This is a genomic window from Stenotrophomonas sp. 10L48, from assembly GCF_056395105.1.
The window spans coordinates 170,790-225,965 of record NZ_JBFTIX010000007.1 but is presented as its reverse complement, the minus strand read 5'-3'; the positions used below and the strand labels follow the sequence as shown (position 1 = coordinate 225,965).

Sequence of the window (55,176 nt, the reverse complement as noted above, 5' to 3'; positions counted from 1 at the left end):
TCGGCCTGGTAGGTCTGGCGGGGAATGTAGCCATCACCGAAGTTGAATACGCGGGTCGCGCTGCCGTAGCGGTTCACCCGGCTGCTCAGCGACCAGTGGTCGTTGCTCCAAGCGGCTGAGAAACTGCCACGGGTGCGCGGGGTGGCGTCGGTCAGCGTATTGGTCTCTTCGATGCCGAACAGCACGTAGTCCGGGTCCAGCGCCTGCAGCTGCGCCGGTGTGGCCAGCACGTTCTTCAGCGTGGTCTTGGTGTAGGCGTAGGTGCCGGTCAACAGCAGCTGGCCATCGCCCAGCGACTGCCGCCAGTTGCTCACCAGCTCGGCGCCGCGGGTGCGCGTGTCGGCGGCGTTGACGAAGAAGCTGGCGCTCTGCAGGCCGCCGACGCCGTAGTTGGTGGCCACGTAATCGGTCAGCGCATCGCCGGTGATGCTCTCGGACAGTGCGATGCGGTCGTCGATGTCGATCTGGAAGAAGTCCAGCGACAGGTCGAAGTGCTCGCCGATGCGGCTGGTGAAGCCGAGCGAGGTGTTCAGCGACTTCTCCGGCTTCAGGTCCTGCGCACCCAGGCCACGGGCGATGGGGTTGTTGACCGAGAGCAGGCGGCCCTGCACCAGCTGGCCGCCGGCGTTGTAACCGGTGGAGGTGGATTCGTAGCCGATCTGCGCCAGCGACGGTGCGCGGAAATTGTTGGAGATCGCGCCGCGCAGGGCGAATGCCGGGGTGAACTCGTAGCGCAGTCCGAGCTTGCCGGTCAGTTCGCCGCCGAAGTCATCGCTGTGCTCGTAGCGCGCGGCCAGGTCGGTGGAGAATTTTTCGCCGAACTGGCTGGACAGGCTGGCGTAGACGCTGGCCACATCGCGCGACAAGGTCGCCGCGTCCTGCGGAGTCAGGCCACCGCCTGCCTGCGAGCCGGTCGGACGATCGGTGTACGGGCCGGCGGCGTAGCTGGCCGGGTCGCCTGGACGGGTCTGGTAGCGCTCGTGGCGGGCTTCGGCGCCCAGGCCCAGGGTGTGGCTGATGCTGTCGCTCTGCGAGAACACGCGGCTCAGGTCGAAGTTGCCCACGGTCTGCGCGTACTCGTAGTCCGCGGTCTTGAAGCGGGTCGGGCTGGTCGGGCCCAGCGAGGCATTCAGCGAATCGCGCAGACGATAGGTGAAGTCGTTCTGGCCGTAATCCAGGCTGCCGTCATAACTCCATTCACCCCACTGCCCACGGATACCGGCCACCGCCTGCACATCGCGGTTCTCGCCTTCGGAGATCGGCCGGTAGCCATTGGGGTAGACCTCCTTCCAGTTGGCATCGCCATCGGGATAGCGGAAGTAGTTCGCGCCTTCGGTATCACGCTGGTTGAAGGTACCGAACGCATAGAACGTCGCGGTCTTGCCCACCGGAATCTCGGTGTTCAGCCACAGATTGATGTCCTTGCTGGCGCCATCGCCGAGCACGTAGTTGCGCTTGCCCTGCAGTGCAAGATTGGCCTCGGTCTGGTCCCACGGCGGAATCTGGTCGAAGCCGGCGCGGTTGGTGCCGTTGCGCTTCTTGTATTCCAGGCCGACGCGCAGGAAGCCGCCGTCTTCGCCCAGCGAGGTGCCGACCTTGGCACTGAGGTTGCCCGTCTGGCCGTCGGTGAGGGTGCGGCCGATCGGCTTGAGGTCGGTGTGGTTGGCGCCGTAGCTGGCTTCGATCTCGCCGCCGTCGCCGCCGTTGTCGAGGATCACGTTGATCACGCCGGCCACGGCGTCAGAGCCGTACAGCGCACCGGCGCCATCGCGCAGTACTTCGATGCGCTTGATGGCGCTGACCGGGATTGCGTTGAAGTCGACCGGCGTGGTGCCCTTGCCGATCTTGCTGTCGGTGTTGACCAGCGCGGTGTGGTGGCGGCGCTTGCCGTTGACCAGCACCAGCACCTGGTCCGGCGACAGCCCGCGCAGCTGCGCGGCGCGCACGTGGTCGGCGCCGCCGGAGTTGGACTGGCGGGGGAAGTTGAACGAGGGCAGCAGGGCCTGCAGGGCGCTGCCCAGCTCGCCATTGACCACGCCGGCCTTGCGGATGTCCTCGGCGGTCAGCACGTCCACCGGCGAGGTGGATTCAAGCACGGTGCGGTCGGCGGCGCGGGTGCCGGTGACGATCACCGTGTCCAGGTTGGTGGCGGCGTCCTGGGCCGAAGCCAGGGCGGGGGACAGGGCGAGCGCGATGGCGAGGCCGAGCGGCGACGCGGACAGGCGGGGGGACATGCGGACTCCAGCAGCAACAACGTGGGGAAGGGGGGGAGATAGTTTCACTTACATCCATCCGGATGAAGCGATATATTATCTTGGCGTGAGGAGGCGGTGCGATGCAAGTCCCGTCTCCCATTGCATTACTTCATGCCTTGCCGGCATGAGGGCATTGGTTGCAGCCGCAACCGAGGCGCAGGTGTACCCTCCGTGCCCCTTCGTCGTGCTTTTTTCCCTTCCCGGAGTGCTGTTCCCGATGAAACACCTTGGCCTTGTCTTCGCCGTGCTGCTGGCCACCAGTGGCTGCGCCAGCCTGTCCTCCAAGGCGCCCAGCGCCTATGCCACCACCGCCGACCTGCAGGGCGACGCCGCGCGTCCGTCCAGCGGCCACGGCTGGGTGCGCAGCGAGCTTTATTTCGGCGTGGGCGAAGAGCAGGGCGCCGGTGACCGCCCGCAGGCCGACACCATCAGTGATGCGCAGTGGCGCGCGTTCCTGGACAAGGAAGTGACGCCGCGCTTCCCGGACGGCCTGACCGTGTTCGATGCCTACGGCCAGTGGCTGTTCCGTGGCGATGCCTCCCCGAACCGCCTGCGCACCAAGGTGCTGGTGGTGCTGCACGAGGACAGCCCGCAGCGCCGCGCCGACATCGAAGCGATCCGTCTGGCGTGGAAGCAGCAGACCAAACACCAGTCGGTGCTGTGGTCGCGGCAGGCGGTTGACGTATCGTTCTGACCTGGACGCGCCACTGTGGCGCTGCAGGGAATGACGATGGCACCCAGGGAAGTGCTGATGGCGGTGATGCTGGCCGGTCTGTTGGCGCCGGCGGCACAGGCGCAGGACGAGGACCGGGGCCTGCTGCGGTTTTCGCCGGCAGCGGGCGTGCAGGCGTCGGTGGAGGTACAGGAGGACGGCATGCTAGCCGTGCTCCTGCAGCCGGCAGGGAAACGGCAGCGCCTGCCTGGCGCGCCGGACGCCGAGGGACATTCGCGCCTGAGCGCAGAGGACCTCGATTTCGACGGGCGTCCCGAGCTGGTTGCGCGCGCGGCGGTGGGCATGGTCAATGAGGCCGTTGCGGTCTATCGCTTCGACGTGGGCAGCGGTGAGTTCCGCGCACTGAAGGCGGTGACCCATGGAAACGACCAGTGCGGTGACCTGATGGGCCTTACCGCCGACGCCGCCACGCGCACGCTGACCGCCAGCTGCCGCAGCGGGCCGATGTGGTACACCGACGTGTATCGCTTCAACGGACCGCAGCTCTATCTGTACCGCGGTGAGAGCGTGTTGATGCTGGGCGATACGCTGAACCGGGCGCTGCACTGGGAAGAGACCGAGAACCAGGGGCCACTGGCGGTGTGGCGTACCTACGATCCCTCCGGCAAGGTGCTGGAAAGCGCCATCGGCGACGGGCTCGGCGCACCAGCAAGCGGTGCGCCGCTGGTGGGGCTGATGGCGAGCGTGCTGCCTGCGCGCCTGTTCCTGTTCGATCATCCCGGTGCGTCCAGCACGCAGCGCTACCTGGTGCAGGGTGATCGCGTGGAGATGCTGGATGAGCAGGATGGTTGGGTGAAGCTGCGTTATCGCAACCCGAAGCGCGGCGCGGTGACGGGGTGGATCAACGTCAACGATTGACGGCAGCCCTGCCCGGAGTTTGCACGACAAGGCGATCGGCCTCTTGCCCACGGGAGCATCACTTCACCGGGACTAGCCTCGGGGTTCCCCCTTGCAAGGCTGTAGTCCCATGAGCAAGCGCGTTGCCGAGATCGTCGTCGATACCCTGCAGCAGGCGGGCGTCCGCCGTTGTTATGGCATCGTCGGCGACACCCTGAACCATGTCACCGACGCACTGCATCGCAGTGAGATCGAGTGGGTGCATGTCCGCCATGAAGAGGTCGCGGCGTTCGCGGCCGGTGCCGATTCATTGATCAGTGGCCAGCTGACCGCCTGCGCGGGTTCGTGCGGTCCTGGCGGTCTGCACTTCATCAACGGCATCTTCGAGAGCAACCGCAACCGCGCGCCGATGGTGCTGATCGCCAGCCAGGTGGTCACCAGCGAACTGGGCATGGAGTTCCCGCAGGAAGTGGATTTCAAGGCGGTGTACGGCAGCTGCACCGTGTTCTGCGAGCAGGTGCACAGCCCGGCCCAGGCACGGCGCGTGGTGGCGCTGGCCTGCCAGGCGGCGATCAGCCGCCGCGGTGTGGCGGTGGTGATCCTGCCGGCCGACATCAGCGAAGCGGAAGTGAAGCACGATGTGCCGTTCTCGGTGCATTACACCCAGCCGGTGCTGCGCCCCTCCGAGGCCGAGCTGCAGCACATCGCCGAACTGCTGGGGCAGGGCAAGCGCATCGGCATCTATGCCGGCGCCGGTTGCCAGGGGGCACATGCGCAGCTGCTGGAACTGGCGCGGCGCCTGCAGGCACCGGTGGCGCACACATCGCGTGCGAAGGACTTCGTCGAACCGGACAACCCGTACAACATGGGCATGACCGGAGTCTTCGGCATCGAATCCGGGTTCCACACGTTGATGGAGTGCGACACGCTGCTGCTGCTCGGCGCGGATTTCGCCTGGGGCCAGTTCTATCCGGACAAGGCCACGATCATCCAGGTCGACCGCGACGGCAGCCACCTCGGTCGCCGCCATCCGGTGAACCTGGGCGTGGTCGGTGATATCGCACCGACGCTGGACGCGCTGCTGCCGATGCTGCCCCCGCGCGAAGACAGCAGTTTCCTGGACGAATGCATCGAGCACCGCGACAAGGCGCTGAAGAAGCGCGAGCAGGAGGAACAACCCGGCGAAGGCGAACTGATCCATCCGCAGCACCTGACCGCGCTGCTGTCGAAGTACGCTACCGACGATGCGCTGTTCACCGCGGATGGTGGCTCGCCGATGGTGTGGGTGCTGCGGCACATCCGGGTGAATGGCCGGCGCCGCACGCTGACCAGCCTGCTGCACGGCACGATGGCGAACGCGATGCCGCAGGCGCTGGGTCTGCAGAAGGCCTTCCCGGGGCGGCAGGTGATTTCGTTGTCCGGCGATGGTGGGTTGGCGATGTTGCTGGGCGACCTGCTGACCGCGGTGCAGGAGAATCTTCCGATCAAGGTGGTGGTGTTCAACAACGGCTCGCTGAATTTCGTCGAGCTGGAGCAGAAGGTGGAAGGGCTGCTGGACAACTACACCGACCTGAAGAATCCGGATTTCGGGCGGTTGGCCGAGGTGATCGGCTTCCATGGCCGCACGGTGACCCGCAGCGAGGACCTGGAAGAAGCGGTGCAGGATTTCCTGGCCCAGCGTGGGCCGGCGCTGCTGGATGTACACACCAGTCGCGCGGAGCTGGTGATGCCGCCGCAGATCGAGGCCAAGCAGGTGGCAGGCACGGCGTTGTATGCGGCCAAGGCGGTACTGAGCGGTCGCATCGACGACGTGAAGCATCTGCTGGTGGACAACTTCCTGAAAAAGTGAGGGTTGGGGGTTTGATGCAGGGCTGCGCCCTGCACCCGCCGAATCAACTTTTGATCTTTTGATTCTCTTCCGTGGTTGGCGTCCGCAGGAAACTGTCAGGGGCCGGGCGGGGGGGGGGGGCCTGCGCAGGACCGTTGGCGCCATGGATGGCGCCATCGAGTCCCCATGGACGGGTTTACGGCGTGTCCTGCGCAGCCCACCCCGCACGACCCACGCCGATAGGCTGCTTTCAGCGACCAACCACGAGGGGCTCCGCCGTTGGCTGGAACCCATCATTCCACTCGGGAATTGGCGCGCCGGCCCCGCTGGGCCTACCATCGGCGGTCCCCACCCCCACCGCCCCTTCCATGTCCGCTCCCGCTTCCACCGCGCCGCGCCGCTGGTTCGTCGCTGGCGACTTCAATGGCTTCTTCGGCCTGGTCGTCGACAACCTCTCCATCCTCGGCTTCATCGCCATGGCCCTGGTCGGGATGTTCCAGTTCCCCGCCGACGTGGTCTTCGGCCGCATGTTCCCCGGCACTGCCCTGGGCGTGCTGGTCGGCAACCTGCTGTACACCCTGATGGCACGGCGCCTGGCCGCGCGTACCGGGCGCGACGACGTCACCGCCATGCCGCTGGGCCTGGATGCGCCGACCAGCATCGGCATGGCGCTGCTGGTGCTGGGCCCGGCCTTCCTGGCCTTCAAGCATCAGGGCCTGGACCCGCATGCCGCCGCCATCGCCACCTGGCAGCTGGGCATGGCCTCGCTGGTCATCATGGGCGTGCTCAAGCTGATCCTGTCCTTCTTCGGTGAAGCGGTGACCCGCGCGCTGCCGCGCGCTGCGCTGCTGGGTTCCATCGCGGGCATCGCACTGGTGCTGATGGGCCTGCTGCCCTTGCTGGAGACCCTGCGCTCGCCGCTGGTGGGCTTCACCACGCTGGGCCTGCTGCTGTACGTGCTGATCGCCAAGGGCAAGCTGCCGCTGCGCGGCCCCGGTGTGCTGCTGGCCTTCGTGTTCGGCACCGTGCTGTATTACGGGCTCGGCCTGGCCGGCCTGGGTGTGCCCGGCTTCCAGATTCCCGCCTGGGTGCCGCCGCAGGTGGTGCTGCCGCTGCCGACGCTGGGCTTCATCGAGGGCCTGCCGACCGCGATGACCTACCTGCCGCTGCTGTTGCCGTTCGGCCTGCTGATGGTGGTCGGTGGCATCAACGTATCCGAAAGCGCGCGCGCGGCCGGCGATGACTACCGCACCCGCGACATCCTGCTGGTGGAGGCAGTGGCCACGCTGGTCGCCGGCGTCTGCGGTGGCGTTGCGCAGACCACCCCGTACATCGGCCAGCCGGCCTACAAGCACATGGGTGCGCGCAGCGGCTACACGCTGCTGACCGGCCTGTTCGTCGGCATCGGCGGCATGCTCGGCATCATTTCCGGGCTGGTGCAGTGGCTGCCGCTGGCGGTGCTGGCGCCGATCATCGTGTACGTGTCGATCGACATCACCACCCAGGCGTTCCAGGCCACCCCGCGCCAGCATGCCGGTGCGATGGTGCTGGGCTTCCTGCCGTCGGCGGCCTACCTGCTGGCGATCAAGGCGCCGGGCTGGATTCCGGCCGAGCAGATGGGCGCGCTGCTGACCCACGTCGATGGCCACGGCCTGCCGGAGCTGGCGGTGATCTTCGCGCTGGGCAACGGCTTCATCATCACCTCGATGCTGTGGATCGCCACCGTCGCAGCGATGGTCGATGGCCGTCTGCGCCGCGCCTGCGGCTTCCTGCTGGTGGCGGCGGTGCTCACCCTGTTCGGCCTGATCCATTCGGTGGATCCGCGCGGCGGCATCTACCTGCCGTGGGATCTGCAGGGCCTGGCCCGCGTCATCAGCTGGCAGTTCGCCGGCGCCTATGTGGCGCTGGCCATCCTGCTGGGGCTGCTGTCGCTGCAGAAGCAGGCGGTGAAGCCGCTGACTGAAAACGCCCATTGACCGGTAGCGCCGGGCCATGCCCGGCGTTGGGTTGCGCTGCCGCCGGGCATGGCCCGGCGCTACTTCTCGCCATCAAGTTCCGGGTAATGCCGGAAGATGCCGTTGGTGTTGAAGGCAAGCCGCCGCTCCGAAGCGAGATAGGCGGCGATGCCGGGCCGTTGTTCCACCCGATCCTTCAGCGCGCGCAGCAGTGGCAACGTCGGCCACAGCGCCCGCATGCGGCGTGGGAACATGTAGTCCAGCCCGCTCAGCAACTGGAACAGCGACAGGTCCACGTAGGAGTGTTCGCGCAGCGGGTGGCGACCGCCATTGGCCTTCAGCACCTGCTCGAAGTAGCCAAGGAATTTCGGCAGGCGCTCATCGCGCATCGCTGCCGCGCGCGCCCTGGCCTCGGTCTTCTGGTCTTCGTAGTACTTCGACGCGGCGATCGGATGGTGGGTGTCGTGCACTTCGGCCACCAGATCGGCGATGGTCAGCTGCAACTGCAGCGCCTGCATGCGCCGCGAGGCGGCCTGCGGAACCAGATCCAGCGTCGGGCCGAGGAAATCGAGAATGGCCGCGACCTGTGCGATGACCTGTCGCCCCGCCTTCAGGAACGGTGGCGCGAAAGGTTGCGCACCTTCGCTGTGGCCATCGAGGAACGGCTGCATCACGGCGTCGCCGTGCACACGCGCCATGTCCACGTAATCGGCGCCGGCATCTTCCAGCGCCAGCCGCACGAATTCGCCACGGCCCTGGATGCCGGTCCAGTAGTACAACGCGTACTGCATGAAGGCTTCTCCACCCAACAGGAACAGCAGGGTCGCGCGTACCGCGCAAAGCAGGCGTGAACCACAACGGCAGCGGAATGGCTGGGGAACCCTGCCGAATCAGGGCAGTCACACCTTGTCCATGCAGCTGAAAGGCGAGGTTCTGCATCATGCAGAGTGGAAAAGTGGTTTGGCCCTGGGTTCTGGGCGTGGTGGTGGTGGGCGGCGCGGGCACGTGGTTGTTCCGCGACCAGTTGCAGCACCTGGCAGATGGCGTAGCGGTGCCGGAGCAATCCGCGCCGACCTCGGCAGTCGCCACACCGAAGCCCGCTGCTACGCACGAACCCGCGCCCTCTCCGATCAAGCATCCGCTGGATTCCGAGGCCGCCGCCGACCCGGCACTGCCGTCACTGGCCGACAGCGATGCCGCCGCCTGGAGCACATTGAGCGGACTGTTCAAGGGCGAGGGCGCGTTGACTGCGCTGCTGCGCGATCACCTGATCCAGCGCCTGGTCACCCAGGTCGACAACCTGGACAAGGCCAGTGTGCCGCCTACCGCGCTGGCCTTCCGGCCGCTACCGGGCAGCCTGCAGGTGGAGCCGGGCGAGGGCGGCGAACGCATCGCCGCGGCCAATGCAGCGCGCTATGCGCCCTATGTGCAGGCCTTCACTGCGCTCGACCCGGCGGCGGCGGCCCACGCGTACAAGCGCTTCTATCCATTGATCCAGCAGGCGTATGTCGATCTGGGCCGTCCCGACGGGTATTTCAATGATCGCCTGGTAACGGTGATCGACCACCTGCTGGACACCCCGGAGCTGGCCCAGGCGCCACCGCTGCAGCGCGATGAACGCGGCCGCTACCGCTTCGCCGATGCCACCCTGCAGTCGCGCTCGATCGGGCAGAAGGCCTTGCTGCGCATGGACGTGGCGCAGGCGCGGGCGGTCAAGCAGCAGCTGCGGGCGATCCGGGCCGCGATCACCCATTGAGGACTCCAGCGTGCAGATCTGATCCGGATCAACGCGCCGACAACACCGCTTCCGGCATGCTGGCCACAGGCTGACTGGCCTTCGAATGCAGTCGCAGCCACCCTTGAAACGGGGTGGGGCAACCGCATCTTTCCAGCATCGCCGGCGTGGGCCGGCCAAGATGACCGATGAGGTTTCGCAATGCGGATGGACAAGCTCACCTCGCGTTTCCAGCAGGCGCTGGCAGACGCGCAATCGCTGGCGGTAGGCCGCGACAACAGCATCATCGAACCGGTGCACGTGTTCAGTGCCCTGCTTGACCAGCAGGGGGGCAGCACCCGGCCGCTGCTGGCCCAGGCCGGCGTCAACGTGCCGGTGCTGCGCGAACGCCTGGACGAGGCGCTTGAAGCGCTCCCGAAAGTGTCCGGCCAGGCCGGCAACCTGTCGATCGGCAACGACCTCAACCGCCTGCTCAACCACACCGACAAGCTGGCCCAGCAGAACGGTGATGCCTTCATCGCCAGCGAGTGGTTCGTGCTGGCCGCGCTGGAAGACGGCGGCACGCTGGGCATGGCGATGCGCGCTGCCGGTGCCGACAAGGCGCGCCTGCAGACCGCCATCGACAAACTGCGTGGTGGCGAGAACGTGCAGTCGGAGAACGCCGAAGAGCAGCGGCAGGCGCTGGAGAAATACACCATCGACCTGACCGCACGCGCCGAGAGCGGCAAGCTCGACCCGGTGATCGGTCGCGACGAAGAAATCCGCCGCACCATCCAGGTGCTGCAGCGTCGTACCAAGAACAATCCGGTGCTGATCGGCGAACCCGGCGTGGGCAAGACCGCGATCGTCGAAGGCCTGGCCCAGCGCATCATCAATGACGAAGTGCCTGAAGGCCTGCGCGGCAAGCGCGTGCTGTCGTTGGACATGGGCGCGCTGATCGCCGGCGCGAAGTTCCGCGGTGAATTCGAAGAACGCCTGAAGGGCGTGCTCAACGACCTGGCCAAGAGTGAAGGGCAGATCATCCTGTTCATCGACGAGCTGCACACCATGGTTGGCGCGGGCAAGGCCGACGGTGCGATGGATGCCGGCAACATGCTCAAGCCGGCACTCGCGCGCGGCGAACTGCACTGCGTCGGTGCGACCACGCTGGACGAGTACCGCAAGTACATCGAGAAGGATGCCGCGCTGGAGCGCCGCTTCCAGAAAGTCTTCGTGGGCGAGCCGACGGTGGAGGACACCATCGCGATCCTGCGCGGCCTGAAGGAAAAGTACGCGGTGCACCACGGGGTGGAGATCACCGACCCGGCCATCGTCGCTGCGGCCACCCTGTCCAACCGCTACATCACCGACCGCCAGCTGCCGGACAAGGCCATCGACCTGATGGACGAGGCCGCTTCACGGCTGCGCATGGAGATCGATTCCAAGCCGGAGGAACTGGACCGGCTGGAACGTCGCCTGATCCAGCTGAAGATCCAGCGCGAGATGCTGAAGAAGGAAAAGGACGACGCTTCGCGGCAGCGCCTGGCCGATCTGGAAAAAGATATCGATGCGCTGGAGCGCGAGTTCTCCGATCTCAACGAAGTCTGGAAGTCGGAGAAGGCCGCGCTGCAGGGCACGACGAAGATCAAGGAACAGGTCGAGCAGGCCAAGGTTGAACTGGAGTCGGCCCAGCGCCGGCAGGATTTCGCGCGCATGAGCGAGATCCAGTATGGCGTGCTGCCGCAGCTGGAAAAGCAGCTGGCCGCCGCCCAGGAAGTGGAGAACCACGACTTCAAGCTGGTGCAGGACCGTGTCACCGACGAGGAGATCGCCGAGGTCGTCTCGCGCTGGACCGGCATCCCGGTCAACAAGATGCTCGAAGGCGAGCGTGACAAGCTGCTGCGCATGGAAGAGGTGCTGCACAACCGCGTGGTCGGCCAGGAAGAGGCGATCAAGGTGGTGTCCGACGCGGTGCGTCGTTCGCGCGCTGGCTTGTCCGATCCGAATCGACCGGGGGGATCGTTCCTGTTCCTGGGCCCGACCGGCGTGGGCAAGACCGAACTGTGCAAGTCGCTGGCCGAGTTCCTGTTCGACAGCGCCGACGCGATGATCCGCATCGACATGAGCGAGTTCATGGAGAAGCACAGCGTCGCACGCCTGATCGGTGCGCCCCCCGGCTACGTGGGCTATGAGGAAGGCGGTTACCTCACCGAGGCTGTGCGCCGTCGCCCGTATTCGCTGATCCTGCTGGACGAGGTGGAAAAGGCGCATCCGGATGTGTTCAACATCCTGCTGCAGGTACTGGACGACGGTCGCCTGACCGATGGCCAGGGCCGCACGGTGGACTTCCGCAATACCGTCATCGTGATGACCTCCAACCTGGGTTCGCACCAGATCCAGGACATGAGCGGCGATGACACGCCGGAGGCCTACACGCAGATGAAGGCGGCGGTGATGGGCGTGGTGCAGGCGCACTTCCGTCCGGAGTTCATCAACCGGTTGGATGACATCGTGGTGTTCCATCCGCTGGACAAGCAGCAGATCAAGCAGATTGCGCGCATCCAGATGCGTGGCCTGGAAAAGCGCCTGGCCGAGCGTGGCCTGAAGCTGGTGGTGTCCGATGCAGCGTTCGATCTGCTCGGCAACGTCGGCTTCGATCCGGTCTACGGCGCGCGTCCGCTGAAGCGTGCGATCCAGGCACAGCTGGAAAACCCGCTGGCGCAGAAGATCCTGTCCGGTGCGTTCGTCAACGGCGATACCATCGAAGTGGGCAACGACGGCGGCCATCTGGTGTTCGCCAAGGCCTGATGCGTGCAACGGGGCGCTGCATGATCGCAGCGCCCCGTCTCTTTGCCAGCGCGAACGTCGGTGCCCGGCGCTCGCCGGCCATGCTCAGAACCGGTGCGTATACCCGGTCATCAACCCGAACTGGTTGGCCTTCTGCACGATCGGGCTGTCGGCGGCGTCGCCGAGCAGGCGGGTGCCCTCCACGGCGATGTACCAGTTGCCATTGCGACCAGCGCGATGGCTCCATTTCATGCCCAGCCCGGCGCTGACCAGGCCGGCCTTGGGCTTGTGCTGGGCGAACCCGGTACGTGCGGCCTGGTCGGGGCTGACGCCGTACCAGGTCTGCATATAGCCGCGGTTGCCGTAGTCGGTGGAGACGCTGCCGCTGACCACGCCACCGGCCAGATCGAACAGCGGCATCTCCAGGTTCAGGTGGATCTGCTGGGTGGCAAGGCCGTTGTCGCCCTTGTCATCGTCTTTCAGCGTGTACTGCCAGGAACCACTCAACACCGCCTCACCCAGCGTATAGCCAGCCGCCAGGCCGACCAGGGGCCGGGTATCGATATCGCCCATGCCACGCAGGAAGTCCGAGCCGCCGAGGATCGAGTTCTTCTCGCGTCGGCTGCCGCTGCCGCCGACGTAGGCACGCACGCGGGTGTGTTCGCCGATCGCCGTGCCCCAACCCGCACCGCTGGTACCCAGAAACCAGCCGCCCGGCGAAGTCACGTCGAACGACAGCGTCGGTGCGGCCTGGAATTCCTCGCTGCCGCTGTAGCGCGGGGCAACGCCGCCACCGGCGGCCAGCTCGAAGGTCCATTGATCCTCCTTGGCATGCGCTGTGGACGTTGCGAACAAGGGCAGCAGGGCCAGGCCGAGCAGGGTGGGGAAACGGCGACGGTGGGACATGGCAACTCTCTACAGTGGGAGGAAATGCAGTGCGCGCATCCGGCGCGTGCTGCTGGGTCGACAGCGTGGCGGGATGCCACCGACCAATCCGTCCGCAGTTGTGCGGGAGTTGTAAGCAACTGTAAGCGCGGCCCGTGGCGTTCAGCTGGCAGCCAGTGGCCAGTGCATTTCCAGGCGTGCACCGCCCAGGGTCGCGCGTCCCACGCGCAGCTCGCCGTGGTGACGAACCGCGATGCGCCCGGCGATGGCCAGGCCAAGACCAAAGCCGCCGGTGTCGCGGCTGCGGCTGTCATCCAGGCGGGTGAACGGGCGCAACACCTTCTCGCGATCGCCTTCGGCAATGCCGGGGCCATCGTCATCCACGCGCAGGCAGGCCTTGCCGGCCACGCTGACCAGTGACACCTCCACACGGGTGCGTGCATAGCGCATCGCGTTGCCGACCAGGTTGCTCAGGGCCAGCTGCAGCAGGCGTGGCTCGGCATCCACGCGTGGCAGCGCGCTGGGCCAGACCTGCAGCACCAGGCCCGCGCGCTCGGCATCGCGCCGTGCGTCTTCCATGCAGGCCTGCAGCCAGTCGTTCGCCTCGATCCGCTGCATGGGCTCGGCGTCGTTGGGATGCTCCAGACGCTCATAGGCCAGCAGTTCGCTGACCAACCGGTTGAGCTCGGCCAGATCACCATGCAGGCCGGCAGCGAGGTGTGCCCGCCGCGCCGGGTCGTTGCTGTCCTGCATCAGATCCAGGCCGAAGGCCAGGCGTGCGATCGGCGTGCGCAGCTCGTGGGAAATGGCATGGGTAAGATCGCGCTGCCGTTGCACCAGTTCGGCCACGCGCGCGGCCATGCGGTTGGAATGCTCGACGATGACCCGGATCTGCGAGCGTGGTGATACCTGCGCACGTGCCTGCAGGTCGCCGGCACCGATGCGATCGGCATGACCCCGCAGCGCTTCCAGGTCGCGCCACAGCAGGCGTACCCAGGCATACAGGCAGGCGCCGACCAGCAGCAGGATGCACAGGTAGGCGGCGGCGGTCATGTACAGGGTCATCTGCACCTCGCCGGGAAGGCGCAGCTGCAGCCAGCGTCCGTCAGTCCCCTCGATGGGCAGCAGCACCTGCTGGTAGCGCTCACGGACGATGAAGCCGTCCCCGCGCAGGGCACTGCGCTCTTCGTCATCGAGCAGGGGCGGTGCATCCAGCAGTGACAGCGCAATGCCGTAATGCGGCTGCCACTGCAGCAGGCGCTGCTGTTGCTGCTGGCGGTCCAAGCCGGCCAGTCCGCTACGCAGCGCATACACCTGTCCGCGCACCTGTTCGACGAAGACTCGTTCCTGCAGGGGCGTGTAGATGCGGTCCAGCAGATGGTTGAGGCTGAACACCGACACCAGCAGGCAGCCGCCGGTGACGAACCACAACCACAGGAACAGGCGCTTCACGCCGACCAGGCCGAGGGGTTGAACTGGTAACCGCGGCCCCACACGGTCTTGATCCGGCGCGGTTCGCGCGCGTCATCGCCCAGCTTGCGGCGCAGCTTGCCGATGCAGACATCCACGCTGCGGTCCAGGCCATCGAAACCGATGCCGCGCGCCGCCTGCAGGATCTGGTCGCGCGAGAGGATCTGCCCGGGCTGGCTGGCCAGCAGCCAGAGGATCTCGAATTCGGTGGTGCCCAGCTCTACGGGCTGCCCATGCAGGTGGACCTCGCGCTGCACGCGATCGATCAGCAACTCGCCATGCATCAGCCTGCACGGCACCCCGGCAGGACCGCTGCCATGGCGACGGCGCAGCAGCGCGCGCAGGCGCGCCAGCAGCAGGCGCGGCTCGATCGGCTTGTGCACATAGTCATCGGCGCCGGACTCCAGGCCCAGCACCTGTTCGATATCGTCCTCGCACGCCGTCAGCATCAGGATCGGCACGTCGGAAAAACTGCGGATCTGCCGGCACACGTCGATGCCACCGAGGCCAGGCAGCATCAGGTCCAGCACCACCAGTTCCGGCGCGTGCTGGCGGCAGGCCGCGCTGGCCAGGTCGCCACGCGGCACGTGCTGCACGGCAAATCCATGTTCGCTCAGGTAGTCGCTGACCAGCTCGGCAAGGCGGCGGTCGTCCTCGACCAGCAGCACCTGGGTCGGGTTGCCGGCGGCGGGAGTCCACGGGGAGGGCTGCATGGGTAGGGCGTCCTTGTCCGGGGCGAAGGGCCCGGCGGCGAAGCCTAGCAACGGCCCATGACGACTGCCTGAATCCCGGGCAACCTGATAACCGCCGGTACTGGCGTCATCGCCAGGGGCTCTCAATGGCGGTCGATGGCTGGCCTATGGTGGGCGTTTCCCCGGAAGGAGCCTGGCGCAATGAGCGATCCGCAGTGGCAACTGGAAACCCTGGCCGTGCACGGCGGCTACCGCCCCGACCCGACCACCCGCGCGGTGGCGGTGCCGATCTACCAGACCGTGGCCTACGCATTCGATGACACCCAGCACGGGGCGGACCTGTTCGACCTGAAGGTGCCGGGCAACATCTATACGCGCATCATGAACCCCACCACCGACGTGCTGGAGCAGCGCGTTGCGGCGCTGGAAGGGGGCATCGGCGCGTTGGCACTGGCTTCCGGGCAGGCCGCGATCACCTATGCGATCCAGACCATTGCCGAGGCCGGCGACAACATCGTCGCTGCCAGTGCGCTGTATGGCGGCAGCCTCAACCTGCTGGCGCACACGCTGCCGCAGTACGGCATCCAGGCGCGTTTCGCCGATCCGGCTGACCCGTCGGCGTTCGCGGCCTTGATCGATGAACGCACCAAGGCGGTGTTCGTCGAATCGATCGGCAACCCGCGCGGCAACGTCACCGACATCGCCGCCATCGCCGAGGTCGCGCATGCGGCCGGCGTGCCGTTGATCGTCGACAACACGGTGGCCACGCCATTCCTGCTGCGCCCGTTCGAACATGGCGCCGACATCGTGGTGCACTCGCTCACCAAGTACCTCGGTGGCCACGGCACCAGCTTGGGTGGGGCGATCGTCGATTCCGGCCGCTTCGACTGGACGGCACAGCCGCAACGCTTCGCCCGCTTGAACCAGCCCGATCCGAGCTATCACGGCGTGGTCTATACCGAAGCGCTCGGCGCGGCGGCCTACATCGGCCGTGCGCGGGTAGTGCCGTTGCGCAATACCGGCGCAGCGTTGTCACCGTTCAACGCCTTCCTGATCCTGCAGGGCATCGAGACCCTGGCGCTGCGCATGGAGCGGATCAACGCCAATGCGCTGGCTGTGGCGCAGTACCTGCGCGCGCATCCGAAGGTGGCGTGGGTGCGTTATGCCGGGCTGGCCGACGACCCCGAACACGCGGCGGCGCAGCGTTATCTGGGCGGGCATGGCTCCGGTGTGCTGACCTTCGGACTGCCGGGCGGGCGCGTTGCCGGCGCCCGCTTCCTCGATGCCCTGAAACTGTTCACCCGGCTGGTGAACCTGGGCGATGCCAAGTCACTGGCCACCCATCCTGCGTCGACCACCCATCGCCAACTGGATGCGGCCGAACTGGCCAGGGCCGGGGTCAGCGAGGACACCGTGCGCCTGTCGATCGGCATCGAGCACATCGGTGATCTGCGCGCGGACCTAGAACAGGCTCTCGCCCAGGCCTGAGGGCGGGCAATCGCGCAGGATCGGTCACGCACCCCGCTAAAGGATCAGGCACGATCGCAGCCAGGTCCTCAGCGGAGATGGTCATGAAGCGGCTTGCAGGCCTGCGCCAGGCGCAGGGAATCGAACGGGTCATCGACCATCTGCAGGGCTGCCTGCGTGAGCAGCAGGCACTGCCGGATGTAGCGTCACTGGCGACTGTCGCCCATCAGTCGCCCTATCACTTCCAGCGCCTGTACCGGGCACTGACCGGGGAAAGCCCCGGACAGACGCTGGACCGGCTGCGCCTGCTCAACGCCCTGCAGGCGCTGCAGCAGCCCGATGCAAGCGTCACCGACGCTGCGCTGGCCGCTGGATATGAGAGTGCGCAGGCCCTTGCGCGGCGCTGCAGGCAGCGCCTGGATACCACCCCGCGCGCGCTGCGCGCCGATGCAGCGCTGCGGCAGCAGTGGCAGCAGCTCTTGGCGCATCCACCGGCCGACGTGGACGCAGTGACCGCCGCCCCGCTGAAGGTGGAAGTGCGCGCGCTTCAGCCGTTCGAGGTCGTGCTGCTACGCGCGAAGGGGGCCTTCGGTGATCTCGATGCCAGCTTCGGCCGCCTGTACCAATGGGCGCAGGCGCAAGGGCTGGCCGACGATCTGCTACACCTGGTGGGCATCGCCATCGATGACCACCGGGACGTACCCGCGCAGGCGCACCGCTTCGACTGCGGGATGGGATTTGCCACCGCGCTGCCACAACTTTCGTCGCCGCTGCGGCGGCAGGCCCTCGGCGTCGGTCCGCATGCGGTCGTCCACCATGTCGGCCCCTATGAGCAGCTGCAGGCCGTGGGGGATGCGCTGCTGCGCGACTGGTGGCCGGACAGTGGGCACGCGCTTGCCGAAGCGCCACTGTACTTCCACTTCCTGGATGATCCCGAACAGGTGCCTGTCCACCAGTTGCGTGCCGACGTCTGCCTGCCGCTGGCAGGCTGATACCTGCTGGCTTGGTCGTCATCGCCAGAGGCGATCACCACCACTGCAGGAAAGCGTTACGGTAGAGACGCTCTCCAAGGGCGTGGCGATATCATCCCCGGCCGATGCGGGTCGGCCGGGGATTTTTTTGGGCGCAGCCAACCCAGGTAGATCCACGCCGTGCGTGGACGCATTTTGATGCACTGTCGAAATACTCGATTCCGATGGAGACCCATCCACGCATGGCGTGGATCTACTGTGTCGACCAAGGTCGACACCTACCAACAGCGGCACCGAACGCCGTACCCGCAGCTCGCTGAAATCTGTGGAAGGCGGGGTGGGTCTGGTTGCGGGGGTGTCCGCGGCATGGATGCCGCGGCCAAGCCTCCAGGGATGGATTCACGGCGTCCCCCGCAACCGGACCCACCCCGCCTTCCCACAGGAACCCCGCTTCTGCTTCGGCTGTGGCTGTTGAGRTTGCCGGCCAGCGRCCGGCACCACAGCGGGTGCAGGGCGCAGCCCTGCTGCACACCCCTCACACCACCGGGATGCTGTGCTGCCCAAGACTGCGGTACGGCGGGGTAGCCATCACCATTTCCGCCAGCGAGTAGGCCAGCTCGCGCTCGGCCATCACCGTGCCGTCGGCACCGTGTTCAAGCAGATGCTTCACTTCGGCATCGCTGTGCGCACGCGCCAGCAGGGTCAGGTTGGGGTTGATCGCACGCAGCTTGGCCAAGGTCTCACCGGCTTCCAGCGGCTGCGGGATCGCCAGCACCGCGATCTTCGCGCGCTCGGGATGGGCTTCGGCCAGCACCTTGTCCGAGGCGGCGCTGCCGCGGATGCCGGGCAGGCCGGCGGCATGCGCCTCGGCCACGTGTTCCTTGTTGTCGTCGATGATCATCACCGGCACGCCACGGTCGCGCAGCACCTGCGCCAGCGCGCTGCCGACGCGGCCATAGCCGATGACGATGGCATGGTCGTGCAGGTCCAGCGACGGCCCCGGTGGCAGCTCGGTCTCCACCGCGGTGGGCGTGGTTTCCTGGTGCTTCAGCAGCCAGCGGTCGAGCAGGCCGAACACCAGCGGGTTGAGCATGATCGAGATCAGCGCGCCGGCCAGCACCAGCGCCTGGCCGGTCGGAGGCAGGATCTTCAGGGTCACGCCGAGGCCGGCAATGATGAAGGCGAACTCGCCGATCTGCGCCAGGCTGGCCGAGATCGTCAACGCGGTGCCAGTGGGGTGGCCGAACGCGCGCACGATGAAGAACGCCGCCGCCGATTTGCCGAACATGATGATGCCGGCGGTGGCCAGCACCTGCCACGGGTGCTCGATCAGGATGCCGGGATTGAACAGCATGCCCACCGAGACGAAGAACAGCACCGCGAACGCGTCGCGCAGCGGCAGGGAATCGCTGGCCGCCTTGTGGCTGAGTTCCGATTCATTGAGCAGCATGCCGGCGAAGAACGCGCCCAGCGCGAAGGACACACCGAACAGCATCGCCGAGCCGAACGCCACGCCCAGCGCGATCGCCAGCACCGACAGGGTGAACAGTTCGCGCGAGCCGGTACCGGCAATGCGCTCCAGGATCCACGGAATGACCCGGCGGCCGACCACCAGCATCACCGCCACGAACAGGCCCAGCTGCACGAACGTCCAGCCGATGCTGGCCAGCACGCTGCCGAGGGTGTGGTGTTCATTGGCCGCGTCGGGCCCGAACACACCGGCCATCACCGGCATCATCACCAGTGCCAGCACGCAGGCCAGGTCCTCGACGATCAGCCAACCGACCGCGATCTTGCCGCGCTGGGTTTCCAGCAGGCGGCGCTCTTCCATCGCGCGCAGCAGCACTACGGTACTGGCCGTGGCCAGCGCGAAACCGAACACCACGCCGTGGATGACCGGCCAGCCCATCAATGCCGCCAGGCCCCAGCCGAGCAGGGTAGCGACCAGGATCTGGCCGATGGCACCGGGAATGGCGATGGCCTTGACCGCCATCAGGTCCTTCAGCGAGAAGTGCAGGCCGACGCCGAACATCAGCAGCATCACGCCCAGCTCGGCCAGCTGGTTGGCCAGTGCCTGGTCGGCGACGAAGCCCGGCGTGAACGGCCCGACGCAGATGCCAGCAACCAGGTAACCGACCAGAGGAGACAAGCGGAGCTTGTTGGCCAGCGCGCCGAAGATGAAGGCGAGCCCGAGACCAACGGCAACGATGTTGATCAGGTCGGTGTCATGGTGCATCGGCTCTCGCAGAAATCGGGGGGATGCCCCGATTTTCACCTAATGAGCCAAATGCGGCAAACCTTTGGAGCAAATAGGGTCAGATCCCTTTTCCTGCAGGAAAAGGGATCTGACCCCGGATGAACCCGCCGGGCAGGGCCCGGCGCGCCCGTTACCGCTTACCAGTTGTACTTGATCCGCCCGTACACATACGCGCCATTGAAGCCGAACGGCGAGTAGTTGCTGTACGGCAGCATGCCGAAGGTCGAGTTCTGCAGGTCCTCGGTGCGGTCCGGGTACTCGTCCAGCAGGTTGTCGGCGCCCACCGTCAGCGTCCAGTTCGCACTCGGCTTGTAGCTGGCCGAGGCATCCAGCACCCACTTGTCGCCGTAGGTCTGGTCGCGCGCGGCGGTGGCTGAGTTGCGCACCGTGAACTCGCCGTAGCGGGTCGCCGCCAGGCCCAGTTCCCAGTGATCCGAACGCCAGGTGCCACTCAGGATCGTCTTGTCACGCGGATAACTGTCCTCGATGCGGCCGATTTCATCGCGGCCGATCAGCGACTGGGTCAGGCCCAGTGTGCCGAACACCGCCGGCGTGCCACCCACGCGCTGCACTTCGGTGTCGTTGTAGCTGTAGGCCGCGGTCAGTTCCAGGCTGCTGGCGCTGAACGGCACGGTGTAGCTGGACACGAAGTCGACGCCGCGGGTGCGGGTGTCCAGGCCGTTGGTGAAGTACGAGAACGCAGTCACCTGCGGCAGGCCGAGCGTGGTCAGCAGCGCGCTGCTGGCGGCATTGGTGCTGATGCTGGACGACAGCGCGATGCGGTCGTCGATGTCGATCTGGTACGCGTCGACGGTGATGTACAGGCGATCCACCGGCTGCAGCACCAGGCCCAGGCTGTAGGAGGTGGAGGTCTCGGCCTTCAGCGGCGACGCGCCCAGTGCCTGTGCGGCCGGGCTGGTGGTCGGGAAGGTGCCGCGTTCAACGAACACGCCGTTGAGGAACTGGCTGGTCACCGCCTGGTAGCCCTGCTGGGCCAGCGACGGTGCGCGGAAACCGCTGGAGGCGGTGGCACGCAGCGCCACCTTGTCGGTGAAGGCATAGCGCGCCGACAGCTTGCCGGAGAAGCGGTCGCCGAAGTCCGAGTAATCCTCGTAACGACCAGTGACACCGGCGGAGAACTTCTCGCTCAGGTCCGCTTCCAGGCCCGCATAGACCGCATAGTTGTGGCGATCGGTATGCACTTCGTTGGTCGGGGTGAAGCCGCCGAAGCCCTGCGCACCGGTGCCGGTGTAGGAATTCAGCTCGCCCGGGTTCTGGTCCCACTTCTCGCGGCGGTACTCACCGCCGAGGGACAGCGTGACCGGATAGGCCAGGCCCCAGTCCAGCGACTTGGTCAGGTCGGCGTTGAAGATGTCCTGCTGGTACTTCAGCGTGCCGTCGTAGAACGAACGCGGGCTGGTCGCGCCCAGGCTGTAGTTGATGCTGTTGCGGGTGTGGAAATCCAGGGTGTTCTCGCCGTGGTTCAGGCTCAGGTCCCAGGTCCAGCCGTTGTCGGTGTTGCCTTTGACCCCGGCCACCAGCGAGCGGTCCTTGGAATACTGGTTGATCTCCGGCACGAAGCCGTCGGGGTAGGTCTGCGCCAGCAGCGCGGTCTGTCCGTTGTGGTTGCGCGAACGGTAGAACGCGAACGAGGTGATGTCGCGGTTGCTGAGCAGCGCGCTCGCATAGCCGGTCACGTGGTCGCTGAAATCAAAGCTGGCATTGGCCGACGCCGCAGTGGCGTCCACGCGCGGGTCGCCGACGATGAAGGTGGTCTGGCCCACGGACGGGTAGTTGACGGTATTCGGCGTGGTGCCGCGATAGGGGCCGGCGCGGTCGCTCTCGTCCTGCTGGCTGATCTGGCCGGCCACGTGCACGCGGCCACGGCCGTTGCCGAATTCCACGCCGGTGTCGCCGGACAGCTGGTACTTGTTGCCGTCGCCAGCCGAGTACTGGCCGTAATCGACGGCCAGGCTGCCACCGCTGCCGCTGCCCTTCAGCACGATGTTGATGACGCCGGCGATGGCATCCGAACCGTACTGCGCGGAGGCGCCGTCGCGCAGCACCTCGACGCGCTCGATGGCGGCGATCGGAATCGCGTTGATGTCCACCGCCGACGAACCGCGGCCGATGCTGCCGTTGACGTTGATCATCGCCGAGGTGTGGCGGCGCTTGCCATTGACCAGCACCAGCACCTGGTCCGGCGACAGGCCGCGCAGCTGTGCCGGGCGCACGCCGCTGGTGCCGTCGGTCAGTGCCGGGCGCGGGAAATTCAGCGACGGCAGCGCGCGCGACAGCGCGGTGGCCAGCTCACCGGTACCGGTGGACTGCAGGATCTCGGGGGTGATGATGTCGATCGGCGACTGCGATTCGGCGACCGTGCGGTCGGCCACGCGGGTGCCGGTGACGATCACCGTATCCAGGGTGTTGGCGGCGGTGCCGGCCTGCTGGGCGGCGGCAACGAACGGAGAACCACCGAGTGCGACAGCGACGGCGGCGGCGATCAGGCTGGTCTTGCGGGTCATCGGGAGGGGGCTCCGGTTGGCGGGATGGCACCGGAATCGACATCACGGGGGTGAGGCGGACGACGGTTGCTGCGGTGCGCAATACAGGAATTAACGGGATATTCAGTGCCTGTCAAATGCCGGTCATCAGAAAAAACGTTGCAGCAGCAACCATTTAGCTGCGACAGGCGGTGACGGGGAAGGGGCCCGGGAGGCGCGCGGACAGGACGTGGGAGAGAGGAACGTCGGCCGTCGCGCATCCCGGGGCGCGTCAAGTATTCGTTAACGTTAGAATTGCGTCGCAGGAACAGTGCTTACCAGCACATTCCATTCGGTTATATGGACGCCTCCCCCCATGATTTCGCTTCGTAATTTCGCCTTGCGCCGCGGCGAGCGGCTGCTGTTGTCCAATGTCGACCTGACCCTGCATGCCGGTTACCGGGTAGGCGTGGTCGGCCGCAACGGTGCTGGCAAGTCCAGCCTGTTCGCGGCGGTGAAGGGCGAACTGGAGGCCGACAAGGGTGACGTCGACCTGCCGGGCAAGATCCGCATCGCCAGCGTTGCCCAGGAAACCCCGTCCCTGCCGGACCCGGCGCTGAGCTTCGTGCTGGGCGGTGACATCGAAGTGGCTGCGGTGCTGGCTGCCGAAGCCGACGCCACCGCCCGCGAAGACTGGGAAGCGGTGGCCGAGGCGCATACGCGCATGGCTGAGCTGAACGCCTACGACGCCGAAGCACGTGCCGGCAAGCTGCTGCATGGCCTGGGCTTCCCGGCCGAAACGCACCACCGCGCCGTGTCCTCGTTCTCCGGCGGCTGGCGCGTGCGCCTGAACCTGGCCCGCGCGCTGATGATGCCCAGCGACCTGCTGCTGCTCGACGAACCGACCAACCACCTGGATCTGGACGCGGTGTACTGGCTGGAACAGTGGCTGCTGAAGTACCCCGGCACCCTGCTGCTGATCTCGCATGACCGCGAGTTCCTCGACAACGTGGCCACCCACACCCTGCACCTGCACGGTGGTGGCGCCAAGCTTTACCCGGGTGGTTACACCGACTTCGAGCGCCAGCGTGCCGAACAGCTGCGCCAGCAGCAGATCGCGCATGAGAAGGAACAGGCCGAGCGCGCCCACCTGCAGAGCTTCATCGACCGCTTCAAGGCCCAGGCCAGCAAGGCCGCACAGGCACAGAGCCGGATGAAGCGCCTGGCCAAGCTGGCCGGAACCGAGGCGGTGCGCGCCGAGCGCGAATTCCGCATCGAGTTCGCACCGCCGGCCAAGCTGCCGTTCTCGCTGATCCGCCTGAACCACGTCGAGGCCGGCTACGGCAGCGATTCGGTGATCCTGCACAACGTGGGCTTCGGCCTGGAAGCGGGCCAGCGCATCGGCCTGCTGGGCCCCAACGGCGCCGGCAAGACCACCCTGGTGAAGACCCTGGTGGGCGAACTGGCACCGATTGCCGGCGAGCGCGCCGCACACCCGGACCTGCGCATCGGCTACTTCGCCCAGCACACGGTCGAGTCGCTGCATGAAGGCCAGTCGCCGATGGAGCACTTCCGCGACCTGGCCCCGGATGCACCGAACCAGTCGTTCCGCGATTTCCTCGGCAAGTGGAATTTCCCGGGCGACCGTGCCTTTGAACCGGTGGATGGTTTCTCCGGTGGCGAGCGTGCACGCCTGGCGCTGGCATTGATCGCCTGGCAACAGCCGAACGTGCTGTTGCTGGACGAACCGACCAACCACCTTGACCTGGAAATGCGCGAAGCACTGGCCGAAGCACTGGCCGATTTCGATGGCGCGATCGTGATGGTTTCGCATGACCGCCACCTGATCGGCCTGGTCTGTGACACCTTCTGGCGTGTGGCCGACGGCGTGGTCGAACCCTTCGATGGTGACCTCGATGCCTACGCCGCCTGGCTGCGCACGCGCCCGCAGGCGCAGGGCACCAAGGCACGCATGGAGCAGGTGGAGGAACCGGTGGTGGTCACGACCGCACCGGTCGCGCAGGTGGTGCAGAAGAAGCCGGTCAACCCGCACAAGCTGGCCAGCGCCGAAGCCAAGGTCGCCGAGCTGGAAGGTGTGTTGGCCGAACTGGACCGGCAGCTTGCCGACTCGAGCAACTATGCCGATGCCACGCGCATGGCCGTGCTCGGCCGCGACCGCGAAGCCGCCGCCGCACAGCTGGAAAAGGCCGAAGCGGCCTGGATGGAACTGCTGGAGTCCTGATTCCATCGGTGGCGCCGGGCCATGCCCGGCGGCTTCTTCCAACCGCTGCGCTCGCCGGGCATGGCCCGGCGCTACCCGCGGCGCGCGTGTTTCATCCCTGTGCCTGCAGCCATTCGCGGAACCGCTTGGCCGGTTCCCGTTCGGCACGCGAGCGCAGACGGGTCAGCCAGTAGCGACCCAGCTCCAGCGTGGTGGCAAACGGCTGCAGCAGCCGGCCCTCGGCCAGGTCCGCTTCGAACATGCGCAACGGCAGCAGGGCAACGCCCGCGCCACCGGCCGCAGCTACCGCCAGCGTCAAGGACGAATCGAACACCGGTCCGCGTGCTTCCACGCCGTTGGCCCCGGCCATCTGCAGCCAGCGTGGCCATTCGTCGCTGCGGTACGAACGCAGCAGCGGCAAGGCCGCCAGGTCGCGCGGATGCTTCAGCCGCCGCGCCAGTGCCGGCGCGCACAACGGCGCGAACGGCGCGTCCAGGATCGCCGTGCAGGCCTGTCCCTGCCAGTCGCCATCGCCGAAACGGATCGCCAGGTCCAGGCCTTCACCGGCCAGGTCGATGCGGTTGTTGTGGGTCTGCAGCCGCAGTTCGATATCCGGGTGGGCCGCATCGAACGCGGCCAGCTGCGGCAGCAGCCAGCCGGTGGCGAAGGTGCCGACCACGCCGATCGTCAGCACTTCCCGCGCCGGGCCACCGGTGTAGCGGGCGATGCTGGCTGAAATGCGCTCGAAGGATTCATTGAGCACCGGGTACAGGGCTGCTCCTTCCTCGGTCAACGCCACGCCGCGGGGCAGGCGGTGGAACAGGCGGATACCCAGCCGGTCCTCCAGTCCGCGTATCTGGTGACTCAGCGCCGCCTGGCTGACGCAGAGTTCCAGCGCGGCGCGGGTGAAGTTCTGGTGCCGGGCAGCCGCTTCGAAGGCGCGCAACGCATTCAGCGAAAGGGTGGGGTGCAGCATGGGGACGTGTGAGGCAGGATGATGGCTGATGGTAGCGCCTTGCCATGGGCGTTGGATAAATAAAGGGTTTAATGCGTCATGCATGAATTAATCTCATGGCTGACGCTGAAAAAACGCGCTGGTCGCCTTTGCCCACCCTTTCAATAATCGGGACAGCTTCCACGAGGATTCCGCATGCTTGCCCGTCGTCGATTCCTGCAGTTCAGTAGTGCCGCAGTCGCCTCCACCCTTGCGTTGCCGCTGCTGGCCCGGGCTGCCGCACCCGCCACCGTGCCCGCCACCGTGCCCGCCACACCGGTCGATGCCGCCATCGCCGCCGCCGCCGACTTCGCCGCACTGGAAAAGGCGTGCAGCGGTCGACTCGGCGTAACCCTGCTCGACAGTGCCGGTAGTCGTCGCCTCGGCCATCGCCAGGACGAACGCTTCCCGCTGTGCAGCACCTTCAAGAGCGTGCTGGCCGCCACGGTGCTCAAGCAGGCCGAGCGCGATGCGGCACTGCTGGACCGGCGCCTGCCGGTGCGGACCCAGGACCTCCTGGAGCACGCGCCGGTCACCCGCCGCCACGTCGGCAAGGACCTGACCGTGCGTGACCTGTGCCGGGCCACGTTGATCACCAGCGACAACACCGCCGCCAACCTGTTGTTCGCAGCGATCGGCGGGCCGCCGGCGGTGACCGCGTTCCTGCGCGCCACCGGCGACACGATCACCCGCAGCGATCGCCTGGAGCCGGAACTGAACAGCTTCGCCATCGATGATCCCCGCGACACCACTACGCCGGCGGCCATTGCATCGACGCTGCAGCGTCTGGTGCTGGGCAATGCACTCAGGCCTGCCTCACGCCAGCAGTTGGCCGACTGGCTGATCGACAACGAAACCGGCGATGCCTGCCTTCGTGCGGGCCTGGGCAAGCGCTGGCGGGTGGGCGACAAGACCGGCAGCAATGGCGAAGACGCCCGCAACGACATCGCCGTGTTGTGGCCGGTGCAGGGCGGTTCGCCCTGGGTCCTGACCGCCTATCTGCAGGCGGGCACGATCAGCTTCGAACAGCGCGCGGCGGTACTTGCGCAGGTCGGGCGGATTGCAGATGGGCTGATCCGCTGAAGGGCGCTCTGCCGAAAGGAGAGGACACTTTCAGCCGTGTCCGGCTTGCCCGATCCGGATCGAACCCGCATCCTGCGCGCGTTCGATCCACACGGAAGTCCCCCCGATGAGCCATGAACTGGTCTACCTGCTGCTGATCTTCGCGCTGCTGGTCATCCCGCGCGCGCTGCAGCGGTTCAGCCTGCCGGCGCCGCTGACCTGCCTGCTGTTCGGCATCATCGGCATGCTCTGGCTGGGCGACCAGGCGCACGACGCGGTCATCGCGCTGCTGGCCACGCTGGGCATCTCCTCACTGTTCCTGTTCGCCGGCCTGGAAGTTGACCTGCAGGCCTTGCGGCGCGGCATGTGGCCGCTGCTGGCGCATCTGCTGATCCGCAGTGCCACCCTGTTCGGCGTCGGCTGGCTGGCCTGGCGTTACGCCGGCCTGCCATGGCAGGCGGCCGGGTTGCTGGCACTTGCGCTGCTGACCCCCTCCACCGGTTTCATCATGGATTCGCTGTCGCGGCTGGGGCTGAGCGAGGACGAGCGGTTCTGGGTCACCAGCAAGGCCATCGCCGGCGAACTGCTGGCCCTGGCGGCGTTGTTCATCGTGCTGCAGGCTGGCGATCCCGGGCACATGGCGCTGTCCAGCCTGGCCCTGCTGGCGATGATGATCGGCCTGCCGCTGCTGTTCATCGCGCTTGGTCGCTGGGTCGCGCCGCATGCGCCGGGCTCGGAATTCTCACTGCTGGTGATGGTGGGCATGGTGGCGGCGTACATCACCTACCTGCTGGGCGTGTACTACCTGGTTGGCGCCTTCATTGCCGGCCTGGTCGCGCGCCTGCTGCACCAGCGAATGCCGCTGCTGGCCTCGCACGAAAACCTGCATGCGCTGCGTCTGTTCGCCTCGTTCTTCGTGCCGTTCTACTTCTTCAACGCCGGCACCAAGGTGCCCAGCGAAGCGCTGAGCTGGGAGGCGCTGGGGCTGGGCATCGTCATCACCCTGGTGGTGCTGCCCCTGCGCATCGCGGTGGTCTGGCTGCAGCGCCGCGTGATGTTCGGCGAGAGCTTCCGCAGCAGCCTGCGTGTGTCGCTGGCGCTGGCACCGACGCTGATCTTCACCCTGGTGCTGGCCGCGATCATGCGCGATCGCTTCCAGATTCCCGCGGTGCTGTTCGGCGCGCTGCTGCTGTATGCCGCCTTGACCACGCTGCTGCCCTCGCTGGTGTTCCGCACGCCGTTCGATGTCGATCCGGTCGAGCAGGAGCCGGCAGGGCAGGGCGAAGATGCGCCGGTGGCGGCGACGGACGTGGTTGCCGCCGCCCCTGCAGCCGAGCGCTGAGGTGGATCCAGGGAGTGCGGTTTGCGCCCATCGGCCATGGCCGTTAGGGTTGGGGCATGAAACCGATCGCCGCTGTTGCTTCCGCCTTCGCCCTGCTCGGCCTCGCCGCCTGCTCGCAGCCATCGCATACGGTCAACCACGATCTGTCGACCGCGCCGGCCGACGCCTTCATGGCCGCGGTCGCTGCCCATTGTGGCCAGGCGTACGAGGGCAAGGTGGTGGAAGACACGCCGGCCCCCACCGGTAAAGACCCCTTCGCCGGGCAGAAGCTGGTGATGCACGTGCGGGGCTGCGCCGACCCGGGCCATGAGCTGCGCATCCCGTTCCACGTCGGCGATGACCATTCGCGCACCTGGGTGTTGACCCGCACCGAGCACGGGCTGCGCCTGAAGCACGACCATCGCCACGCCGATGGCAGCCCCGATGCGATCACCCTGTACGGCGGTGACAGCAAGCCGCCGGGCACCGCCGAACGCCAGCAGTTCCCCGCCGATGGCGAATCGGTGGCGATGTTCCGCCGTGCCGACATGCTGGCTTCAACCCACAACACCTGGGCGATGGAGATCGAGCCGGACCAGCGGTTTGTCTATGAGCTGACGCGCCCGGAAGGGCGCCGTTTCCGGGTCGAGTTCGATCTCAGCAAGCCGGTCGCGCTACCGCCGGCGCCCTGGGGTGATGCAGCGGCGCCGGCACCCTGATCGGCCCCCTGGCATGCTGCCGCGGACAGCCCGGCGCTACCCCTCAACGCGTGCCGAAGCGCGCCCGGCAGCCGTTGCTGACCCACACGTTGCCGCGCGAGTAGCCCCAGGTCCGGCCTTCCTGGCAGGCGCTGCCGGACAGCTGCTGCTGCAGCACAGGCCGGCCCTGGCGTTCATCCCAGTTGCAGCTCTGCTGGCGGTTGTTGTTGCTGCTGCAGGTCACGGTGTAGTTGCTGTTGCCACCACCCCAGCCGCCGCCATTGCCCCCACCATTGCCGCCGCCCCAGCCACCGCGGGCCTCGGCGAACTCGGCGCGGCAGCCGCGGTTGACCCAGATCGCGCCGTTGCGCACGCCCCAGTTCTGGCCTTCCACGCACTGCGTGCCGGAGATCTGCCGGACCACGCGTGCGTTGCGCCAGCCCACCGGGCAGCTGCGTTCGCGGTTGTCCTGGCTTTCGCAGCGCACGGTGCCGCTGTTGCCGTTGCCGTTGCCACCACCCCAACCGCCGCCGTTGCCGCCACCCCAGCCGCCTCGGCCCTGGGTGAATTCGGCGCGGCAGCCGTTGTTGACCCAGATGCTGCCATTGCGGGTGCCCCAGGTTCGGCCTTCCACACAGGCCGAGCCGGACAGCTGGCGGACCAGCCGGGCATCGCGCCAGCCGGTGTTGCAGACGCGTTCGCGGTTGTTCTGGCTCTCGCAGCGGACCACCCCGTCCTGCGCGGCGGCAGGGGCGGAGTGCAGGGCGAGCGCGGTAAAGGTGCCAAGGATCACGGCCAGGCTGGCCAGGGACTGCGGTTTCATGGCGACATCCCCATACGGGAGTAGGTGCGCGACTATAAGGACGGGGGCGATCAAGCCCGCGTGACCGTCCGCATTTGCCCCGGCCGGGGCGTCGGCCGCAGAATAAGAGGCTTTCCGGCCCCCATCAGGCGCCGGCGTTCTCCAGCGGAGCTTTCCCCCCATGCGTACCCACTTCTGCGGCCTGGTCGATGAGACCCTGATTGGCCAGACTGTCACCCTCGCCGGCTGGACCGACGTGGCCCGTAACCAGGGCGGCGTCTGCTTCATCGATCTCCGCGATCATGAAGGCATCGTGCAGGTGACGGTGGAGCTCGACAACGCCGAAGTGTTCGCCGTGGCCGCCTCGCTGGGCTATGAGGACGTGCTGCAGGTGGAAGGCGTGGTACGTGCTCGCCACGCGGTCAACGACAAGCTGCGCACGGGCAAGGTGGAAGTGATCGCCACCGCCATCACCGTGCTGAACAAGGCCGCGCCTCTGCCGTTCCACGCCCACGAGAACCCGGGCGAAGAAACCCGCCTGAAGTACCGCTACCTGGACCTGCGCCGTCCGGAGATGCAGCGCATGCAGCGCACCCGCATCAAGCTGGTGCAGGCCCTGCGCCGCCACCTGGACGAGAAGGGCTTCCAGGACATCGAAACGCCGATCCTGACCAAGGCCACCCCGGAAGGTGCACGCGACTTCCTGGTGCCGGCGCGCATGCACCCGGGCGAGTTCTATGCCCTGCCGCAGAGCCCGCAGCTGTTCAAGCAGATCCTGATGGTGGCCGGCTTCGACCGCTACTACCAGATCGCGCGCTGCTTCCGCGATGAGGCCCTGCGTGCCGACCGCCAGCTGGAATTCACCCAGCTGGACATGGAGTTCGCCTTCGTCCGCGAGCGCGACGTGCAGGACTTCGTCGAAGACATGATCCGCGCCATCTTCAAGGAAGTGGTCGACGTCGAACTGGATGCCAGCTTCCCGCGCATGACCTGGGCCGAGGCGATGCGTCGCTATGGTTCGGACAAGCCTGACCTGCGCATCGAGCTGGAACTGGTGGACGTGGCCGAGCTGGTCAAGACCAGCGAATTCCCGGTGTTCACCGCTGCTGCCAATGATGCCGATGGCCGCGTCGCCGCCCTGCGCATCCCCGGTGGTGCCAGCCTGTCGCGCAAGCAGATCGACGAGTACGCCGCGCACGCCGCCAAGTACGGTGCGAAGGGCCTGGCCTACATCAAGGTGGGCGAGAACGGTGAAATCAGCTCGCCGATCCAGAAGTTCTTCAGTGAAGAGGGCTTCGCCGCCCTGGTCGCCCATGTCGGCGCCGGCAACGGCGACATCGTGTTCTTCGGTGCCGGCGGCTACAACAAGGTGTCCGACTTCATGGGCGCGCTGCGCCTGAAGGCCGGCAAGGACTTCGGTCTGGTCGCCGACAGCTGGGCGCCGCTGTGGGTCACCGACTTCCCGATGTTCGAATGGGACGAGGAAGCGCAGCGCTACGTCGCCCTGCATCACCCCTTCACCGCGCCGGCCGTGGACGACATCGCCGACCTGCGCGCGCACGCCAAGACCGCCGTTTCGCGCGGCTACGACATGGTGCTCAACGGCAATGAAATCGGCGGCGGTTCGATCCGTATCCACCGCCCCGACATGCAGAGCGCGGTGTTCGAACTGCTCGGCATCGGTGCCGAAGAAGCCCGTGCCAAGTTCGGCTTCCTGCTCGACGCGCTGAACTACGGCGCGCCGCCGCACGGTGGCATCGCCTTCGGCATCGACCGCATCGCCGCACTGATGGCCGGTACCGAGTCGATCCGCGACGTCATCCCGTTCCCGAAGACCACCGGTGCGCAGGATCTGATGACCGACGCGCCGTCGCCGATCGTCGACGAGCAGCTGGCCGAAGTGCACATCCAGGTTCGCCCCAAGAAAAACTGATCAGGAGATCCAGGCAATGACCGAGTTTGCGTTTTCGCTGGAGTGGGAAAAGCTGGGCAATGAAGGCTCCGAGGCCAACCTGGTCACCGAGCGTGCACGTGTCTTCGGTGGTTGGCTGGTCCGTGTCGGTACCAACCCGTCGGCCATGGCCCTGACCTTCGTCGCCGACGGCGAAGGCCGCTGGGACGGTGAAGACTTCGGCGTCGAGGATTACGAAGACGACGAAGAGGAAGAGTACGACGAGGACGAGGAAGGCGAAGAAGAGGAAGACGGCGAGGAAGAAGAGGACGACGAGGAATACGAAGAAGAGGAAGAGGAAGAAGACGACAAGGAACCGGCGGAGCGGGCTTGACCCGAACCGTGGTCCTGACGTCAACTCGACCCATGTATTCGATCCGCCGCGCCACTGTGGACGACGCGCCGACCCTGTCGGCGCTGGCCGCACGCACGTTCACCGAAACCTTCGGCCATCTGTATCCGCCGCAGGACCTGCAGGACTTCATCGACGAGGCCTACACGGTCGAGCGCCAGCGCACGATCCTGGCCCACCCGGATTACGCGGTGTGGCTGCTGGAGCTGGACGGGGAGGCGGTCGGCCATGCCGCCGCCGGCCCCTGTGGGTTGCCGCACCCGGACGTGAAGCCCGGTGACGGTGAGCTCAAGCGCCTGTACCTGATCAAGACGCAGCAGAGCTGCGGCTGGGGCAGCCGCCTGCTGGAAACGGCGCTGGCCTGGCTGGAGCACGACGGCCCGCGCACGCTGTGGCTGGGCGTGTGGTCGGAAAACTTCGGCGCGCAGCGCTTCTACGCCCGGTATGGTTTTGAAAAGGCCGGCGAGTACCTGTTCCCGGTGGGCGATACCAACGATCTTGAGTTCATCCTGCGCCGTTTGCCGCATCCGGCCTGAAACCGTTCACCGCCGCTTGCCCCTGGCTTTTGTTCAATCACTGTAGTTCCGCCCCGCTGACCGCCAGGCTGTTGCACATGACTCCCCCCGTTCTGTTGTTGCATGGCATCTGGAATGCCCGTGCCTGGGTCGGGCCGCTGGCCTGGCGCCTGCGCGCGCGCGGCTTCCAGGTCCATACCTTTGGCTACTCGTCCGTATTTGGCGGTCCCGATGTGGCCGTGCCGCAGTTGCTGGAGCGGCTGGCAGATGCAGGCCCGCTGTCGCTGGTCGGGCACAGCCTGGGTGGCCTGCTGGCGCTGGAAGCCCTGCGCCGGCAGCCGCAGTTGCCCGTGCAGCGCGTGGTCTGCCTGGGCTCGCCACTGCGGGGCAGTGGTACTGCGCGCTCGTTGTCCGAACATGGTTGGGGCCTGGCCCTGGGCCGCAGCAGCGAGCTGTTGCTGGACGGGCTGCCGGACTGGCAGGGCAAGGCCGCCGTCGGCCTCATCGCCGGCTCGGTGCCGCATGGGCTGGGCAGCCTGCTCGGGGCGCTGGATGACGATTCCGACGGTACCGTGGCGCTGGCCGAGACCCGCCTGCCGGGCCTGGCCGACCACTGCGTGGTGCGCACCAGCCACAGCGGCCTGGTGGTGTCGCCCGATGCCGCGCGGCAGACCGCGCATTTCCTCCGCCATGGCCAGTTCGACCATGCCCGGCGAGCGCAGCGGCATCCATCCGCCCTCGACACGGTCAGCGGGCCCGATCAGGTAGAATCCGCGGCCTTATCCATCAACGCACGTACGGAAAGACCCATGGGTAGAGGCCCCTCCATCGAGAACCGCAAGAACGCGTCTGACGCGAAGCGCGGCAAGATTTTCACCAAGATCATCCGTGAGATCGGCGTGGCCGCCCGCGGCGGTGGAGGCGACCCCAACAACAACCCGCGCCTGCGTGTAGCCGTGGACAAGGCGCTGACCGCGAACATGTCCAAGGACGTGATCGAGCGCGCCATCAAGAAGGCCACCGGTGAACTGGAAGGCGTCGAGTACGAAGAGATCCGCTACGAGGGCTACGCGCCCGGTGGCGTGGCCGTCATCGTCGATTGCCTGACCGACAACCGCGTGCGCACCGTGGCCGATGTCCGCCATGCGTTCAGCAAGTGCGGCGGCAACATGGGCACCGAAGGCTCGGTCAGCTTCATGTTCAAACGCGTGGGCGTGCTGCACTACGGCGCCGGCGCCGATGAGGACGCCATCTCCGAAGCGGCCATCGAGGCCGGTGCCGATGACATCGTGGTCTACCCGGAGGATGGCGCGATCGACGTGCTCACCGCCGCGGACAGCTTCCACGCAGTCAAGGATGCGATGCAGGCGGCTGGCCGCACGCCGGATCATGCCGAGCTGACCTTCCGTGCCGACAACGACATCAAGGTCGAGGGCGACACTGTCCTGCAGGTCAAGAAGCTGCTGGACATGCTGGAAGACCTCGACGACGTGCAGGACGTGTACTCCAACGCCGATCTCGGCGCGGACGCCTACGCCTGAACGGACGCTGCGCCGGTCGCCTTTGGCGGCCGGTGAGCGGACAATGCGGACCATGATGACCCCAGACGTTTCCAGCCATCACCGCCGCATGCGTCCTTCCCGGATCAGCGGCCTGCGCGCGTGTGCCGCATGACCCGCATTCTCGGCATCGACCCGGGTTCACAACGGACCGGGGTCGGCATCATCGATGTCGATGCCAGCGGCCGGGTCAGCCACGTGCATCACCAGCCGCTGGTGCTGCTCGGTGCCGATGACTTCCCGCAGCGCATGAAGCTGCTGGTGCTGGGCCTGGCCGAGCTGTGCCTGGAGTTCCAGCCGCAGGAAGTGGCCATCGAAAAGGTGTTCATGGCGCGCAACCCCGATTCGGCGCTGAAGCTGGGCCAGGCCCGTGGCGCGGCGATTTCGGCGGTGGTGCTGCGCGACCTGCCGGTGCACGAGTACGCCGCCAGCGAGATCAAGCTGGCGGTGGTCGGTCGTGGCGGCGCCGAAAAGCAACAGGTTCAACACATGGTCGGGCTCATGCTCAACCTGAAAACCAAGCTGCAGGCCGACGCGGCCGACGCGTTGGCCGTGGCCATCACCCATGCCCACGTAAGGGCAACGGCCAACCGCCTGGGGCTGACTGCCCGCCAGGCGTGGGGCCGCAAATGAGGAGCTGCACGCAATGATCGGTCGACTGCGCGGAATCGTCGCCTACAAGGCGCCGCCGTGGCTGGTGGTGGACGTCAATGGGGTGGGCTACGAGCTGGAGGCGCCGATGAGCACCTTCTACGACCTGCCCGAGCTGGGCCGTGAGGTCACGCTCTACACTCATTATTCGCAGAAGGAAGACAGCGTCTCGCTGTACGGCTTCCTGCGCGAAGGCGAGCGCCGCCTGTTCCGCGACGTGCAGAAGGTCAGCGGCATCGGCGCGAAGATCGCGCTGGCCGTGCTGTCCGGGGTCACCGTCGAAGAATTCGCCCGCATGGTCCAGGCCGGCGACATCACCGCGCTGACCCGCATCCCCGGCATCGGCAAGAAGACCGCCGAGCGCATGGTGCTGGAACTGCGTGACCGCGCGGCGCAGTTCGGTGCCGGTGGCGCACTGCCGACCGGCAGTGGCCCGGCCCCGGCCGATCCGCTGTCCGATGCCACCGTGGCGCTGCAGCAGCTGGGCTACAAGCCCACCGAGGCGGCGCGGATGGCGCGCGAGGCCTTCAACGAGGGCGACGAAGTGGCCATGGTCATCCGCAAGGCCCTGCAATCGGCGCTGCGCTGAGCCGCTCCGTTTCCTTCCCCATTACACCCTGAGCTTCGCCAGGAGCCCCATGTCCAGCAGTCAAACCCCGCACACCGCCGCCCATGGTGGCCATGGTCACGCTCCCCCCGCCGGGGGCCTGGCGCTGATCATCGGTGCGATCGGCGTGGTCTTCGGCGATATCGGCACCAGCCCGCTGTACACCCTGAAGGAGGCGTTCTCGCCGCACTACGGGCTCAACAGCGACCACGACACCGTGCTGGGCGTGCTGTCGCTGGCGTTCTGGGCGCTGAACATCGTGGTCACCCTGAAGTACGTGACCATCATCATGCGCGCCGACAATGATGGCGAGGGCGGCATCATGGCGCTGATGGCGCTGACCCAGCGCACGCTGCGCAACGGGTCGCGCTCGGCCTACGTGGTCGGCATCCTCGGCATCTTCGGCGCCTCGCTGTTCTTCGGCGATGGCGTGATCACCCCGGCGATATCGGTGCTGGGTGCGGTCGAAGGCCTGGAGGTTGCCGCGCCGGGGCTGCATGCCTTCATCGTGCCGATCACCGTGGTGGTGCTGCTGGCCGTGTTCGCGGTGCAGCGTTTCGGTACCGCGAAGATCGGCAAGCTGTTCGGCCCGATCACCTCGATCTGGTTCATTTCGCTGGCCGCGATCGGCATCTACAACATCGTCGACGCGCCGGAAGTGCTGAAGGCGTTCAACCCGTGGTGGGCGATCCGCTTCTTCATGGAGCACGGCTGGCACAGCATCTTCATCCTCGGCGCGGTGGTGCTGGCGGTGACAGGTGGCGAGGCGCTGTACGCCGACATGGGCCACTTCGGTGCCAAGCCGATCCGCCACGCCTGGTACTTCTTCGTGCTGCCCTGCCTGGTGCTGAACTACCTGGGGCAGGGCGCGCTGGTGCTCAACCATCCCGAGGCGGTCAAGAACCCGTTCTTCGAGGCGGTGCCGTCGTGGGCGCTGTACCCGATGATCATCCTGGCCACGATGGCTGCGGTGATCGCCTCGCAGTCGGTGATCACCGGTGCGTTCTCGGTCTCGCGCCAGGCCATGCAGCTGGGCTACATCCCGCGCATGCGCATCAAGCACACCTCGCACGACACCATCGGCCAGATCTACATCCCCGGCATCAACTGGGGCATCGCGGTGATGGTGATCGGCCTGGTGCTGGCCTTCCGCAGCTCGTCCAACCTGGCCGTGGCCTACGGCATCTCGGTGTCGGCCACCATGCTGATCGATACCCTGCTGCTGGCCCTGGTTGCACGTTCGCTGTGGCCCAAGGCACGCAACTGGATCCTGCCCTTGTGCGTGGTGTTCTTCATCATCGATCTGGGCTTTGTCATCGCCAACGGCGCCAAGCTGCTGCAGGGCGCCTGGTTCCCGGTGGTGCTGGGCATCTTCCTGTTCACCATGATGCGCACCTGGCGCCGTGGCCGCGAACTGCTGCGCGACGAGATCCGCAAGGACGGCATCCGCATCGACACCTTCCTGCCGGGCCTGATGCTGGCGCCGCCGGTACGCGTACCCGGCACCGCGGTGTTCCTCACCGCCGACCCGGCCGTGGCCCCGCATGCGCTGATGCACAACCTCAAGCACAACAAGGTGCTGCACGAGCGCAACGTGTTCCTGCATGTGGTGACCCTGCCGGTGCCGTACGCGGCGGAAGGGCAGCGCCTGAAGATCGAATCGGTGGGCGATGAGTTCTATCGGGTCTACGTGCGTTTCGGCTTCATGGAGACCCCCGACGTACCGCTGGCGCTGATGCGCTCGTGCGACCACGGTGGCATCTACTTCGACCCGATGGACACCACCTTCTTCGCCAGCCGCGAGACCATCGTCGCCACCGCCAACCGTGGCATGCCGATCTGGCGCGACAAGCTGTTCGCGCTGATGCACAGGAACGCCGCCCCGGCGACGGGCTTCTTCCGGATTCCGGGCAACCGCCTGGTCGAGCTGGGCGCGCAGGTGGAGATCTAATCTCCACCTGCGCTACGTCCCACGATTTGCTGCGCAAATCGTGGGCCCCGCCCGCATTCCACCTTATCCCCCCGCCTGTCGGCGCGCCCCCTTGAACAACAAGGGGGCTCCACTTGCGGAGGCGCCGCGCGCCAGAAGCCGAGCCCACTCTGCTCCTCAGTTCCATCCACCCATGGCGTGGATCTACCGTGTCGACCAAGGTCGACACCCACCTATAGCAGGCCACGCCGTGTCGACCAAGGTCGACACCTACCAGGAGCAGACCATGCCATTCCGGCAGATCGCGGAGATCTGTCGAAGGCGGGGTGGGTCCGGTTGCGGGGGTGTCCGCGGCATGGATGCCGCGGCCAAGCCCCCATGGATGGGTTTACGGCGTCCCCCGCAACAGGACCCACCCCGCCATCCATCAGGAAACCTGCTTCTGCTGTTGCTTCGGCAGTTGAAGTTGCAGTTGCTTCTGCGGGTGCCGGGCGCAGCCCGGCCGAATCTCCCCGCTTTTACCGCATAATCAGCACATGACCGACGACCGCATCATCGCCGCCGGCGCCACCCGCGAGGATGACGCCGCCGACGCCAGCATCCGACCCAAGCGACTTGCCGACTATCTCGGCCAGGTGCCGGTGCGCGAGCAGATGGAGATCTACATCCAGGCCGCCAAGGGTCGTGGCGATGCGCTGGACCACGTCCTGATCTTCGGCCCCCCCGGCCTGGGCAAGACCACCCTCAGCCACGTCATCGCCAACGAACTGGGCGTGGCCCTGCGCGTGACCTCCGGCCCGGTGATCGAGAAGGCCGGCGATCTGGCCGCGCTGCTGACCAACCTGCAGCCGCACGATGTGCTGTTCATCGACGAGATCCATCGCCTGTCGCCGGTGGTGGAAGAAGTGCTGTACCCGGCGATGGAAGATTTCCAGATTGACATCATGATCGGCGAGGGCCCTGCGGCGCGCTCGATCAAGATCGACCTGCCGCCGTTCACCCTGATCGGCGCCACCACCCGCGCCGGCCTGCTGACCGCACCGCTGCGCGACCGCTTTGGCATCGTCCAGCGCCTGGAGTTCTACAGCGTCGAAGAACTGACCCGCATCGTGCGCCGCTCGGCCGCGATCCTGGCCATCGACTGCACCGCCGACGGGGCAGGGGAGATCGCGCGCCGCGCGCGTGGCACCCCGCGTATCGCCAACCGCCTGTTGCGCCGCGTGCGCGATTACGCCCAGGTCAAGGCCGGTGGCCACATCGACCAGACCGTGGCCCAGGCCGCAATGCAGATGCTCAAGGTCGACCCGGAAGGCTTCGACGAGCTTGACCGCCGGCTGCTGAAGACCATGGTCGATTACTTCGACGGTGGCCCGGTGGGCATCGAGTCGCTCGCCGCAGCGCTTTCCGAAGAGCGTGGCACGCTGGAAGACGTGGTCGAGCCGTACCTGATCCAGCAGGGCTTCCTGGTGCGCACCGCGCGTGGCCGCATGGCGACCCACAAGGCCTACCGGCACATGGGCCTGAAGCCGAAGAACCCGCCGCAGGACCTGTTTGCCGAGGTCCCCGATGTCGGTTGAACCGCGATTCAGTTGGCCGACACGCATTTACTGGGAAGATACCGACGCTGGCGGCGTGGTCTACCACGCCCGCTACGTGGCCTTCATGGAACGGGCCCGGACCGAATGGATGCGCGCGCTGGGCTACGGCCAGGAGCGCATGCGGTCCGAGCACGGCATGGTCTTCGCGGTGCGCTCCATGCAGATGGATTTCATCAAGCCGGCACGGCTGGATGACCAGCTGCAGGTAAGCGCCACCCTGGTCCAGCTGAAGAAGGCCAGCATGGTCTTCGACCAGCAGGTCCTGCGCGACGGCCAGCTGCTGCTGTCCGCACAGGTCCGCATCGCCGCACTGGACGCGGCCAGTTTCCGCCCGCGTGGCATGGACGATGCCGTCCTTGCCGCGCTGCAACCCCACCTCCACCCCGAATCCGAACAGAACTCTTGAGGAACAACGGATGATCGCAACGCTCCTGGCCCTGCAGGCCACGGTCACCGAGGCTTTGCCGGCTGACGTCAGCAATGCCGCGACCCAGACCCTTGCCCAGGCCACCACCGGCGGCGGCATCAACTACCTCGAACTGATGGCCAAGGCCAGCTTGCCGGTGAAGATCATCGTGCTGGCGCTGCTGGTCGGCTCGTTCGTCAGCTGGGTGATCATTTTCCGCAAGGCCCGCATCTTCAAGCAGGCCACCCGCGAAGCCGACGAGTTCGAGAACCGCTTCTGGTCCGGTGCCGACCTGGGCAAGCTGTACAGCTCGGCCACCGACCGCAGCCGCAATGTCGGCGGCCTGGAAGCCATCTTCGAAGCCGGTTTCCGCGAGTACACCCGCCTGCGCGACAAGCGCCGGCTGGATGGCCGTGCCCAGCTGGAAGGTGCCCAGCGCGCCATGCGCACCACCTACACCCGCGAAGTCGACCAGCTCGAGCGCAACCTGGAGCTGCTGGCCAACATCGGCTCGACCGCCCCGTACGTAGGCCTGGTCGGTACCGTGTTCGGCATCATGGTGACCATGCACGACATGATCAGCAGCGGCGCCCAGGCCGGTATTGCCGCCGTCGCCCCGGGCATCTCCGAAGCCCTGTTCGCCACTGCCATCGGCCTGTTCGTGGCGATCCCGGCGGTATGGGCCTACAACCGCTTCACCACCCGCGTGGAGCGCATGTCGGTGCGTTTCGAGACCTTCGCCGACGAGTTCAGCTCGATCCTGCAGCGCCAGAGCGCTGGCGACGAGTAAGCGCCAGACCCGGGAGTCCAAGCCATGTCCGCTGCCATCGGTCGCCGCAAGCGCCGCAAGCTGAAATCGGAAATCAACGTCGTTCCCTATATCGACGTCATGCTGGTGCTGTTGATCATCTTCATGGTCACCGCGCCACTGCTCACCCTGAGCTTCGATGTCGACCTGCCCAATTCCAACGCCAAGGCGCTGGAAAGCAAGCAGGAACCGGTGATCGTCTCGGTGCGCCAGGACGGCCAGCTCAGCCTGAAGCTGCCCGACGCCAAGGAACCCACGGCCGTCACTGCCGAGGAACTGCAGGGCCACCTGTCCGGCATCGCCGCGCAGGACAAGGGAGTGCGCGTGATCGTCGCCGCCGACCGTGCCGTGGCCTATGAAAAGGTCATCGCGGCGATGGACGTGATCAAGCGCGCCAACGTGGACAAGGTAGGCCTGGCCACCGATGCACGCTGACGCCCTGCCGCCACCGCACAAGCAGGAACCCGGCTGGGGCCAGCCGATGGTGCTGGCCGTGCTGGTGCACCTGCTGGTCGCGTTGATCTTCATCGGCGCCTGGCTGTGGTCACCGCAGCGCAATACCGATGCCGCCGCAGGTGATCCCTCGGTCGAGGCCAGCCTGGCACTGTCCGCGTCCGAAGCCGCTGCCGCCCGCCAGGCCCTGCGCCAGTCGGAAAAGCTGGAAGACCTGCCGCCGCCGGTGGCCGAACCGATCCCGGTGCCGGAAGACACCATCCCGCCGCCGCAGCCGATTGAAGAGCCGCGCCCGCAGGACGCACCGACGCCGCAGCAGCAACAGGCGCAGGAACGCGTGGCGCAGCCCGACACCAAGGACCAGGACGCGGTCAGCGCGTTGGCGATCTCGCAGGAAAAGGCCAAGCAGGAGCAGGAAGCCAAGCGCCGCCAGGAGCAGATCGACCTGACCGAGCGCAAGCGCCAGGAAGAGGCCGAGCAGAAGCTGCGTCTGGCCAAGCAGCAGGAAGCGGATGCCAAGAAGAAGCAGGCCGAGCAGGAGCGCCTGGCCGCTGACAAGGCGGAAGCCGAGAAGCAGAAGAAGATCGCCGACATCCGCGCCCGCCGCGAGCAGGCCGAGAAGGAAGCCAAGCTGGCCGAGCAGAAGCTGCGCCAGGTCGCTGCCGCGCGCAATGCCGCAGGCACGGCTGCTGCCGGTGCCAGTGGTGCAGCACAGCCGGCTGCCGGTGGTGGTGGCAGCAGTGATGATCTGTCTGCCAAGTACGCGGCGGCCATCCAGGCCAAGGTGCTGGCGCAGTGGGTGCGTCCGGACAGCGTGCCGCTGGGCCAACGCTGCCAGATCACCATCAACCAGTTGCCGGGCGGTACCGTCCGCAGCGCCACGGTCAGCGCCGGCTGCCCGTTCGATGAAGCCGGCAAGCGCTCGATCGAGGCCGCCGTGCTCAACGCCCAGCCGCTGCCGTACCGCGGTTTCGAGCAGGTATTCGCACGCACGATCAACTTCACGTTCACCGCCCAGGATCGCTGAGGCGCGGGGCAGGGCAGCCCGTTGGGGCTGTCCCGTCATCCAATGACGCCTTTAGCTCTGGATCGTACGGGCCCGTCCACGCCATGCTTGGGACGAGTCATCCGCACGAAAGGTGGCCGCGACGTTAACGGCATGTGAGAGACCCGGCTGGCACTGACCAGGAATTCACGTACCCTTGGTTCATGATTGCGAAGCGGTTCACTGCCGTTTTGTTATCCCTCGTTCCGGTTCCCCCTATTTGAGCGCTCCATGAAGAAGATGCCTCGCTGGCTTGCCGTGTTTGCGGCCCTGTTGCTGCCCTTTGCTGCCGTCGCGCAGCAGAAGGGGCTGGATATCGACATCATCGGCGGCAATGCCTCCGCCCTCCCGATCACCATCGTGCCGATGCCCTACCAGGGTGCAGCCGGTGCTCCGCAGACCGACGTCGCCGGCGTGGTCCGTGCCGACCTCGAACGTTCGGGCCAGTTCCGCACGCTGCCCGAAGCGCAGATCGTCGAAAAGCCGATTCGTGGCGGTGACATCCAGTTCGCCACCTGGCGCGCGCTGAAGCAGAACTACATCGTCGTCGGCCGGGTCATGGACGCCGGTGCCGGCGCCTACCGCGTCGAGTACGAACTGTTCGACGTGCCCAAGGGCGAGCGCCTGCTGGGCCTGGCGATGACCGCCCGTGGCAATGCCATGCGCGACGTTGCCCACCAGATGGCCGACGCCATCTACGAGAAGATCACCGGTGTCCGTGGTGCCTTCTGGACCCGCATCGCCTACGTGACCGCCAGCGGCAAGGGCGACGCCATGCGCTACGCGCTGATGGTGGCCGATTCGGACGGCTTCAACCCGCAGACCATCGTGCGTTCGGCCGAGCCGCTGCTGTCGCCGTCGTGGAGCCCGGATGGCAACAAGCTGGCCTACGTCAGCTTCGAGCGTGGCAACTCGGCCATCTACATCCAGAACATCTCCACCGGCGCCCGTGAGCTGGTCACCAGCTTCCGCGGCATCAACAGCGCCCCGGCCTTCTCGCCGGACGGCCGCAAGCTGGCCCTGACCCTGTCGCGTTCGGGCAACCCGGAGATCTACGTGATGGATCTGGGCAGCAAGCAGCTGACCCAGCTGACCAACCACTTCGCCATCGATACCGAGCCGACCTGGGCACCGGATGGCAGTGCGGTGTACTTCACCTCCGACCGCGGCGGCCGTCCGCAGGTCTACAAGGTCGGTGCCGGTGGTGGCAGCGCCGAGCGCGTGACCTTCCAGGGCAACTACAACGCCAAGCCTTCGGTGTCCTACGACGGCAAGAAGATCGCTGTCGCCCAGGGTTCGGGCAACAGCTACAAGATCGCGATGATGGACAGCTCGCTGGGTTCGCCCCGCTGGAGCACGCTGTCGCCGGGTTCGCTGGACGAATCGCCGAGCTTCGCGCCCAACGCGAGCATGGTGCTGTATGCCGCCCGTGAGGGTGGTCGTGGTGTGCTGTACGCCGTCTCGGCCGATGCGCGCGTGCGCCAGCGCCTGGTCCTGGCAGACGGTGATGTGCGCGAGCCGGCATGGTCCCCATACCGTACCCAGCGCTAAAAGAGTGTTAATATTTTCTCTGTATTGAACCCCTCATCGGCTTAGGAGCCACAAAGGTATCGCCATGAACAAGTCCACCCGCGTTCTGCTTGTTTCCCTGCTGTCCGTGGCCGTCCTGGCCGGTTGCTCGAAGAAGGTCAAGGAAGAAGCCCCGGCTCCGGTCGATACCGGCACCTCGACCACCACCCCGACCGGTCCGTCCACCTCCGGCCTGTACGGCCCGGGCGATCTGGACACCGACGCCTGCCTGCGTCAGCGCGTTGTCTACTTCGACCTGGACAAGGAAGACGTGAAGCCGGAATTCCAGGCCATCATGGCTTGCCACGCCAAGTACCTGCGTGACCGTCCGTCCTCGCGCATCACCCTGCAGGGCCACACCGACGAGCGCGGTTCGCGCGCGTACAACCAGGCCCTGGGCGAGCGTCGTGGCAACGGCGTCAACTCGGCACTGCAGGCCAACGGTGGCTCGGCTTCGCAGCTGACCGTCGTGTCCTACGGTGAAGAGCGTCCGGTCTGCACCGAGTCGAACGAGTCCTGCTGGTCGCAGAACCGTCGCGTCGAAATCGTCTACACCGCGCAGTAATCCATGCGCCTTGGCATCAAACTGATGCTGGTCGTTGCGGCAGCCCTCGTGGCTGCCGCACCGGCGCATGCACAACGTCAGAGCCTGGCCGACCGCGTCGGTTCGCTCGAGCAGCAGATGTACAACAACAGTGCCAACCAGGACCTGTTGAACCAGATCAACCAGCTGCGGCAGCAGGTCACCAGCCTGCAGGCCTCGATCGAGCAACTCCAGCACGACAACGCCCAGCTCAAGCAGACCGCCCAGGACCAGTACCTGGATCTGGACAGCCGCCTGAACCGGTTGGAAGGGGGCTCTGCCGCCCCGGCCCTGCCTGCGGTTCCGGCGAGCGCACCGAAGGCTCCTGCAGCCCCGGCAAAACCCGCAGCGGCGGCCACTTCCGAGCGGCCGCCTTCGGTCCATGGTGACCCGGGCAGCCTGGCCGTCACCGGTGACGAGCGTACGTCCTACAACGTGGCCTTCGACGCATTGAAGGCGGGCAAGTACGATGATTCGGCGCAGCTGTTCCTGAGCTTCCTGGAGCTGTACCCGAACGGCGTCTACGCCCCCAATGCCTTGTACTGGCTGGGCGAAAGCTATTACGCCACCCGCAATTTCCCGATGGCCGAGTCCCAGTTCCGCGAACTGCTCTCGCGCTATCCCACCCACGACAAGGCCGCTGGCGGCCTGCTCAAGGTCGGCCTCTCGCAGTACGGCGAGGGCAAGGTCGACCAGGCCCAGCAGACGCTGGAGACCGTCGTGGCGCAATACCCGGGCTCGGACGCCGCGCGTACCGCGCAGGACCGCCTGCAGTCGATCCGCCTCGGCAATCAGATCCGCTGATCCGCTGACCGGGCGTACAATGTGTTCCCCGTAGCGCCGAGCCCTTGCTCGGCTGCTTTCGTTTCCGGGTCGGCAAACCCGTCCGGATCCGGTAGCGCCGGGCCATGCCCGGCGACTTGCATTACCCGTCGGGCCATACCCGACCGGCTGCTGTTGTAGAGCCGAGCCATGCTCGGCTGCTTTCGTTACCGGCCACGGTAGCCCACCCGCCACGTGTCCCACCAAGAAGTCCCTGCCATGACCGCCGTTCCCCCGTCCGCCGCCGTTGCCACGCCCAGCGAGATCGTGCAGTCGCCCCTGCCGCGCCTGAAGATCACCGAGATCTTCACCTCGCTGCAGGGCGAAGCCGATACCGCCGGTTGGCCGACCGTGTTCGTGCGCCTGACCGGCTGCCCGCTGCGCTGCCAGTACTGTGACACCGCCTACGCCTTCCACGGCGGCACATGGTGGGACATCGACGATATCGTGGCCCACGTGCAGGCCCAGGGCGTGCGCCACGTCTGCGTGACCGGCGGCGAGCCGCTGGCGCAGAAGCGCTGCCTGGTGCTGCTGCAGAAGCTGTGCGATGCAGGCCTGGATGTGTCGCTGGAAACCTCCGGTGCGCTGGACGTCAGCGCCGTTGATCCGCGCGTGTCGCGCGTGGTCGACATCAAGACCCCGGGCTCGGCCGAGGTCGCGCGCAACCGCTGGGAAAACCTGCCGCTGCTGACCACGCGTGACCAGATCAAGTTCGTGATCTGCAACCGCGAAGACTACGACTGGGCCAAGGCCATGGTCGCCGAACACCAGCTGGTGCAGCGCACGATGGTGTTCTTCTCACCCAGCAAGGGCGAAATCACTGCCCGCCAGCTGGCCGACTGGATCGTGGAAGACCGGCTGCCGGTGCGCTTCCAGATGCAGTTGCATAAAATCCTGTGGAACGACGAGCCGGGCCGATGAGCCGGCGCAGCGTTTCCTGATGTAGCTCCGGCGCGGGACAGCGTGCTGGCTTTCTCCCCCAACCGGATGATTTACCCATGAAGAAGGCAGTCGTGCTTCTCTCCGGCGGCATGGATTCAGCCGCCGTCATCGCCATGGCCCAGGAACAGGGCTTCGCCGTGCATGCCCTCAGCGTGCGTTACGGCCAGCGCCACACCTCCGAGCTGGATGCTGCCGCGCGCGTGGCCAAGGCCCAGGGCGTGATCGTGCACAAGACCGTGGACGTGGACCTGCGCAGCATCGGCGGCTCGGCGCTGACCGACGACATCGACGTGCCCGAGGCGGGCGGCGAGGGCATCCCGGTCACCTACGTGCCGGCGCGCAACACCATCATGCTGTCGCTGGCGCTGGGCTGGGCCGAAGTGCTTGGTGCCAACGACATCTTCTGCGGCGTCAACGCCGTGGACTATTCCGGCTACCCGGATTGCCGCCCCGAGTTCATCGCCGCCTTCCAGGCGCTGGCCAACCTGGCGACCAAATCGGGCGTGGAAGGCGCGGGCATCACCGTGCATGCGCCGCTGCAGTTCCTCAGCAAGGGCCAGATCGTCAGCGAAGGCGTGCGACTGGGCGTGGACTTCGGCCTGACCGTGTCCTGCTACAACGCCGATGCCAGCGGCGCGGCCTGCGGGCATTGCGATGCCTGCCGCCTGCGCGCGCAGGGCTTCGCCGATGCCGGCGTGGCCGACCCGACGCTGTACGCCTGACCGGCTCTGGTAGGGCCGGCCGCTGGCCGGCTTCCCCGGCAGGTCTGATTCTGGTAGGTGCCAACCTTGGTTGGCGCTGTCCGCCGGGCGCGGCCCGGCGCTACCAATGTTGGGATTCCGGTAGTGCCGGTCGCTGGCCGGCAGCCCCGGCGGGTCTGATTCTGGTAGGTGCCAACCTTGGTTGGCGCTGTCCGCCGGGCGCGGCCCGGCGCTACCGCTGCCGCAGCCAACCCGATGCTTCAATGAAACCGCGCACCGCAAGCGGATCGCTGTAATCCAGCTCGATCATCCGCGCGATCGCCGCCTGCTCATCCGGCTGCTGCCGCATGTACTCCTGCGCGATGCGGTAACCAGCGTAGTACCCCACATCACTCACCCCGAACGGGCTGCGGGCGTTGTTGTACAGCCAGTTGTCCAGCGCATCGCCATCCATCTCCGCTCTGAAGCGAGCGCGGATCTCCGATTCGTGCAACGGGCCATAGGTGTACAGCGGCAGTGCCGGGCGGCGACCGCTGATCCGCTCGGCAATGTACTCGGCCACGCCTTCGCGCACCGCGTACTGTGCGAGCGATCCCGTAGTCTCGCGCTGTTGGGTGTGCACGTACTCATGCAGGTTGTTCTGCGCGTTGTTCGCGCCGGGCGCGCTGTCGTAGAAGGCCCGCAGGCGACTGCGCAACGGCTCCGGCAGTTCGCTGACATCCACGCTTGCATCGCCGAGTGCCATTTCCGCGCCGATCAGCACCTGCTTCCCCAGCGTGGTGCCGCCTGTGCGCAGCACGCCCACCGCATAGGTGATGCTGGCCGGGCGCAGGGCGGGGTAAAGCCTGCGGAACGCAGCCAGATCCCGCTCCAGCGTAGCGCTGGCCTGCCGGGCGTTGGCGGTCAGCGGCCGCACCGAGGCCCAGAAGTGCGGCCAGGCGAGCATTGCTTGTGCGTATTCGGCGGCGGTGTAGTTGCGCACCTTCATCAGCGCGTGCAGGCCGGCACTACCCGGCTCGATGTAGTGCTGCCGGACCAGGGCCACCCTCTGCGCGGCATCGGGCTCGGCAAGCACTGCATCGTAGGTACTCCAGAATCGGGCGATGTCATCCATCTGTACCGATGGGGCCGCAGCGGTGGTGACGGTGCAGGGCAGCAGCAGGCAGGCGAACAGAAAGAAGGGCAGGCGCATCGGTGGCTCCGAAGGACGAAGGAGTGTGCATGAGATGCGTCCGCTGCATGGAACGGTTTAACTGCAGGCCGATACTGCGACGATTTCTCTCTACCGCACAAAGTAGGGTAGAATGCCCACCCCGCCGACAGGCAGGGATGTTGCATGGGCCGTTAGCTCAGTCGGTAGAGCAGAAGACTTTTAATCTTTTGGTCGATGGTTCGAATCCATCACGGCCCACCATCGCAGACAGCGCCGGCATCACCTGCCGGGCAACCCAGAAAGCGCCGAGAGGCGCTTTTTTGTTGCCCGCGTGCAGCCACGGTCGGCATGCCGCGGCGCCGGCGCAGGAAATCTTCCAGCAACACCAAGTAATTACCTTTAAGGTAATTAATTCGGGAATAAAAAGTAATGGATCGTGCGGTTTTGGCCGGTCAGAATCGACCGGCCAGGTCTCTTTCAACCGTAGTGCGCGCGTAGAAGCCCCGCATCGTGGAAGGAAATCCCCTCGCGGATGCACTCCTCGGCGCGTTCCATATCCTTGTGCAGCTGGATCAGCGCATCGTCGGCGAGCTGGTCGATGTCCACCACCCCGCAGCAGGCCTGGTCGATCACATGCTGCATCGGCTCCCCCCAGCGCCGGCGTACGTTGCGGATCATGCGGCAATGCCACTCGCGCATGATGGCATCCATCCGCCGTTCTCCCGGGGCTGCATGTGCCTCACCGGCCACCACCCGCAAGGCAGGTGTCGGGTTGCGACCGCCGCGCAGTTCCTGGGTCCTAGCGGCCAACCGCTGTGCGAGCTCCTCGAGTCGCGTGTGAGTCATCCTTCGCCTCCCTGATCCGTTTTGCCAGAAGCTTCGTCAGGTCGAGCACATTGTCCGGGGCCGAAGGCTGACCGAACTCGTCCACGACCATGAATGCGGTCTCCAGCAGCACAGGATCGTAGATCCATTCCGGTGGATCGCCGACCAGCTCCAGGTAGTGCGAAAGCACCTTGACCGCAGCGCTCATCTTCTCGAAATCCAGTCCCGTAGATTGAGACTGAAGCGACATCTCAACGTCCTGATCGGCACGATCAAGCGTGCCGTGCGGGAGTTGCATTGCCGACTCGAGATCGCGTGCCAGACGATGGCCGATGCTCTTCGGGTTGCTCTCCGAAATCCACTGGCTGACCTGGGGCTGCGCCCAGCGGGTGCCGCCGAACAGGCGGGCCCATTCGGCCGGGCCGCCGGCAGCGGCAACGCGGAGGCGCATGTTGAGGGTGCGGGCGGTACTGGCGTCCATCTGTAAATGGTGCTCTGCATTACCAATCCAGCAAATGACCAAAACGGTATTGACTTGGCATTACCGCCACGGTAATGTGGGGCCATGAACCTCATCGACTACGCCATCTCCCAAGGGGGCTACGGCACCCCCAGTTGCCCCGTGATGCGCCGTCTGGCCCACCAGACCGGCTGTGCGCTGCGGACCCTTTACATGATCGCCCGCGGCCACAAGTTGCCTGGCGCCCGTCTGTGCCGACGCATCGAGCTGGCCACGGCCGGTGCGGTCCGTCGTGAATTCCTGCGCCCGGATGTGTTCGCGCCGGGTCCGTCGTCCATCCAGGGAGAAGCCCACCATGCAGCTTGATACGTTCGGCGAATACGTCCGCAGCCGTCTGGAGCACTGGGGCGGGGAATACGCCCTGCATCGCGACTGCGAATACCTGGGCTTCCAATCACGCAACCTGCTGGCTGTCTTGATCGAGCATCGCGGCGATATGCCCGGCCGTGCGCAAGGGTACAAGCCACTGGAGACGGACCTGCTGGCGCAGCAGATCGAAGACATCATCACCGCAGTTGCCCGTGACAACGTGGCGATGGCCTGCGCACTGCGTGGCTACTACTGCGGTCGCGGCCGTCGCAAGGTCGAGCGCTTCGAGACCGCCAATCTGCTGCTCGCCAACTGCGGGCAGCGACCGGTCTCCAACCGGCATTACCTGAACCTGGTCGAGCTGGGCTTCCAGCGCGTGCGCGGCTGGATGGAAGGCATCGCCCAGGCCGCATGAGCGGTGGGCTCAACTTTCGCCCGTCTCCCGACCGGATGAACCCTCGCGCCCAGCCGGCAGCGAGACGGGCACCTCTCCCGGCCACCTCGGTATGTCGTGGCCAGCATCAAATCCTGGACTTTCCATGAAAGAAGAAATCTTCAGCGCAGTGGGCGCAGCGGCGGCCAAATCGGCTCCGCCGGTAACCGTTGCCGGTGCACTTGCCGCCGGCATCACCCTGGACCGCCTGGTGGTGGTCCTGACCATCATCTATCTCGCCGCACAGATCGCTTACCTGTGCTGGCGCTGGCTGCGCGAGTGGCGGCGGAAGGGACGCGAATGAGTACGCCGCCCACAGCGTTGCCGCTGCGCCACCTGGTTGCCGCGCTGGTCCTCAGTGCCGCAGGCCTGATCGCCATTGTCGAGCATGAGGGCTATACCGACGCGGCGGTGGTGCCGACCCGCAATGATCGGCCTACCTATGGTTTTGGCTCGACCCGGCGCGAGGACGGCACGCCGGTCCGGCTCGGAGACCGGACTACGCCCGTCCGTGCGCTGCGCACCGTGGAAGCGCACCTGGCGCGCGAGGAATCGCAGTTCCGCGCATCGTTGCCGGGCGTCGCGCTGACACAGGGTGAGTACGACACCTATGTCGACTTCCTTTACCAGTATGGGATCGGCAACTGGAATGGATCATCCACGCGCCGGCATCTCCTGCGAGGTGAGTACCGCCAAGCGTGCGATGCGCTGCTGCTGTGGAAGCGGGCAGGGGGCTACGACTGCTCGACCCGGGTCAACGGACAGCCCAACAAGGTGTGTTGGGGCGTATGGCAACGGCAGCAACAGCGTCATGCCCGCTGCCTGGCGGAGCAGTGAGGGATGCCACGCACATTGATTGCGATTGCGCTGCTGGCGCTGTGGTCGTCGGTGATGTTCGCGGCAGGCTGGGGCTGGCGTGGCGATCGCAGCGATGCCGCAAAGGCAGAGGTTGCGTCGCTGCAGCACGCCGAGGCAATGCAGGCCGAGCGCGCAGCGCGCGAACGGCAGGCGGTACAGACCGGGGCGATGGCCTCGCTGGGAGAACAGCATGAACAAGATCGAGAACGTGCGGCCGAAGTGGAAACAGCGGTGGTTGCTGGCCTGCGTGCTGGCAGTCTCCGGTTGCGCAACGACCTCGCCGCCTGTCATACCGGTCGCTTGTCCGACGCCACCGCCAGCGCCCGCGAACGTGATGCGGGCGCCCAACTACGAGCAGAGGTTGCGGCAGCGCTTGTTCGAATCGGACGCGACGCCGACGACCAGCTCAGGAGCTGCCAGGCGGTGATCGCGTTGGACCGCCGTTGAAGGCGTGCGGATCGCGGTGGGGTCAGACCTTCGGTAACCCATGACGAGCGTTCACCAGCGGATCTTCGCAATAGGGGGCGAGATGAAGTCTGCCGTGCGATCAGTGTGGCGTTATGCTCAGCGTCTTTCCCGGGATGGCCGCCCCATGCGTTTGATCGTGCTGTCGCTGTTGTTGTCCGCTGTCTCCGCCGCGCCGCTGATGGCCGCCGAACCGACGGCGCAGACGGCGGCCGCTTCGCCGCTGGTGATCGGTGAGACCTTTACCATCCAATCCAAGGCGCTGGGCGAAACCCGCCGCATCAACGTTTACCGCCCGCAGCCGTGGGGCCTGGACCCGAAGACGCCACTGCCGGTGCTGTACATGCCCGACGGCGGCATCGGCGAGGACTTCCTGCACGTGGCCGGGTTGGTGCAGGTGCTGACCGGCAACGGCAGCATGCGCCCGTTCCTGCTGGTCGGCATCGAGAACACCGAGCGCCGCCGCGACATGACCGGCCCGAGCCGTGATCCTGAGGACCAGAAGATCGCGCCGCGCATTGGTGGCTCGGCGGCGTACCGTGATTTCCTGCGCGATGAACTGATGCCGCAGATACGCCAGCGTTATGCGACCACAGACGAGCGGGCACTGATCGGTGAATCGCTGGCCGGGTTGTTCGTGATCGAAACCCTGCTGCAGGAACCGGCCATGTTCAACAGCTACATCGCGCTGGACCCCAGCTTGTGGTGGAACCACGGCGCCTTGCTGTCTGGCGCAGGCAAGCAGGTGCCGTCGGTCGCGCGCAGCGGCGCGCGGCTGTTCCTGGCCAGCAGTGGCCAGCCGGAACTGGCTGCGTCGAGCGCACGTTTGGCGGCGCTGCTGCAGCAGGCATCGCCGGCAACGCTGGTGAAGTACCAGCCGCTGCCGGAAGAGACCCACGCGACCATCTACCACCCGGCCGCCCTGCAGGGCCTGCGTACGTTGTTCCCGGTACCGCCGCCGGCGTCGCCTTGAGAGGTTTGGCGCGCAACAACGCGGTGTGTGAGGATGCATCAGCGGCGCCACCTGGGTGCGCCGCCCGCAACAGGAGAGCGCGGATGCAGCGTGTGCGTGGATGGAGTGTGCTGGCCTGCCTGGCCTTGGCTGGGTGCGCGATGTCGGTGGCGCCGCCGGCAACGCAGGAGGAAGCCAGGGAAAGCGCGACGGCCGTGCCAGGCGTTGTGCTGCCTGATACCGAGTCACTGCGCGTGCATGACCCGATCGGGCGCGACTATGCCCTGTGGGTGGCGTTGCCTGCCGGCTACGCGGCGCATCCGCAGAAGCGTTATCCGGTGGTGTACGTGACCGATGCGCTGTACAGCTTTCCGCTGGTGCGCAGCGTGCGCAACCTGGTGGGGCAGCAGGGCGTCAACATCGAGGATTTCATCCTGGTCGGGTTGCCGCCGCAGGAAGGGCTGACCTCCAAACAGAGCCGCTCGCGCGACTACACCCCCAGTGATCCTGTGCGCACCCCTGCCGGCTACTACAGCGATGACGTCACCTATGGCGGCGCGGCCCATTACCGCGACTTCCTGGCTGACCACGCACTGCCGCTGATCGATGCGCGCTACCGCACCGATCCGGCCCGGCGTGTGTTTGCGGGCCATTCCTATGGCGCGCTGTTGGGTGCTTACGTGCTGACGACCCAGCCCGACATGTTCGGCACCTACATCCTGTCCAGTCCGTCGCTGTGGTTCGACCAGGGCCTGCTGCCGCGCATGCAGGATGCCGCGGTAATGCCGTCACAGCCCATCCGCGTGCTGCTGTCGGTGGGCGGCTACGAGACGGTCAAGCCGGGCCCACGTTATTCAACGGGCAACGACATGCTGCGGCAGGCCGCCGACTTCGCCGGTCAACTGCGGCGCAGCGGTCGCAAGCTGCAGGTGGAGAACATCGTGATGGATGGCGAGGACCATCTCACCGTGTATCCGCGCGTGATCACCCGTGCGCTGCTGCAGGTACTCCCGGGCGAAGGACCGTATACCGGCGGCTGACGGCCGGCTCCATCCACGCATGGCGTGGATCTACTGGCAGCATTTTCCGTTCACGCAACGGTGCGCATCGTCGTAGATCCACGCCATGCGTGAATGGACCAGTAGATCCACGCCATGCGTGGATGGAGCAGTAGATCCACGCCATGTGTGGATGGAGCAGTAGATCCACGCAACGCGTGGATGCCAGCCTCAGGCCGCGCTTGCCTGCGGCGCCGGCATCAGCGCGGCATCGGCGGCATGGCGGAAGCACAGCCGGATCGCATCCAGCAGCTCGCTCATGTTGTAGGGCTTGGGCAGGAAATGAATGCCGTCGTGCAGTTGCGGCAGCACGGCATGCTGGTCCATGCCGGAGGTCACCAGGATCGGCAGCTGCGGATACAGGCTGCGAACGCGGTTGGCGGCCTCGATGCCACTGACCAGGCCGAGATTGACGTCGGTGAACATCAGGTCGAAGCGCTCTCCGGCGGCCAGCAGGCCCAGCGCGGCTTCGGCGCTGCTGACGCCTGCGACGTGGCAGGCCTGGCTCTCCAGCGCCATCCGGCTCAGTTCACGGGTTTCCTCGGCGTCTTCGATCAGCAGGACGCGTGGTTCAACGTGGCGCTTGGACAGCAGCATGACGCAACAACTCCGGACGGCAGGGCATGGAAGGCGCGCAAGTATGCGCAAGCCCCCAGTGAGCCCCGCGTGCAGGATCGGCTAAGCCGGCGTTACAGCGCGCGGTCGCGCTGGCGCCGCACATGCCAGGCCAGCGCTGCCACTGCCAGCAGCGTAGTGCCGATGCGCAAACTGGTGGCCTGCCAGCCCAGCGCAACGGCGTCGTCGAGGCTGAACACATTCCAGGCCAGGTTCATCGACACGTGCAGGGCCAGGCCGCACCACAGGGTATTGCCGTCGAGGTGGTCGAGCCAGGCGAAGATGAAACCGCCGAAGGCGATCACTACGCCGACGAACAGGGCCACGCCGCCGCCGTCGAAGCCGCCGAAGCCCAGCCAGTGCACCACGCCGAACAGCAGGGCCTGCGGCAGTGCGAGCAACGGCCAGGGGCCGCGCACGATCTTCGCCAGCAGCACGAAGCCGAGGCCGCGGAACAGCACTTCTTCGGCCAGCGGGAACAGCACGGCCAGCGTCGTGGCGTCCAGCGTCGTCAGCGCCGTGTTGGGCGTCCCCAGCAGGGCCAGCCCCAGCCAACACGGTAGGCTGGCCAGCAGCACCCACAACGGGCCACGCATGCCGTTTCCGCGCAGGCCGAGGCTGGCCAGCAGGCCCACTCCGCGAGGGCGCAGCAGCGTGGCCAGCAGCAGTGCGACCAGCACCGCCAGCGCGTTGTCCAGCAGGCTGCCACCGTAGGGCATGGGCAGGGCGGGAATCGGCGCGCCCAGCGCGGCACTGATGTCGCGCACGTTCAGGCCGAGGCCAACGCCAAGCAGCACCAGCAACAGGCGGACGCCTGTGGGAATCGAGTCACGGGCAGTCACATGCATTCCTTGCAGCGAGGTCGCGAGGCAGTCTGCAGGGCGGCGGACGTGGCGGCACGCGCCGGAAGTCCCTGTGCCATCGGTCATGCGTTGCCGCACAGTCATCCGCACGCAGGTACAGTCGAGGCCAGACCGACAGGAGCAATGCGAATGCTGTGCCCCGTGTGCAAGACCCAGACCCTGCAGATGGCCGAGCGCCATGGCATCGAGATCGACTACTGCCCGAGCTGCCGTGGCGTATGGCTGGATCGTGGCGAACTGGACAAGATCATCGAGCGCGCCACTGACGGTGCAGGTGCCGCCATGCCGCCGCCAGGGCCCGCGCCGGTGCAACCGCAGGCCGCTCCGCCGCCGGTGATGCATCGCGATACCCGTCATCTCGGCCAGCGCCACGATGACAACCGTGGCCAGTACAGCCAGGGCTACAAGAAAAAGAAGAAGGAAAGCTTCCTTTCGGAGTTGTTCGACTTCTAGGTAGCAGCGTCGAGCCTTGCTCGGCTTTGCTCTTTGGGGCCACGCCGACCAAGGTCGGCATCTACCAGAACAGGCGTCGAGCCTGGCTCGACTCTACAGGGACGCGGCTCAGGGCCGGCGCAGGATGAACTCGCGGTCGCGGCTGTCGCCGACGATGAAGTCATACTCGCCGGCCTTGCTGCAGCCGTAGCGCGCGTAGAAGCGCTGCGCGCCGAAGTTCTCTTCCCACACGCCAACCCACAGGGTGCGGCGCTGCGGCTGGTCCAGCCAGGTCATGAAGGCATCCATCAGGCGCGCGCCGTGGCCGCCGTTCTGGTGGCTGGCCAGGATGTACAGCCGCTTCAGTTCGATGTCGCCTTCGCGTGCTTCGGCATGCGGCAGGGTGTTGGCACCGGCGGCCAGATAGCCCACCACCGTCTCACCCTCCAGCAGCAGCCACACCGCGCTGCGCGGGTCGGACAGTTCCGCTCGCTGCGGCTCGGTGCCGTAGTGATCCTGCAGGAACGCGTGCAGGTCCTGCGGCGGATAGGAATCGCCCCAGGTTTCGGTATAGGTCTCGATGGCGATCGCCGACAGCGCGTCGACGTCGGCGAGGGTGGCGCGGCGGATATGCAACGACATGGTGCAGCCTGCAATGGAACGTGCGGCAGTGTAGCCGGCCCCGGCGGTTGCCGGGGCTGGCTGCTGCTCATGATCCGCTGCTCAGAACCACATGCGGATGCCGGCGACCCAGCGTGTGTCGCGTGCA

At 66.6% G+C, this 55,176-nt stretch carries 53 protein-coding genes, 1 tRNA gene and 1 pseudogene (2 of these 55 running past the window's edge); 39 read left to right on the top strand and 16 right to left on the bottom strand.

Annotation, left to right across the window (positions count from 1 at the left end; all coding sequences use genetic code 11):
- Positions 1–2,234 carry the 5' portion of a TonB-dependent receptor plug domain-containing protein gene (locus AC1DCU_RS14020; protein ID WP_442251803.1) on the bottom strand. It extends 199 nt beyond the left edge of the window, so the window shows 2,234 of its 2,433 coding nt (coding positions 1–2,234); it begins with the start codon at positions 2,232–2,234; the stop codon falls past the left edge of the window.
- A gap of 238 nt (positions 2,235–2,472) precedes the next feature.
- Here AC1DCU_RS14020 and AC1DCU_RS14015 point away from each other — a divergent pair, with 238 nt between their 5' ends.
- The 4 genes from AC1DCU_RS14015 to AC1DCU_RS14000 all read left to right on the top strand — a co-directional run bounded on the left by AC1DCU_RS14015 (position 2,473) and on the right by AC1DCU_RS14000 (position 7,629).
- The gene (locus tag AC1DCU_RS14015; RefSeq protein ID WP_025874309.1) at positions 2,473–2,949 is read left to right on the top strand and encodes a DUF3574 domain-containing protein; all 477 of its coding nucleotides are present in this window, start codon (positions 2,473–2,475) and stop codon (positions 2,947–2,949) included.
- Between the two features lie 36 nt (positions 2,950–2,985).
- Positions 2,986–3,846 (top strand): SH3 domain-containing protein, encoded by an 861-nt coding sequence (locus AC1DCU_RS14010; protein ID WP_442251802.1) that lies wholly within the window; start codon positions 2,986–2,988, stop codon positions 3,844–3,846.
- 109 nt (positions 3,847–3,955) lie between these two features.
- Positions 3,956–5,674, top strand: coding sequence for a thiamine pyrophosphate-dependent enzyme (locus AC1DCU_RS14005; RefSeq protein ID WP_025874311.1), 1,719 nt, complete (start codon positions 3,956–3,958; stop codon positions 5,672–5,674).
- A gap of 347 nt (positions 5,675–6,021) precedes the next feature.
- On the top strand, positions 6,022–7,629 hold the full coding sequence (locus AC1DCU_RS14000) for a SulP family inorganic anion transporter (protein WP_478013543.1): 1,608 nt from the start codon (positions 6,022–6,024) through the stop codon (positions 7,627–7,629).
- A gap of 59 nt (positions 7,630–7,688) precedes the next feature.
- On the opposite strand, the gene AC1DCU_RS13995 is transcribed toward AC1DCU_RS14000, so the two are convergent.
- Positions 7,689–8,399, bottom strand: coding sequence for a glutathione S-transferase (locus tag AC1DCU_RS13995; protein ID WP_100436829.1), 711 nt, complete (start codon positions 8,397–8,399; stop codon positions 7,689–7,691).
- Between the two features lie 149 nt (positions 8,400–8,548).
- Here AC1DCU_RS13995 and AC1DCU_RS13990 point away from each other — a divergent pair, with 149 nt between their 5' ends.
- Together AC1DCU_RS13990 and clpB are read left to right on the top strand one after the other, a co-directional pair.
- A complete protein-coding gene (locus AC1DCU_RS13990) occupies positions 8,549–9,364 on the top strand; it encodes a DUF3014 domain-containing protein (RefSeq protein WP_442252333.1) in 816 nt (271 codons plus the stop codon).
- Positions 9,365–9,544: 180 nt separating this feature from the next.
- On the top strand, positions 9,545–12,130 hold the full coding sequence (clpB, locus tag AC1DCU_RS13985) for an ATP-dependent chaperone ClpB (RefSeq protein WP_442252334.1): 2,586 nt from the start codon (positions 9,545–9,547) through the stop codon (positions 12,128–12,130).
- An 84-nt stretch (positions 12,131–12,214) separates the two neighbouring features.
- On the opposite strand, the gene AC1DCU_RS13980 is transcribed toward clpB, so the two are convergent.
- The 3 genes from AC1DCU_RS13980 to AC1DCU_RS13970 all read right to left on the bottom strand — a co-directional run bounded on the left by AC1DCU_RS13980 (position 12,215) and on the right by AC1DCU_RS13970 (position 15,177).
- Positions 12,215–13,015, bottom strand: coding sequence for a MipA/OmpV family protein (locus AC1DCU_RS13980; RefSeq protein ID WP_025874695.1), 801 nt, complete (start codon positions 13,013–13,015; stop codon positions 12,215–12,217).
- Positions 13,016–13,156: 141 nt separating this feature from the next.
- The gene (locus tag AC1DCU_RS13975) at positions 13,157–14,446 is read right to left on the bottom strand and encodes an ATP-binding protein (protein ID WP_313115884.1); all 1,290 of its coding nucleotides are present in this window, start codon (positions 14,444–14,446) and stop codon (positions 13,157–13,159) included.
- Positions 14,443–15,177, bottom strand: a complete 735-nt coding sequence (locus AC1DCU_RS13970; RefSeq protein ID WP_025874693.1) for a winged helix-turn-helix domain-containing protein — start codon at positions 15,175–15,177, stop codon at positions 14,443–14,445. Before AC1DCU_RS13970 ends, AC1DCU_RS13975 begins: the two co-directional genes overlap by 4 nt.
- Positions 15,178–15,357: 180 nt before the next feature.
- Here AC1DCU_RS13970 and AC1DCU_RS13965 point away from each other — a divergent pair, with 180 nt between their 5' ends.
- Together AC1DCU_RS13965 and AC1DCU_RS13960 are read left to right on the top strand one after the other, a co-directional pair.
- Positions 15,358–16,644, top strand: a complete 1,287-nt coding sequence (locus AC1DCU_RS13965; protein ID WP_033831836.1) for an O-acetylhomoserine aminocarboxypropyltransferase/cysteine synthase family protein — start codon at positions 15,358–15,360, stop codon at positions 16,642–16,644.
- 83 nt (positions 16,645–16,727) lie between these two features.
- Positions 16,728–17,615: an AraC family transcriptional regulator gene (locus AC1DCU_RS13960; protein ID WP_282279916.1), complete on the top strand. Its 888-nt coding sequence runs from the start codon at positions 16,728–16,730 to the stop codon at positions 17,613–17,615.
- Positions 17,616–18,129: 514 nt separating this feature from the next.
- Here AC1DCU_RS13960 and ybaL read toward each other — a convergent pair.
- Entirely contained in the window at positions 18,130–19,830 is a 1,701-nt protein-coding gene (gene ybaL, locus AC1DCU_RS13955) for a YbaL family putative K(+) efflux transporter (RefSeq protein WP_025874691.1), read from the bottom strand.
- 158 nt (positions 19,831–19,988) lie between these two features.
- Complete coding sequence (locus AC1DCU_RS13950; protein ID WP_282279915.1) at positions 19,989–22,376, bottom strand: TonB-dependent receptor plug domain-containing protein; 2,388 nt, start codon at positions 22,374–22,376, stop codon at positions 19,989–19,991.
- Between the two features lie 334 nt (positions 22,377–22,710).
- Here AC1DCU_RS13950 and AC1DCU_RS13945 point away from each other — a divergent pair, with 334 nt between their 5' ends.
- Positions 22,711–24,576 (top strand): ABC-F family ATP-binding cassette domain-containing protein, encoded by a 1,866-nt coding sequence (locus AC1DCU_RS13945; RefSeq protein WP_025874689.1) that lies wholly within the window; start codon positions 22,711–22,713, stop codon positions 24,574–24,576.
- A 91-nt stretch (positions 24,577–24,667) separates the two neighbouring features.
- Here the strand turns inward: AC1DCU_RS13945 and ampR are convergent, their stop codons facing one another.
- Positions 24,668–25,531 (bottom strand): LysR family transcriptional regulator AmpR, encoded by an 864-nt coding sequence (ampR, locus tag AC1DCU_RS13940; RefSeq protein WP_180830797.1) that lies wholly within the window; start codon positions 25,529–25,531, stop codon positions 24,668–24,670.
- A gap of 174 nt (positions 25,532–25,705) precedes the next feature.
- Here ampR and blaL2 point away from each other — a divergent pair, with 174 nt between their 5' ends.
- From blaL2 to AC1DCU_RS13925, 3 genes are all read left to right on the top strand, one after another.
- The gene (gene blaL2 / locus AC1DCU_RS13935) at positions 25,706–26,632 is read left to right on the top strand and encodes a L2 family extended-spectrum class A beta-lactamase (protein WP_282279913.1); all 927 of its coding nucleotides are present in this window, start codon (positions 25,706–25,708) and stop codon (positions 26,630–26,632) included.
- A 106-nt stretch (positions 26,633–26,738) separates the two neighbouring features.
- A complete protein-coding gene (locus tag AC1DCU_RS13930; protein WP_032975144.1) occupies positions 26,739–27,953 on the top strand; it encodes a cation:proton antiporter in 1,215 nt (404 codons plus the stop codon).
- Positions 27,954–28,009: 56 nt separating this feature from the next.
- Positions 28,010–28,651, top strand: coding sequence for a hypothetical protein (locus tag AC1DCU_RS13925; RefSeq protein ID WP_025874684.1), 642 nt, complete (start codon positions 28,010–28,012; stop codon positions 28,649–28,651).
- A 43-nt stretch (positions 28,652–28,694) separates the two neighbouring features.
- Here AC1DCU_RS13925 and AC1DCU_RS13920 read toward each other — a convergent pair whose 3' ends face one another.
- On the bottom strand, positions 28,695–29,453 hold the full coding sequence (locus tag AC1DCU_RS13920) for a DUF3011 domain-containing protein (protein ID WP_025874683.1): 759 nt from the start codon (positions 29,451–29,453) through the stop codon (positions 28,695–28,697).
- A 160-nt stretch (positions 29,454–29,613) separates the two neighbouring features.
- Between AC1DCU_RS13920 and aspS the strand changes: the two genes are divergently transcribed.
- The 18 genes and pseudogenes from aspS (at position 29,614) to queC (ending at position 45,945) form a co-directional block, all read left to right on the top strand.
- Positions 29,614–31,365: an aspartate--tRNA ligase gene (gene aspS, locus AC1DCU_RS13915; RefSeq protein ID WP_032975143.1), complete on the top strand. Its 1,752-nt coding sequence runs from the start codon at positions 29,614–29,616 to the stop codon at positions 31,363–31,365.
- Between the two features lie 16 nt (positions 31,366–31,381).
- The gene (locus AC1DCU_RS13910; RefSeq protein ID WP_025874681.1) at positions 31,382–31,717 is read left to right on the top strand and encodes a hypothetical protein; all 336 of its coding nucleotides are present in this window, start codon (positions 31,382–31,384) and stop codon (positions 31,715–31,717) included.
- A gap of 32 nt (positions 31,718–31,749) precedes the next feature.
- On the top strand, positions 31,750–32,271 hold the full coding sequence (locus AC1DCU_RS13905) for a GNAT family N-acetyltransferase (protein ID WP_032975141.1): 522 nt from the start codon (positions 31,750–31,752) through the stop codon (positions 32,269–32,271).
- Positions 32,272–32,348: 77 nt separating this feature from the next.
- Positions 32,349–32,969: pseudogene (locus AC1DCU_RS13900) on the top strand (esterase/lipase family protein); the annotation flags it as partial.
- A 90-nt stretch (positions 32,970–33,059) separates the two neighbouring features.
- Positions 33,060–33,791 (top strand): YebC/PmpR family DNA-binding transcriptional regulator, encoded by a 732-nt coding sequence (locus AC1DCU_RS13895; protein ID WP_032975140.1) that lies wholly within the window; start codon positions 33,060–33,062, stop codon positions 33,789–33,791.
- A 129-nt stretch (positions 33,792–33,920) separates the two neighbouring features.
- The gene (gene ruvC, locus AC1DCU_RS13890) at positions 33,921–34,442 is read left to right on the top strand and encodes a crossover junction endodeoxyribonuclease RuvC (protein ID WP_025874677.1); all 522 of its coding nucleotides are present in this window, start codon (positions 33,921–33,923) and stop codon (positions 34,440–34,442) included.
- Positions 34,443–34,455: 13 nt separating this feature from the next.
- A complete protein-coding gene (ruvA, locus tag AC1DCU_RS13885; protein ID WP_032975138.1) occupies positions 34,456–35,049 on the top strand; it encodes a Holliday junction branch migration protein RuvA in 594 nt (197 codons plus the stop codon).
- Positions 35,050–35,098: 49 nt separating this feature from the next.
- A complete protein-coding gene (locus tag AC1DCU_RS13880; RefSeq protein ID WP_032975137.1) occupies positions 35,099–37,018 on the top strand; it encodes a potassium transporter Kup in 1,920 nt (639 codons plus the stop codon).
- 515 nt (positions 37,019–37,533) lie between these two features.
- Positions 37,534–38,574, top strand: a complete 1,041-nt coding sequence (gene ruvB / locus AC1DCU_RS13875) for a Holliday junction branch migration DNA helicase RuvB (protein ID WP_025874674.1) — start codon at positions 37,534–37,536, stop codon at positions 38,572–38,574.
- Positions 38,564–39,001, top strand: a complete 438-nt coding sequence (ybgC, locus tag AC1DCU_RS13870; protein WP_032975136.1) for a tol-pal system-associated acyl-CoA thioesterase — start codon at positions 38,564–38,566, stop codon at positions 38,999–39,001. The genes ruvB and ybgC overlap by 11 nt, the downstream gene beginning before the upstream one ends.
- 10 nt (positions 39,002–39,011) lie before the next feature.
- Entirely contained in the window at positions 39,012–39,791 is a 780-nt protein-coding gene (tolQ, locus tag AC1DCU_RS13865; RefSeq protein ID WP_025874672.1) for a protein TolQ, read from the top strand.
- A gap of 24 nt (positions 39,792–39,815) precedes the next feature.
- Positions 39,816–40,244: a protein TolR gene (tolR, locus tag AC1DCU_RS13860; protein ID WP_032975135.1), complete on the top strand. Its 429-nt coding sequence runs from the start codon at positions 39,816–39,818 to the stop codon at positions 40,242–40,244.
- Positions 40,234–41,289 (top strand): cell envelope integrity protein TolA, encoded by a 1,056-nt coding sequence (tolA, locus tag AC1DCU_RS13855; RefSeq protein WP_025874670.1) that lies wholly within the window; start codon positions 40,234–40,236, stop codon positions 41,287–41,289. Before tolR ends, tolA begins: the two co-directional genes overlap by 11 nt.
- Before the next feature lie 249 nt (positions 41,290–41,538).
- Complete coding sequence (gene tolB, locus AC1DCU_RS13850) at positions 41,539–42,858, top strand: Tol-Pal system beta propeller repeat protein TolB (RefSeq protein ID WP_033831823.1); 1,320 nt, start codon at positions 41,539–41,541, stop codon at positions 42,856–42,858.
- 64 nt (positions 42,859–42,922) lie between these two features.
- Complete coding sequence (gene pal, locus AC1DCU_RS13845) at positions 42,923–43,441, top strand: peptidoglycan-associated lipoprotein Pal (RefSeq protein ID WP_025874668.1); 519 nt, start codon at positions 42,923–42,925, stop codon at positions 43,439–43,441.
- A gap of 3 nt (positions 43,442–43,444) precedes the next feature.
- Positions 43,445–44,263: a tol-pal system protein YbgF gene (gene ybgF / locus AC1DCU_RS13840; protein WP_025874667.1), complete on the top strand. Its 819-nt coding sequence runs from the start codon at positions 43,445–43,447 to the stop codon at positions 44,261–44,263.
- 237 nt (positions 44,264–44,500) lie between these two features.
- The gene (queE, locus tag AC1DCU_RS13835; RefSeq protein WP_025874666.1) at positions 44,501–45,202 is read left to right on the top strand and encodes a 7-carboxy-7-deazaguanine synthase QueE; all 702 of its coding nucleotides are present in this window, start codon (positions 44,501–44,503) and stop codon (positions 45,200–45,202) included.
- 77 nt (positions 45,203–45,279) lie between these two features.
- Entirely contained in the window at positions 45,280–45,945 is a 666-nt protein-coding gene (gene queC / locus AC1DCU_RS13830) for a 7-cyano-7-deazaguanine synthase QueC (protein WP_032975132.1), read from the top strand.
- 211 nt (positions 45,946–46,156) lie between these two features.
- Here queC and AC1DCU_RS13825 read toward each other — a convergent pair whose 3' ends face one another.
- Entirely contained in the window at positions 46,157–47,116 is a 960-nt protein-coding gene (locus AC1DCU_RS13825; RefSeq protein ID WP_442252147.1) for a DUF2268 domain-containing putative Zn-dependent protease, read from the bottom strand.
- 146 nt (positions 47,117–47,262) lie between these two features.
- On the opposite strand from AC1DCU_RS13825, the gene AC1DCU_RS13820 reads away from it, so the two are divergent.
- Positions 47,263–47,338 (top strand) — tRNA-Lys (locus tag AC1DCU_RS13820).
- A 216-nt stretch (positions 47,339–47,554) separates the two neighbouring features.
- Here the strand turns inward: AC1DCU_RS13820 and AC1DCU_RS13815 are convergent.
- Together AC1DCU_RS13815 and AC1DCU_RS13810 are read right to left on the bottom strand one after the other, a co-directional pair.
- A complete protein-coding gene (locus AC1DCU_RS13815) occupies positions 47,555–47,788 on the bottom strand; it encodes a hypothetical protein (RefSeq protein WP_025874663.1) in 234 nt (77 codons plus the stop codon).
- Positions 47,789–47,876: 88 nt separating this feature from the next.
- Entirely contained in the window at positions 47,877–48,383 is a 507-nt protein-coding gene (locus AC1DCU_RS13810) for a hypothetical protein (protein ID WP_032951727.1), read from the bottom strand.
- Positions 48,384–48,467: 84 nt separating this feature from the next.
- Between AC1DCU_RS13810 and AC1DCU_RS13805 the strand changes: the two genes are divergently transcribed.
- The 7 genes from AC1DCU_RS13805 (at position 48,468) to AC1DCU_RS13775 (ending at position 52,479) form a co-directional block, all read left to right on the top strand.
- Positions 48,468–48,728 carry a helix-turn-helix domain-containing protein gene (locus tag AC1DCU_RS13805; RefSeq protein WP_025874662.1) on the top strand — a complete coding sequence of 87 codons (261 nt, stop codon included), beginning with the start codon at positions 48,468–48,470 and terminating at the stop codon, positions 48,726–48,728.
- On the top strand, positions 48,718–49,146 hold the full coding sequence (locus AC1DCU_RS13800; protein ID WP_100553301.1) for a hypothetical protein: 429 nt from the start codon (positions 48,718–48,720) through the stop codon (positions 49,144–49,146). The genes AC1DCU_RS13805 and AC1DCU_RS13800 overlap by 11 nt, the downstream gene beginning before the upstream one ends.
- 124 nt (positions 49,147–49,270) lie before the next feature.
- Positions 49,271–49,468: a hypothetical protein gene (locus tag AC1DCU_RS13795; protein ID WP_025874660.1), complete on the top strand. Its 198-nt coding sequence runs from the start codon at positions 49,271–49,273 to the stop codon at positions 49,466–49,468.
- The gene (locus tag AC1DCU_RS13790; protein WP_442252148.1) at positions 49,465–50,001 is read left to right on the top strand and encodes a glycoside hydrolase family protein; all 537 of its coding nucleotides are present in this window, start codon (positions 49,465–49,467) and stop codon (positions 49,999–50,001) included. The genes AC1DCU_RS13795 and AC1DCU_RS13790 overlap by 4 nt, the downstream gene beginning before the upstream one ends.
- A gap of 3 nt (positions 50,002–50,004) precedes the next feature.
- Entirely contained in the window at positions 50,005–50,469 is a 465-nt protein-coding gene (locus AC1DCU_RS13785; RefSeq protein WP_282279908.1) for a lysozyme, read from the top strand.
- Positions 50,470–50,614: 145 nt separating this feature from the next.
- Entirely contained in the window at positions 50,615–51,460 is an 846-nt protein-coding gene (locus tag AC1DCU_RS13780) for an alpha/beta hydrolase (protein WP_442252149.1), read from the top strand.
- Positions 51,461–51,543: 83 nt separating this feature from the next.
- On the top strand, positions 51,544–52,479 hold the full coding sequence (locus tag AC1DCU_RS13775) for an alpha/beta hydrolase (protein ID WP_442252150.1): 936 nt from the start codon (positions 51,544–51,546) through the stop codon (positions 52,477–52,479).
- A gap of 189 nt (positions 52,480–52,668) precedes the next feature.
- Here the strand turns inward: AC1DCU_RS13775 and AC1DCU_RS13770 are convergent, their stop codons facing one another.
- Both AC1DCU_RS13770 and AC1DCU_RS13765 read right to left on the bottom strand, forming a co-directional pair.
- Complete coding sequence (locus tag AC1DCU_RS13770) at positions 52,669–53,094, bottom strand: response regulator (RefSeq protein WP_025874652.1); 426 nt, start codon at positions 53,092–53,094, stop codon at positions 52,669–52,671.
- Between the two features lie 92 nt (positions 53,095–53,186).
- Positions 53,187–53,954, bottom strand: coding sequence for a CPBP family glutamic-type intramembrane protease (locus tag AC1DCU_RS13765; RefSeq protein ID WP_478013542.1), 768 nt, complete (start codon positions 53,952–53,954; stop codon positions 53,187–53,189).
- Between the two features lie 150 nt (positions 53,955–54,104).
- Between AC1DCU_RS13765 and AC1DCU_RS13760 the strand changes: the two genes are divergently transcribed.
- On the top strand, positions 54,105–54,428 hold the full coding sequence (locus AC1DCU_RS13760; RefSeq protein WP_025874650.1) for a TFIIB-type zinc ribbon-containing protein: 324 nt from the start codon (positions 54,105–54,107) through the stop codon (positions 54,426–54,428).
- A 108-nt stretch (positions 54,429–54,536) separates the two neighbouring features.
- Here AC1DCU_RS13760 and AC1DCU_RS13755 read toward each other — a convergent pair whose 3' ends face one another.
- Together AC1DCU_RS13755 and AC1DCU_RS13750 are read right to left on the bottom strand one after the other, a co-directional pair.
- The gene (locus tag AC1DCU_RS13755) at positions 54,537–55,049 is read right to left on the bottom strand and encodes a GNAT family N-acetyltransferase (protein WP_313445314.1); all 513 of its coding nucleotides are present in this window, start codon (positions 55,047–55,049) and stop codon (positions 54,537–54,539) included.
- A gap of 81 nt (positions 55,050–55,130) precedes the next feature.
- On the bottom strand, positions 55,131–55,176 hold the end of the coding sequence (locus tag AC1DCU_RS13750; RefSeq protein ID WP_442252152.1) for a copper resistance protein B. Its footprint extends 941 nt past the window's final position; the window shows 46 of its 987 coding nt (coding positions 942–987); its start codon lies off the right edge, out of view; the stop codon is at positions 55,131–55,133.

Bases quoted from the DNA above. Each gene is read 5' to 3' on its own strand.
- AC1DCU_RS14015 (WP_025874309.1), top strand. From the start codon at position 2,473: ATGAAACACCTTGGCCTTGTCTTCGCCGTGCTGCTGGCCACCAGTGGC.
- AC1DCU_RS14010 (WP_442251802.1), top strand. From the start codon at position 2,986: ATGGCACCCAGGGAAGTGCTGATGGCGGTGATGCTGGCCGGTCTGTTG.
- AC1DCU_RS14005 (WP_025874311.1), top strand. From the start codon at position 3,956: ATGAGCAAGCGCGTTGCCGAGATCGTCGTCGATACCCTGCAGCAGGCG.
- AC1DCU_RS14000 (WP_478013543.1), top strand. From the start codon at position 6,022: ATGTCCGCTCCCGCTTCCACCGCGCCGCGCCGCTGGTTCGTCGCTGGC.
- AC1DCU_RS13995 (WP_100436829.1), bottom strand. From the start codon at position 8,399: ATGCAGTACGCGTTGTACTACTGGACCGGCATCCAGGGCCGTGGCGAA.
- AC1DCU_RS13990 (WP_442252333.1), top strand. From the start codon at position 8,549: ATGCAGAGTGGAAAAGTGGTTTGGCCCTGGGTTCTGGGCGTGGTGGTG.
- clpB (WP_442252334.1), top strand. From the start codon at position 9,545: ATGCGGATGGACAAGCTCACCTCGCGTTTCCAGCAGGCGCTGGCAGAC.
- AC1DCU_RS13980 (WP_025874695.1), bottom strand. From the start codon at position 13,015: ATGTCCCACCGTCGCCGTTTCCCCACCCTGCTCGGCCTGGCCCTGCTG.
- AC1DCU_RS13970 (WP_025874693.1), bottom strand. From the start codon at position 15,177: ATGCAGCCCTCCCCGTGGACTCCCGCCGCCGGCAACCCGACCCAGGTG.
- AC1DCU_RS13965 (WP_033831836.1), top strand. From the start codon at position 15,358: ATGAGCGATCCGCAGTGGCAACTGGAAACCCTGGCCGTGCACGGCGGC.
- AC1DCU_RS13960 (WP_282279916.1), top strand. From the start codon at position 16,728: ATGAAGCGGCTTGCAGGCCTGCGCCAGGCGCAGGGAATCGAACGGGTC.
- ybaL (WP_025874691.1), bottom strand. From the start codon at position 19,830: ATGCACCATGACACCGACCTGATCAACATCGTTGCCGTTGGTCTCGGG.
- AC1DCU_RS13950 (WP_282279915.1), bottom strand. From the start codon at position 22,376: ATGACCCGCAAGACCAGCCTGATCGCCGCCGCCGTCGCTGTCGCACTC.
- AC1DCU_RS13945 (WP_025874689.1), top strand. From the start codon at position 22,711: ATGATTTCGCTTCGTAATTTCGCCTTGCGCCGCGGCGAGCGGCTGCTG.
- ampR (WP_180830797.1), bottom strand. From the start codon at position 25,531: ATGCTGCACCCCACCCTTTCGCTGAATGCGTTGCGCGCCTTCGAAGCG.
- blaL2 (WP_282279913.1), top strand. From the start codon at position 25,706: ATGCTTGCCCGTCGTCGATTCCTGCAGTTCAGTAGTGCCGCAGTCGCC.
- AC1DCU_RS13930 (WP_032975144.1), top strand. From the start codon at position 26,739: ATGAGCCATGAACTGGTCTACCTGCTGCTGATCTTCGCGCTGCTGGTC.
- AC1DCU_RS13925 (WP_025874684.1), top strand. From the start codon at position 28,010: ATGAAACCGATCGCCGCTGTTGCTTCCGCCTTCGCCCTGCTCGGCCTC.
- AC1DCU_RS13920 (WP_025874683.1), bottom strand. From the start codon at position 29,453: ATGAAACCGCAGTCCCTGGCCAGCCTGGCCGTGATCCTTGGCACCTTT.
- aspS (WP_032975143.1), top strand. From the start codon at position 29,614: ATGCGTACCCACTTCTGCGGCCTGGTCGATGAGACCCTGATTGGCCAG.
- AC1DCU_RS13910 (WP_025874681.1), top strand. From the start codon at position 31,382: ATGACCGAGTTTGCGTTTTCGCTGGAGTGGGAAAAGCTGGGCAATGAA.
- AC1DCU_RS13905 (WP_032975141.1), top strand. From the start codon at position 31,750: ATGTATTCGATCCGCCGCGCCACTGTGGACGACGCGCCGACCCTGTCG.
- AC1DCU_RS13895 (WP_032975140.1), top strand. From the start codon at position 33,060: ATGGGTAGAGGCCCCTCCATCGAGAACCGCAAGAACGCGTCTGACGCG.
- ruvC (WP_025874677.1), top strand. From the start codon at position 33,921: ATGACCCGCATTCTCGGCATCGACCCGGGTTCACAACGGACCGGGGTC.
- ruvA (WP_032975138.1), top strand. From the start codon at position 34,456: ATGATCGGTCGACTGCGCGGAATCGTCGCCTACAAGGCGCCGCCGTGG.
- AC1DCU_RS13880 (WP_032975137.1), top strand. From the start codon at position 35,099: ATGTCCAGCAGTCAAACCCCGCACACCGCCGCCCATGGTGGCCATGGT.
- ruvB (WP_025874674.1), top strand. From the start codon at position 37,534: ATGACCGACGACCGCATCATCGCCGCCGGCGCCACCCGCGAGGATGAC.
- ybgC (WP_032975136.1), top strand. From the start codon at position 38,564: ATGTCGGTTGAACCGCGATTCAGTTGGCCGACACGCATTTACTGGGAA.
- tolQ (WP_025874672.1), top strand. From the start codon at position 39,012: ATGATCGCAACGCTCCTGGCCCTGCAGGCCACGGTCACCGAGGCTTTG.
- tolR (WP_032975135.1), top strand. From the start codon at position 39,816: ATGTCCGCTGCCATCGGTCGCCGCAAGCGCCGCAAGCTGAAATCGGAA.
- tolA (WP_025874670.1), top strand. From the start codon at position 40,234: ATGCACGCTGACGCCCTGCCGCCACCGCACAAGCAGGAACCCGGCTGG.
- tolB (WP_033831823.1), top strand. From the start codon at position 41,539: ATGAAGAAGATGCCTCGCTGGCTTGCCGTGTTTGCGGCCCTGTTGCTG.
- pal (WP_025874668.1), top strand. From the start codon at position 42,923: ATGAACAAGTCCACCCGCGTTCTGCTTGTTTCCCTGCTGTCCGTGGCC.
- ybgF (WP_025874667.1), top strand. From the start codon at position 43,445: ATGCGCCTTGGCATCAAACTGATGCTGGTCGTTGCGGCAGCCCTCGTG.
- queE (WP_025874666.1), top strand. From the start codon at position 44,501: ATGACCGCCGTTCCCCCGTCCGCCGCCGTTGCCACGCCCAGCGAGATC.
- queC (WP_032975132.1), top strand. From the start codon at position 45,280: ATGAAGAAGGCAGTCGTGCTTCTCTCCGGCGGCATGGATTCAGCCGCC.
- AC1DCU_RS13825 (WP_442252147.1), bottom strand. From the start codon at position 47,116: ATGCGCCTGCCCTTCTTTCTGTTCGCCTGCCTGCTGCTGCCCTGCACC.
- AC1DCU_RS13815 (WP_025874663.1), bottom strand. From the start codon at position 47,788: ATGGATGCCATCATGCGCGAGTGGCATTGCCGCATGATCCGCAACGTA.
- AC1DCU_RS13810 (WP_032951727.1), bottom strand. From the start codon at position 48,383: ATGGACGCCAGTACCGCCCGCACCCTCAACATGCGCCTCCGCGTTGCC.
- AC1DCU_RS13805 (WP_025874662.1), top strand. From the start codon at position 48,468: ATGAACCTCATCGACTACGCCATCTCCCAAGGGGGCTACGGCACCCCC.
- AC1DCU_RS13800 (WP_100553301.1), top strand. From the start codon at position 48,718: ATGCAGCTTGATACGTTCGGCGAATACGTCCGCAGCCGTCTGGAGCAC.
- AC1DCU_RS13795 (WP_025874660.1), top strand. From the start codon at position 49,271: ATGAAAGAAGAAATCTTCAGCGCAGTGGGCGCAGCGGCGGCCAAATCG.
- AC1DCU_RS13790 (WP_442252148.1), top strand. From the start codon at position 49,465: ATGAGTACGCCGCCCACAGCGTTGCCGCTGCGCCACCTGGTTGCCGCG.
- AC1DCU_RS13785 (WP_282279908.1), top strand. From the start codon at position 50,005: ATGCCACGCACATTGATTGCGATTGCGCTGCTGGCGCTGTGGTCGTCG.
- AC1DCU_RS13780 (WP_442252149.1), top strand. From the start codon at position 50,615: ATGCGTTTGATCGTGCTGTCGCTGTTGTTGTCCGCTGTCTCCGCCGCG.
- AC1DCU_RS13775 (WP_442252150.1), top strand. From the start codon at position 51,544: ATGCAGCGTGTGCGTGGATGGAGTGTGCTGGCCTGCCTGGCCTTGGCT.
- AC1DCU_RS13770 (WP_025874652.1), bottom strand. From the start codon at position 53,094: ATGCTGCTGTCCAAGCGCCACGTTGAACCACGCGTCCTGCTGATCGAA.
- AC1DCU_RS13760 (WP_025874650.1), top strand. From the start codon at position 54,105: ATGCTGTGCCCCGTGTGCAAGACCCAGACCCTGCAGATGGCCGAGCGC.
- AC1DCU_RS13755 (WP_313445314.1), bottom strand. From the start codon at position 55,049: ATGTCGTTGCATATCCGCCGCGCCACCCTCGCCGACGTCGACGCGCTG.